37 protein-coding genes (2 of these 37 running past the window's edge) are annotated in these 57,671 nt (G+C 68.4%); 18 read left to right on the top strand and 19 right to left on the bottom strand.

What is annotated here, in order from left to right:
* Window positions 1–423: the 5' portion of an exodeoxyribonuclease III gene (locus ACVXZ4_RS17520; RefSeq protein ID WP_461796062.1), read on the bottom strand. Its footprint begins 414 nt before the window's first position; the window shows 423 of its 837 coding nt (coding positions 1–423); it begins with the start codon at window positions 421–423; its stop codon lies off the left edge, out of view.
* A 108-nt stretch (window positions 424–531) separates the two neighbouring features.
* On the opposite strand from ACVXZ4_RS17520, the gene pyrE reads away from it, so the two are divergent.
* Both pyrE and ACVXZ4_RS17510 read left to right on the top strand, forming a co-directional pair.
* Window positions 532–1,083 (top strand): orotate phosphoribosyltransferase, encoded by a 552-nt coding sequence (gene pyrE / locus ACVXZ4_RS17515; protein ID WP_461796061.1) that lies wholly within the window; start codon window positions 532–534, stop codon window positions 1,081–1,083.
* Between the two features lie 11 nt (window positions 1,084–1,094).
* Window positions 1,095–2,138 (top strand): hypothetical protein, encoded by a 1,044-nt coding sequence (locus tag ACVXZ4_RS17510; RefSeq protein WP_461796060.1) that lies wholly within the window; start codon window positions 1,095–1,097, stop codon window positions 2,136–2,138.
* A 195-nt stretch (window positions 2,139–2,333) separates the two neighbouring features.
* Here ACVXZ4_RS17510 and ACVXZ4_RS17505 read toward each other — a convergent pair whose 3' ends face one another.
* A complete protein-coding gene (locus ACVXZ4_RS17505) occupies window positions 2,334–3,134 on the bottom strand; it encodes an HAD-IIA family hydrolase (protein WP_461796059.1) in 801 nt (266 codons plus the stop codon).
* Between the two features lie 77 nt (window positions 3,135–3,211).
* Here ACVXZ4_RS17505 and ACVXZ4_RS17500 point away from each other — a divergent pair, with 77 nt between their 5' ends.
* Window positions 3,212–4,132: an AEC family transporter gene (locus ACVXZ4_RS17500; RefSeq protein ID WP_461796058.1), complete on the top strand. Its 921-nt coding sequence runs from the start codon at window positions 3,212–3,214 to the stop codon at window positions 4,130–4,132.
* A gap of 46 nt (window positions 4,133–4,178) precedes the next feature.
* Here the strand turns inward: ACVXZ4_RS17500 and ACVXZ4_RS17495 are convergent, their stop codons facing one another.
* The 3 genes from ACVXZ4_RS17495 to ACVXZ4_RS17485 form a co-directional block, all read right to left on the bottom strand.
* A complete protein-coding gene (locus tag ACVXZ4_RS17495; protein ID WP_461796057.1) occupies window positions 4,179–5,387 on the bottom strand; it encodes an FAD-binding domain-containing protein in 1,209 nt (402 codons plus the stop codon).
* A gap of 75 nt (window positions 5,388–5,462) precedes the next feature.
* Window positions 5,463–6,761 (bottom strand): HNH endonuclease signature motif containing protein, encoded by a 1,299-nt coding sequence (locus ACVXZ4_RS17490; protein WP_461796056.1) that lies wholly within the window; start codon window positions 6,759–6,761, stop codon window positions 5,463–5,465.
* 190 nt (window positions 6,762–6,951) lie between these two features.
* Complete coding sequence (locus tag ACVXZ4_RS17485; RefSeq protein ID WP_461796055.1) at window positions 6,952–7,932, bottom strand: DUF389 domain-containing protein; 981 nt, start codon at window positions 7,930–7,932, stop codon at window positions 6,952–6,954.
* A gap of 188 nt (window positions 7,933–8,120) precedes the next feature.
* Between ACVXZ4_RS17485 and ACVXZ4_RS17480 the strand changes: the two genes are divergently transcribed.
* Window positions 8,121–10,313 (top strand): beta-glucosidase family protein, encoded by a 2,193-nt coding sequence (locus tag ACVXZ4_RS17480; protein ID WP_461796054.1) that lies wholly within the window; start codon window positions 8,121–8,123, stop codon window positions 10,311–10,313.
* Here ACVXZ4_RS17480 and ACVXZ4_RS17475 read toward each other — a convergent pair.
* Entirely contained in the window at window positions 10,301–11,755 is a 1,455-nt protein-coding gene (locus ACVXZ4_RS17475; protein WP_461796053.1) for an MGDG synthase family glycosyltransferase, read from the bottom strand. The two genes, ACVXZ4_RS17480 and ACVXZ4_RS17475, sit on opposite strands and share 13 nt — an antisense overlap.
* A gap of 6 nt (window positions 11,756–11,761) precedes the next feature.
* On the opposite strand from ACVXZ4_RS17475, the gene ACVXZ4_RS17470 reads away from it, so the two are divergent.
* Window positions 11,762–12,433 carry a TrmH family RNA methyltransferase gene (locus tag ACVXZ4_RS17470; protein ID WP_461796052.1) on the top strand — a complete coding sequence of 224 codons (672 nt, stop codon included), beginning with the start codon at window positions 11,762–11,764 and terminating at the stop codon, window positions 12,431–12,433.
* Window positions 12,434–12,450: 17 nt separating this feature from the next.
* Here the strand turns inward: ACVXZ4_RS17470 and ACVXZ4_RS17465 are convergent, their stop codons facing one another.
* From ACVXZ4_RS17465 to ACVXZ4_RS17455, 3 genes are read right to left on the bottom strand one after another with little or no spacing between them, the layout of a single operon-like run.
* Window positions 12,451–14,349, bottom strand: coding sequence for a YhgE/Pip family protein (locus tag ACVXZ4_RS17465; protein WP_461796051.1), 1,899 nt, complete (start codon window positions 14,347–14,349; stop codon window positions 12,451–12,453).
* On the bottom strand, window positions 14,346–15,071 hold the full coding sequence (locus ACVXZ4_RS17460) for a hypothetical protein (protein ID WP_461796050.1): 726 nt from the start codon (window positions 15,069–15,071) through the stop codon (window positions 14,346–14,348). The genes ACVXZ4_RS17465 and ACVXZ4_RS17460 overlap by 4 nt, the downstream gene beginning before the upstream one ends.
* Entirely contained in the window at window positions 15,071–15,724 is a 654-nt protein-coding gene (locus ACVXZ4_RS17455; protein ID WP_461796049.1) for a TetR/AcrR family transcriptional regulator, read from the bottom strand. The genes ACVXZ4_RS17460 and ACVXZ4_RS17455 overlap by 1 nt, the downstream gene beginning before the upstream one ends.
* 245 nt (window positions 15,725–15,969) lie before the next feature.
* On the opposite strand from ACVXZ4_RS17455, the gene ACVXZ4_RS17450 reads away from it, so the two are divergent.
* From ACVXZ4_RS17450 to ACVXZ4_RS17440, 3 genes are all read left to right on the top strand, one after another.
* Entirely contained in the window at window positions 15,970–35,529 is a 19,560-nt protein-coding gene (locus ACVXZ4_RS17450; RefSeq protein ID WP_461796048.1) for an Ig-like domain-containing protein, read from the top strand.
* Window positions 35,530–35,601: 72 nt separating this feature from the next.
* Complete coding sequence (locus ACVXZ4_RS17445; RefSeq protein WP_461796047.1) at window positions 35,602–36,888, top strand: adenylosuccinate synthase; 1,287 nt, start codon at window positions 35,602–35,604, stop codon at window positions 36,886–36,888.
* A 15-nt stretch (window positions 36,889–36,903) separates the two neighbouring features.
* The gene (locus ACVXZ4_RS17440) at window positions 36,904–37,674 is read left to right on the top strand and encodes an SGNH/GDSL hydrolase family protein (RefSeq protein WP_461796046.1); all 771 of its coding nucleotides are present in this window, start codon (window positions 36,904–36,906) and stop codon (window positions 37,672–37,674) included.
* Between the two features lie 50 nt (window positions 37,675–37,724).
* Here ACVXZ4_RS17440 and ACVXZ4_RS17435 read toward each other — a convergent pair whose 3' ends face one another.
* From ACVXZ4_RS17435 to ACVXZ4_RS17420, 4 genes are all read right to left on the bottom strand, one after another.
* The gene (locus ACVXZ4_RS17435) at window positions 37,725–38,738 is read right to left on the bottom strand and encodes a LacI family DNA-binding transcriptional regulator (RefSeq protein WP_461796045.1); all 1,014 of its coding nucleotides are present in this window, start codon (window positions 38,736–38,738) and stop codon (window positions 37,725–37,727) included.
* Window positions 38,739–38,762: 24 nt separating this feature from the next.
* Entirely contained in the window at window positions 38,763–39,668 is a 906-nt protein-coding gene (locus ACVXZ4_RS17430) for a carbohydrate ABC transporter permease (RefSeq protein WP_461796044.1), read from the bottom strand.
* Window positions 39,668–40,612 (bottom strand): carbohydrate ABC transporter permease, encoded by a 945-nt coding sequence (locus tag ACVXZ4_RS17425; protein WP_461796043.1) that lies wholly within the window; start codon window positions 40,610–40,612, stop codon window positions 39,668–39,670. Before ACVXZ4_RS17425 ends, ACVXZ4_RS17430 begins: the two co-directional genes overlap by 1 nt.
* Before the next feature lie 83 nt (window positions 40,613–40,695).
* Window positions 40,696–42,000, bottom strand: a complete 1,305-nt coding sequence (locus ACVXZ4_RS17420) for an ABC transporter substrate-binding protein (RefSeq protein WP_461796042.1) — start codon at window positions 41,998–42,000, stop codon at window positions 40,696–40,698.
* A 203-nt stretch (window positions 42,001–42,203) separates the two neighbouring features.
* Between ACVXZ4_RS17420 and ACVXZ4_RS17415 the strand changes: the two genes are divergently transcribed.
* The 3 genes from ACVXZ4_RS17415 to ACVXZ4_RS17405 are packed head-to-tail and all read left to right on the top strand — an operon-like array spanning window position 42,204 to window position 46,158.
* Window positions 42,204–44,300 (top strand): beta-galactosidase, encoded by a 2,097-nt coding sequence (locus ACVXZ4_RS17415; RefSeq protein ID WP_461796041.1) that lies wholly within the window; start codon window positions 42,204–42,206, stop codon window positions 44,298–44,300.
* Entirely contained in the window at window positions 44,297–45,217 is a 921-nt protein-coding gene (locus ACVXZ4_RS17410) for a TolB family protein (RefSeq protein WP_461796040.1), read from the top strand. The genes ACVXZ4_RS17415 and ACVXZ4_RS17410 overlap by 4 nt, the downstream gene beginning before the upstream one ends.
* The gene (locus ACVXZ4_RS17405; protein WP_461796039.1) at window positions 45,214–46,158 is read left to right on the top strand and encodes an aldo/keto reductase; all 945 of its coding nucleotides are present in this window, start codon (window positions 45,214–45,216) and stop codon (window positions 46,156–46,158) included. The genes ACVXZ4_RS17410 and ACVXZ4_RS17405 overlap by 4 nt, the downstream gene beginning before the upstream one ends.
* 62 nt (window positions 46,159–46,220) lie before the next feature.
* Here the strand turns inward: ACVXZ4_RS17405 and ACVXZ4_RS17400 are convergent, their stop codons facing one another.
* Window positions 46,221–46,829, bottom strand: a complete 609-nt coding sequence (locus ACVXZ4_RS17400) for a maleylpyruvate isomerase family mycothiol-dependent enzyme (protein WP_461796038.1) — start codon at window positions 46,827–46,829, stop codon at window positions 46,221–46,223.
* A 69-nt stretch (window positions 46,830–46,898) separates the two neighbouring features.
* Between ACVXZ4_RS17400 and ACVXZ4_RS17395 the strand changes: the two genes are divergently transcribed.
* The 4 genes from ACVXZ4_RS17395 to ACVXZ4_RS17380 all read left to right on the top strand — a co-directional run bounded on the left by ACVXZ4_RS17395 (window position 46,899) and on the right by ACVXZ4_RS17380 (window position 49,555).
* Window positions 46,899–47,546, top strand: coding sequence for a GNAT family N-acetyltransferase (locus ACVXZ4_RS17395; protein WP_461796037.1), 648 nt, complete (start codon window positions 46,899–46,901; stop codon window positions 47,544–47,546).
* Window positions 47,547–47,592: 46 nt separating this feature from the next.
* Window positions 47,593–48,012, top strand: a complete 420-nt coding sequence (locus tag ACVXZ4_RS17390) for an organic hydroperoxide resistance protein (protein WP_461796036.1) — start codon at window positions 47,593–47,595, stop codon at window positions 48,010–48,012.
* A 308-nt stretch (window positions 48,013–48,320) separates the two neighbouring features.
* On the top strand, window positions 48,321–48,641 hold the full coding sequence (locus ACVXZ4_RS17385; protein WP_461796035.1) for a chorismate mutase: 321 nt from the start codon (window positions 48,321–48,323) through the stop codon (window positions 48,639–48,641).
* Entirely contained in the window at window positions 48,638–49,555 is a 918-nt protein-coding gene (locus tag ACVXZ4_RS17380; RefSeq protein ID WP_461796034.1) for an SDR family NAD(P)-dependent oxidoreductase, read from the top strand. The genes ACVXZ4_RS17385 and ACVXZ4_RS17380 overlap by 4 nt, the downstream gene beginning before the upstream one ends.
* Before the next feature lie 183 nt (window positions 49,556–49,738).
* On the opposite strand, the gene ACVXZ4_RS17375 is transcribed toward ACVXZ4_RS17380, so the two are convergent.
* On the bottom strand, window positions 49,739–50,266 hold the full coding sequence (locus ACVXZ4_RS17375) for a hypothetical protein (protein WP_461796033.1): 528 nt from the start codon (window positions 50,264–50,266) through the stop codon (window positions 49,739–49,741).
* 165 nt (window positions 50,267–50,431) lie between these two features.
* Between ACVXZ4_RS17375 and ACVXZ4_RS17370 the strand changes: the two genes are divergently transcribed.
* A complete protein-coding gene (locus ACVXZ4_RS17370) occupies window positions 50,432–50,707 on the top strand; it encodes a hypothetical protein (RefSeq protein ID WP_461796032.1) in 276 nt (91 codons plus the stop codon).
* Window positions 50,708–51,038: 331 nt separating this feature from the next.
* On the opposite strand, the gene purL is transcribed toward ACVXZ4_RS17370, so the two are convergent.
* Window positions 51,039–53,342, bottom strand: coding sequence for a phosphoribosylformylglycinamidine synthase subunit PurL (gene purL, locus ACVXZ4_RS17365; RefSeq protein ID WP_461796031.1), 2,304 nt, complete (start codon window positions 53,340–53,342; stop codon window positions 51,039–51,041).
* A 282-nt stretch (window positions 53,343–53,624) separates the two neighbouring features.
* Window positions 53,625–54,362, bottom strand: coding sequence for a hypothetical protein (locus tag ACVXZ4_RS17360; RefSeq protein WP_461796030.1), 738 nt, complete (start codon window positions 54,360–54,362; stop codon window positions 53,625–53,627).
* Window positions 54,363–54,821: 459 nt separating this feature from the next.
* On the opposite strand from ACVXZ4_RS17360, the gene ACVXZ4_RS17355 reads away from it, so the two are divergent.
* The gene (locus ACVXZ4_RS17355; protein ID WP_461796029.1) at window positions 54,822–55,991 is read left to right on the top strand and encodes a mechanosensitive ion channel family protein; all 1,170 of its coding nucleotides are present in this window, start codon (window positions 54,822–54,824) and stop codon (window positions 55,989–55,991) included.
* 30 nt (window positions 55,992–56,021) lie between these two features.
* On the opposite strand, the gene purQ is transcribed toward ACVXZ4_RS17355, so the two are convergent.
* Window positions 56,022–56,720, bottom strand: coding sequence for a phosphoribosylformylglycinamidine synthase subunit PurQ (gene purQ / locus ACVXZ4_RS17350; RefSeq protein ID WP_461796028.1), 699 nt, complete (start codon window positions 56,718–56,720; stop codon window positions 56,022–56,024).
* Window positions 56,717–56,977, bottom strand: coding sequence for a phosphoribosylformylglycinamidine synthase subunit PurS (gene purS / locus ACVXZ4_RS17345; RefSeq protein ID WP_461796027.1), 261 nt, complete (start codon window positions 56,975–56,977; stop codon window positions 56,717–56,719). Before purS ends, purQ begins: the two co-directional genes overlap by 4 nt.
* A 114-nt stretch (window positions 56,978–57,091) precedes the next feature.
* On the opposite strand from purS, the gene ACVXZ4_RS17340 reads away from it, so the two are divergent.
* On the top strand, window positions 57,092–57,671 hold the 5' portion of the coding sequence (locus tag ACVXZ4_RS17340; protein WP_461796026.1) for an AI-2E family transporter. It continues 548 nt past the right edge of the window; 580 of the gene's 1,128 nt are visible here — the first part of the coding sequence; its start codon is at window positions 57,092–57,094; its stop codon lies off the right edge, out of view.

The raw sequence follows: 57,671 nt of genomic DNA, 5'->3' as shown, positions 1-57,671 counted from the left end.
CGTGTCGGAGGCGAGTCGGGCCAACCAGTCGAGCTTGTAGGCCAGGTGCGGGTCGTCGAGGCTGCGCCCATTGGGCACGTAGAGGCTCCACAGCCGGACGCCCTCAACGGTGACGGCCATCGCGCGGGCCTCGATCGGCGGCGCGCCCTCGACGACGGTCTTGCTGAATCCCGGGGCGGAGGGGAATCCGATCTGCACGTCGTCCATGGGCAGACGGCTCGCGAAGGCCACGCCGTTCCACTGGTTGAGCCCGTGCAACCGCACCTCGTAACCGGCCGCCTCGAAGATCTCGTAGGGGAACTGGTTGTCCTTGCACTTGATCTCTTGCATGCCGAGCACGTCGATGTCCTCCCGCCCGAGCCAGTCGACCACGCGGGCGGCCCGGGTGCGGATGGAGTTCACGTTCCAGGTGGCAACACGCATGACCCCACTTTAATCGACCGGAGCGTGCAGCCGGCGCCGGGTGGGCCCCGCGCTCGACGCCGCCGCGACGGAGTGGCCCGCGAGGAGGAGACCAGTAGAATCGGGGCCGTGACCGACGCCAGGCAGCAGCTCATCGACTACATCTCCGAGGGGGCCGTCTTCCACGGCGACTTCATCCTCACTAGTGGCAAAAAGGCCACCTATTACGTCGACCTGCGCAAGGTGAGCCTCGACCACCGCGTCGCTCCGCTCATCGGCCAGGTGATGCTGGATCTGATCGCGCAGGTCGCGGACGTCTCGGCCGTCGGCGGCATGACCATGGGCGCCGATCCGATCGCCGCCGCCGTGCTTCATCAGGGTGCGGCCCGTGGGCTCTCTTACGACGCCTTCGTGGTGCGCAAGGAGCCGAAGGATCACGGTCGTGGCCGCCAGGTCGAAGGACCGGATCTCGCGGGCAAGCGCGTGATCGTGCTCGAGGACACCTCGACGACCGGCGGATCCCCCCTCGCCGCGATCGAAGCGCTGAAGAAGGTGGGCGCCGAGATCGCCGGAGTGGCCGTGGTCGTCGACCGCGACACCGGAGCCCGCGAAGTCATCGAGGCGGCGGGGTACCCCTATTTCGCGGCGATCGGCCTCGCCGACCTCGGACTGTCGAAGTAGCGAATCGCGCTATGGCGACAGGCACGGACTCCGGGGAGGGCCCCGGGGACAACACCGAACCGCACCCGATCACCTCCCCGTTCGACTGGGGGCTCGGCAGTGCCAGTGCGCCGGTGCCGGCAACGCCGCCAGTGCCGGCTGGGCCGGCGGCGACGCCGGTGCCCGCCGAGCCGGTCTTTCCTGAGGTGATTCCGGCCGAGCCGCCGCCTACTGAGGTGATTCCGGCACCGGCCCGGTCCGAGTCGTATTTCTCCTCCGACTCCGACGAGTACAGCGACCGGGCCGCGCCGATCGATTCGCCGATCGACTCGCTGTTCGGCGAGACGGAATTCAAGGACTACGAGGACGAGCCGCTGGTCGGCCCGATTCCGCCGAGGCTCAATCCGTTCGCCAGTGCCGCGCCCGTCGCATCCGCCGGTGCACCGACGGGGCTGATGACGGAGCCGAACGAGACGTCGACCGTCGCCCGCCCACCGCGCGCGCCGTTCTCCCGCAACCAGAAGCTGCTCTTCTGGGTGGCGGGAGGCGTAATCGCGCTGCTGGTGCTCGCCGTGCTCTTCGTGATCGGCACGAAGATCCCGGGGGCTCCGACGCCGGTCGCCGTCACCAAGAGCGCCGCGCCGAAGGTCTCTCCCTCGCCGACGCCCACCCTGGCCACGACCGGGCCGGCAGCGGCGGGATCACACCTGTGGAGCGACCTGCGCGGTGGCGAATGCATCGATCCCTACACGAACCCGTTCGAGCTGCGGTACACCGTCGTGGACTGCGCGGCGCCGCATCCGGCCCAGATGGTGTTCCGGGGCACCTTCCCCGGTGAGGCGACGGCGGCCTACCCGGGACTCGAGGCGCTGCAGTCCCAGATCAACCTGCTGTGCTCCTCGCCCGGGGTCATCGACCTCGCAACGGCCGGGGTGTACAGCGACGTGCAGTTCCATGCGTCCTACGCGGCGACGGCGGAGGAGTGGGTGAAGGGCCAGCACGACTACTTCTGTTTCGTGAACCGCTCCGGCGGGGAGCCGCTCACCGGAAGCGTTGCGGGCACCCCCGCCAAGTAGCGCCGCCGGCACGCGCCGCGGAACTCCGCCGCCGCCCACCCTGTCGCAAATGCAGGACTCGCTGTGACGGGTGGGGCTCCTGAGGCTCACCTGTCACTCTGGTCACAGGACTTCCTGCATTTCGTGCGTTGGTGGGTGCCGGGGCCGCCAGCGGAGTCGAGGACGGTGCTCTCGCGCGAGCGGGCACGCCACCGGCTAGATCTCGTCTGACTCGATCGGCTCGGGTTCGAGCAGGTCGGCGACGCTGTCCAGGATCTCATCCGGGCGGAACGGATAGCGGTCGATCTCGGCCTGGTCGCTGATGCCGGTGAGCACGAGGATCGTGTGCAGCCCGGCCTCGATCCCGGCGATGATGTCGGTGTCCATGCGGTCGCCGATCATGCCGGTGTTCTCCGAGTGGGCGCCGATCTTGTTCATCGCGGAGCGGAACATCATCGGGTTCGGCTTGCCGACAACGTACGGCTCCTTGCCGGTGGCTTTCGAGATGAGGGCTGCGACGGCCCCGGTGGCCGGAAGCGGCCCGTCGGGGCTCGGCCCCGTCGCATCCGGATTCGTCACGATGAATCGCGATCCGGCCACGATGAGCCGGATGGCCTTGGTGATCGCCTCGAAGGAGTAATTGCGGGTCTCGCCGATCACCACGTAGTCGGGGGCGGTCTCGGTCATGATGAAGCCGGCCTCGTGCAGTGCGGTCGTGATTCCGGCCTCGCCGATCACAAAGGCCGAGCCGCCGGGCACCTGGGAGGCGAGGAAGTCGGCAGTGGCGAGTGCGGAGGTCCAGATGCGGTCCTCTGGCACGTCGAGTCCGGATGCCTTCAGCCGCGCACTGAGGTCGCGGGGCGTGAAGATCGAGTTGTTGGTGAGCACGAGGTAGGGCTTGCCCTGGTCGCGCCACTGCTGCAGCAGAGCGGATGCCCCGGGCACCGGATGGTTCTCGTGAACGAGCACACCGTCCATGTCGGTGAGCCAGCACTCGATTTCGCCGCGATCGGTCATACGGCAATAGTACCGAGCACGCCTATCCTGAAGGTGAGTGGCCCCGTGCGCGGGCGGGCCGGGGACAGCGGGGGTGCATGACCGGGGTACTCGTCGGGTTCGCGATCATCGGCTTCATCATCGCGGTCGGGTACCTGGTGGGGCGACTCGGCATCCTCGGCCCCAATGCCGGCTTCGTCCTCAACCGGATCGTGTTCTTCGTGTTGTCCCCCTGCCTCCTCTTCACCGTGCTGGAGTCGGCGAAGGTCTCGGTGCTGTTCTCCTCGCTCATGGTGGTGTCGCTGGTCGCCGCGCTCATCGCCTTCGTCGGCTATACGGTGATCGCCCGGTTCGTCTGGCGGCGGGGAGTGCCCGAGATCGTGGTGGGCGCTCTCGGCGCCGGCTATGTGAACGCGAACAACATCGGCATCCCGGTGGCGGTCTACGTGCTCGGCAGCGCCGCCTATTCCGCCCCGGTCGTTCTGCTGCAGTTGCTCGTCTTCGCGCCGGTGGCGCTGACGATCCTGGATGTCACCACCACGGGCCGCACCTCGATCGGCGCCGTGCTGCTCAAGCCGATCAGCAATCCGCTCATCATCGGATCCGTCCTCGGGGTGGTGATCGCCGTGACCGGCTGGCACCCGCCGGACGCCGTGCTCAAGCCGTTCGAGCTGCTCGGCGAGGCCGCCGTCCCGGTGGTGCTGCTGGCGTTCGGCATGAGCCTCAGTGGCCAGAAGTTGTTGCAGGCCGGGAGCGGCCGGAGGGATGTGCTGGTGGCATCCGCGATCAAGCTGGTCGGGATGCCGCTGGTGGCCTGGCTGCTCGGGCGCTTCGTGTTCGGCCTGCACGGGCATCCGCTGTTCGTGGTGGTGGCCCTTGCCGCGCTGCCCGCCGCCCAGAACGTCTTCAACTACGCCCAGCGCTACAGCCGGGGAGAGATCATCGCCCGCGACACAGTGCTCATCACGACGATCGGGTCGATCCCGGTGCTGGTGGTGGTGGCGGCGCTGCTCGGGTAACGGCATCCGGATGCGGGAGCGGAGCGACCTACTCGATCAGGGCAGGCTACAGACCCTGCTGGCGCAACAGCGCCGGGATCTGCTCGCGAAAGGGGAAGAAGCCCCGCGCGGCATGCGGCCACGCGAGGTCGTCCCAGCGGCGGCGAACCGTCCTGAGCTCGACCCCCTCAGATGCCAGGGCGGCCCGGAGTGTGCGCATCCTTTCCTGCACCGGCCCGACCGGGGCATACGGCGTCACCACCGCATCGAGATGTGTGGCGGCCGCCCAGTCGAGCACGGAAGACGGGAGGGCATCGGGCAGAACCCGTCCGGGCGATCCGAGGGCCGACGACGCCAGAGTGACGCCGTCGTAGAGAGCGGACTCCGTGAAAAGACGGACCCGCTCCGATGACCCAAGCGGCGACCGAGCATCCGGATCGGCGAACCCGGCAACGGATACCGGCGGGTGACGATCGAGGGTTGGATGCTCGCTGTACAAGCTGGCCGCGTCGAGATCTTCCTCATGCAGCAGCAATCCGACCCGGCCGCCGATCGCCGCAGAGTCTGAAGGGGGAATCCTCTCGGGACTGGGCAGCGGCTCCTCGACCAGTGGGCGGGCAGAGGTCGCGAGACCTGCGGGCGAGAATCGCCCCTCGGTGAAGCGGGCGATGTTCGAGGCAGTCGCGAGATAGGTCTTGCCCGCGGTCTGGAGCCCGGCAACCCATCGCCACGAGAGGGTGTTGGACGCGGCATCCCCGTCGAGAAGGTGTTGATAGAAGAAGTCTGCGCCGAGCTGCCAGGGAAGGCCGAGGGTGAAGATCCAGATGCTCGCGAACCACATGCGGGTGTGGTTGTGCAGGTACCCCGTGTCAACGAGCTCTCGAACCCAGGCGTCCATCGCGTCGATTCCGGTGCGCCCGGCCATGGCCTCCGCCACGTCGTGGGAGGGATGATCGCCCGAGAGCTCGAGTTCTGCGAGGTCTCGGCGATACCGGCGCCACACCTCGGGGCGCTGCTCGAGCCATCCCTTCCAATAGGTGCGCCAGAACACCTCCTGCACGAATTTCTCGCACGCGGCGAGCGGATGCCGTTCGAGCACCGCCGCGATCACCTCCCACTCGGTCAGGATTCTGTGGCGGAGATACGGGGAGAGCCCGGAGACGTTGAGCCGCGACGGTCCGGTGTCGTGGTTGCGATCGCGCGCATAGTCCCGGCCCGCCCGAGGGACGAAGTCTGTGAGCGCCTCGAGTCCGGCGGCGCGAGTGGGAATGAACATCGCTCTCATCATGCGTCACGGTCCGATGACGTGTTGTGATGTGATGTGACGACCGAGCACCATGATGGTGAGCCCTCACGTCATTCGCGTCGCCGGTTCGGTGACGTAGCGGTGCCCGGTGGGGGACATCCATTCAAGGTCGCCATCGCCGATGTGCTCCACCGACCATCTCGTGTGGTGCTTCTGATCGTGATGTTTCGGGCAGAGGTGCGCCAAATTGTCGTGGTCGGAAAGCCCGTGATATTGCCAGTCTGTGGTGTGGTCGAGATCGCAGTGTCGTGCCGGTGCGCCACAGCCCGGAGCTCGACACGTTTCGTCCCGCATTCGCAACCACGCTCGCAAATCCGGTGGTATCGCATACCGGTCGCGGCCGAGGGACAGCACCGCTCCCGTTTCCGGGTGCGTGAGGATCCGCACAAAACCGGGCGCGGAGGCGGCGAGATCGCGGGCGGTGTCGAGGTCGATCGGGCCGTACCCCTCCAACACCGCCGGCTCCGTAGCGTGACCGAGGAGGGTCAGCACCGGAACGGTGATCAGCACACGCGCGCGAATTCCCGCCCCGAGATTCGGGCTGGACGGATGGTTCGCATCGGTCTGACCATCGATCAGCAGGTCGCAGAATACATCCGCCCGCAACTGGGTGAGGGTGCGGCGCTCGTCCGCGCCCTGAAGTGCGGCTGCGACATCAGTCAGCCGGTTGTGGATCGCCTGGGCCGTTGCTGCGGGAATGAAGGCGGTGAGCCAGGCCATGCCATCGCGAGTCGGTTCGAGGGTGACCGCGCGGCGGTCATGGGAGGCGGTGTGTCGCTCCTGGATGGACTCCGGATGCAGTCGCTCCCGCAAGACCCGGGCGCGGTGGTCGAACCGGCTCACCGTGAGTTTCCGCGCGAACGGCAGCGCCGTAGCTTCGAAAGCGCGTCGGGCGTCGACCGGCAGGGAGTTGGCGTGGTCGATGAGCACCTGCGCATGCCGGTACGAGATGTCTCCCTCGGTGAGGGCATTCATGGTGGCCGGCAGCTCGCGCAGCAGCGAGCGGCTCTCCTCGATCAGATTCTCAGTGCTGCGTTCCGGAAGCCGCAGTGCCGCCGCCAACTCGCTGACCAGAGAACGGCGGGCCACCCGCACGGCAGTCCACCGACGCACTTCGGAGTCGTCCGGCGGCATGAGGGATTCAGTAGCCTCACTCCAACTTCGAGCCTGGTCGATCAGTGCAGCCCTGCGCGCGGCGGCCCGTGCGACGGTGCGATCGGCCTCCGCCACGTCGTCGATCAGCTCCCCCATCGTGTCGAGGAAACTCGCCGTCAAGGACTCCGTCATTACCAAGGAATCCGGCGCGCGATCGAGCCCGGAGGCTAGCGTCGCGGTGGTTTCCATGTCCACAGTTCACACCACCCCACCGACATTCCCTTGGCCCGATGGCGGGAAAGAAATGGGCAGTGGATAACCGATTTCGACTGCACGTTGGGGAGGAGAGGTGGCCAGGGTCACACGAGCGGTGGAGCCCGGCCGGAACTGTCGTGTCGCTTCCTCTGTGAGCAATCGCTCGGGCAAGTGCTGGCGCGTGTCACAGAGCGGAGTTGCGTGAGGGGCCGCCTGCGGAAGGGCTCGAGCGACGCTGCCGCGTCCGCCCGCGCATCCGCGCCACCAGCCGCTGCGCCAGCAGCGTCAACACCCCGGCCACCACGATCGACGCGAGGTTGATCGACAGCTGCAATAGCGACCCGAGTGCCTCGTCCGCGACGCCGTAGGTGAACGCCACTGCAGCGTTCGCGGCGGCTGGCACCGTCGTCACCGAGATGAGCACGCCGATCAGCGCTCCCGACTTCGCGGTCGTGAGCGACAGCATCCCGGCGACGCCGGCAAGGAAACCGACGACCCAGGACAGCGCGTCCGGGCGCCAGATGAACGAGGTGAGGGGTCGCTCGGCGAGCAGCATCGATTTGTCGACGAGCCCGGCCGCATCGAGCAGTGCGGTCGCCGCCATGGTGATGCCGATCGCCACGATGAAACCGACCCCGAGGGCCACCAGTGATCGACGCACCAGTGCACCGCGCCGCTGAACGAGACCGACACAGAGCGCGGCGAGCGGGCCGAATTCGGGCCCGACCACCATTGCGCCGACGATGAGGATGGGCTGGTCGAGCAACACGCCTATGCCCGCGATGATGGTGGCGATTGCGAGGAAGACGAGGAATGTGGCGGTGAGCCGAGATTCCTCTCCCGTGGTCTGCTCGATCTGCTGCCAGACAACGGCATCCGAACCCAGTCCGGGAGCCGCCGCCTCGGCGCGATCCGCATCAGGGGAGAGCGACACGGCGACCTCGTCGAGGGCGATCGCACCGGTCGTCTCCACTCCGGTCGCGCGAAGGAGGTCGATCACCTCGCTGACGGCCTCTCGGGCGATATCGCCGATTATCACATCCCCGACCGGGCTGCGGGCGGCACCGGGATGCACGATCAGGTTGGCGACCGCGGGATGCGTCTGCAGCATCTCGACGACTGATTCGGTGAGATCGGCAGCACTGATCACGCGCAGATGCATCATCCGGCCAGCCTAACTTCGGTGCTGCGCCGGGATCCTTGAGGTAGCAGCAGTGGTTGACGCGGCGCGATCGTTCCCTCTGGTCAGGAGAGTGCCCGGTCGCGGCGCCCCGGACCTGACCAACGGGAATATTCGTTGGGAGAGACGTGCGCGCGGCGTTTTCCCACATGAAGAGGGTGAAGAATCGAAGGATGGGCTGGATACGGAATGTCGGAGGGCGCGAGGGCGCCTACGACGAAGCGGTCCGGGCGGTGCGAGCCGGGGAACTGGGCGCAGACGAGGCCGCGGACCAGCTGATCGACATCATGACCGTCAGGGAGGTCCTCGGACTGCTCGACGGCGACTCGCCCCGACGGCTCCTGCCGTTCATCCCGCTCCTGCTCGGTCGGCGGCCGTTCGTGGCGGGCGCGGTCCCGCGACTCGGCATCCCCGGCATCCGGTTCAGCGATGGCGCCCGCGGTGTCGTGATCGGTGCCTCCACCGCCTTCCCCGTGACGATGGCGCGGGCGGCCACCTGGGATCCCTCGCTCGAGCAGCAGGTCGGCCTCGCCATCGGCGTCGAGACCCGGGCACGGGGCGCGAATTACTCCGCGTCGGTGTGCGTCAACCTGCTTCGACACCCCGCCTGGGGCCGGGCGCAGGAGTGCTACGGGGAGGATCCGGTGCTCACCGGCCGCATGGGATCAGCCATGACTCGCGGCATCCGCGTGCACGTGATGGCCTGCGTGAAGCACTTCGCGCTCAACTCGATGGAGAACGAGCGCTTCGAGGTCGATGTGTCGGTCGACGACCATGCGCTGCACGAGGTGTACCTTCCCCACTTCAAGGCGGTGGTGGATGCCGGCGCAGACTCGGTGATGACCGCGTACAACAGGGTGCGCGGCGAGCACATGGACGTCAATAGGGCACTGCTCACCGATGTGTTGCGGAACGAGTGGGGTTTCTCCGGGTTCGTGACGAGCGACTGGGTGTTCGGCACCCACCACGCGGTCGCCAGCCTGCAAGCGGGAATGGACGTCGAGATGCCCCTCCGGCTGCTGCGCGCCCGCGCCCTGCCGGCGGCGCTGCGGTCGGGTGCACTGGCACGGGCGACCGTGTTCCGGTCGGCGCACCGGGTCCTGCGAACCATCGTGCTGCATGAGGCGACCCGAGAGCCGGCGAATCCGAGCCCCGACCTCATCGCGTCCCCGGCCCATCGCGCGCTCGCCCGCCGGGTCGCGACGGAATCGATGGTGCTGCTGAAGAACGAGCCGATCGGTGGGGCACCCCTGCTGCCGCTGGACCCCGGCATCCGGCACCTCGCCGTTGTCGGGCGGCTGGCCGCACTGCCGAACCTCGGCGACCACGGCTCTTCCCGTGTTCGGCCCCCCTCGACGGTCTCCCCGCTGCAGGGGCTGCGCGAGGCGCTCCCCGGGGTGCGGATCACGACCCCGTCCGGACCGAGCGCACGAGCCGCCGCCGCTGCCGCGGCCGCGGCGGACACGGCGGTCGTTGTCGTCGGTCTCGACCAACACGACGAGGGCGAGTCGGTCGTAACCGGCAGTGTCGAGGTGGGGGTGCTCGGCCGGGCGTTCAGCGCGGGGCCGCTCCGGGTGCCGCTGATCGGCCTCGCCCACCTGGCGTCGCGCTTCGTGCGGGGCGGCGACCGCAGCTCGCTCGATCTGCGCCCCTCCGACGTGGAACTCATCCAGGCTGTCGCTGCCGCCAATCCGCGCACCATCGTCGTGCTGATCGGCGGCAGCGCGATCCTGACGGAAGCGTGGCGGGACCGCGTGCCGGCGCTGCTCCTCGCCTGGTACGGCGGGATGGAGGGTGGCCACGCGCTGGCGAGCGTGCTCACCGGCGGTGCGGAGCCCGGAGGGCGTCTGCCCTTCGTGCTGCCGACGGATGCCGCGCATCTACCCCCGTTCGACAGCACCGCGAAGTCCGTCGTCTATGACGACGAGTGGGGTCAGCGTCGGCTCGACAGCGAGGGACACGTGCCCGCCTTCCCGTTCGGGTTCGGCCTCGGGTACACGACGATCGGGCAGCGGCTCCTCGACCACAGCTTCGACGATACGGGGGCCACCGCCGACGTGTTCGTGAGAAACACCGGCGACCGCGAAGGCTCGACCGTCGTGCAGGTATACGCCGCGGACGTGTCGCTCGAGCGGCCGGTGGCGCAGCTGCTCGGTTTCCAGAAGGTGACGTTGCGACCCGGCGAGGAGGGTATTGTGCGAGTCCTACTGGATGCCGGGCCCACGCTGCAGCGCGATCCTGCGACCCACCGCTGGTCCCCTCGCACCGGCGACTGGGCCGTACTCGCCGCGCAGCACAGCCCGAGCAGCTGGGCAGACGCCCGCCCGCTACGTCAGTCCGGTCGGGACGGGTCTCAGGCCGGCTGACCGGCCGCGAGCCCCTCCACGCGCACCGGAAGGGATGCCTCGTCTCCCAGCAGGCTGCGGAGCATCCGTCGGGCCTCCCACCGGAAGGACACGCGAGCTTCGTCGTGCCGAAGCACGAGTTTTCCATCGGAGTCGGCGTATCGCTTCTGAAGGTCGACGAGCTCCTCGGCCTGCATCAGCGCCACCGTGCTGTCGGTGGCGCGGTCGATCAGGCGCACCAGAGAGGTGGGACCCGTCAGATCGCTTGCGATCCGGCGTTTCTCGCTCGCGTCGAAGATCGTCTTCTGGGCGGCGCGGGTGACCACGAGAGGACGGGACGGCCCGCCGAGCAGTCGGCTCAGCACGTCTGCGGCCGCGTCGGGGTGACCGATCCGCTGAGCCGCTGCCCGCATCCGTTCGAGCCGGCCAGGCTCGCGCAGCACCTCGTCGATCTTCCAGCCGATCGTCGCTGTGGAGTTGCAGCGCACGGCCGCACCCTGTTCCATCAGGTAGTCGCCGTTGCGCACCTCCTGGCCGGGAATGGGATTCACCAGCACCATCGGCAACCCCGCCGCCATGCACTCGGACGCCGTGAGCCCGCCCGGCTTGCCCACGAAAAGGTCGGCGCGGCGCAGCAACTGCGGCATCTCCGCAGTGAAGCCGAGCACGCGGTAGCGGTCGCCGGCCGGCGCGACCAGTTGTTCGATGCTCTGACGCAACGCATCGTTGCGTCCGCAGACGATCGTGGCCGTGAACTCGGAGCGCATGTGCAGCGTCTGCCGCACGACGGCGACGGCATAGTCGCCGCCGGACGCACCGGCCGAGATCAGCAGCATCGGCGGCCCACCGTCTCGGGCCGCGGTCGCGGCCTCCGGTTGCGTGGCGATCGGAATGCCGGTGACCGCGACACGGTCTGACGGCAGGCCGAGCGCCGTCAGTTGCACCCTCCCCTCCTCCCTCGCAACGAAGAGATCGTGGAAGGCGCCCGTGAGCCACAGGCCCTGGAAGTCGTAGTCGGTGGTGACGATGGCGGTCTTCGCGTCGACAACGCCGCGCAGCAGCAGGGAGGCCAGCAGCTGGGCCGGCAGGAAGTGTGTGCAGACGATCGCCGTCGGTCGGAATCGCTTGATCGCCCGCACCACCGGGAGGGCGTTCGCCTGCGTCCAGGGGTCCATCGGGCCGCGACGCCGGAAGGGCGGGTCGCTGATGTCGTAGCCCCACTCCACCAGCCAGGGCAGGTTCTCGACCAGCACGAAATAGCCCTTGCCGAGCAGGTCCCGATAGAGCACGCTGCTCTCCTGCAGCACGTCCATAACCAACACCTCGTCGATGTCGGTTCGTGCGGCGCACGCCTGTTTCACCGCCGCTGCTGCGGTGTTGTGCCCCGATCCCACCCCGGCGGACAGTATCAATACACGTTCACCGCCGACGGTGTCGAGCCCTGCTACCGCGGTACTGCGCATGAAGCGATGGTAGCGCCGAAGATCACGACTAGCGTCGACACTGTGACATCGCCAGAACCCAACCCCAGCGTCGAGCTCACCACCAACGGCGTCGGCCCGTGGCGCGGCGAGCCCCCCGTGGACGAGCGCTACGACCCCGAACTGCTCGCCAACGGCGATTCCCGTAACGTCATCGACCGCTATCGGTACTGGCGCATGGAGGCGATCGTCGCGGACCTCGACGAGTCGCGGCATCCGTTCCATGTGGCGATCGAGAACTGGCAGCACGACATGAATATCGGGTCGATCGTGCGCAGCGCCAACGCCTTCGCCGCCGACACCGTGCACATCATCGGCCGCAAGCGCTGGAACAAGCGTGGCGCCATGGTGACCGACCGCTACCAGCATGTGATGTACCACCCGGATGTCGCGAGCTTCGCCTCCTGGGCCGCGGATGCTTCGCTGCCGGTGATCGCGATCGATAACGTGCCCGGCTCGGTGATCATCGAGACCTACGATTTCCCCGCGGCGTGCATTCTGCTGTTCGGGCAGGAGGGGCCAGGACTCAGCGCCGAGGCGCTCGCCGCTGCCGAAGTGGTCGTGGAGATCAGCCAGTTCGGCTCGACCCGCAGCCTCAACGCCTCCGCCGCGGCAGCGGTGGCGATGCACGCCTGGGTGATGCAGCACGCAACGTTCTGAGCGAAAGAGGGAGGGCCTCAGGCCCCGATCGGCGACGGCCGCAGCTCGCGCAGGATGCGGAATCTGCCCTGGCGCATCGCCCCGAGCACCGAGACCGCGAGCGCCCCGACCAGCCAGAGCAGCAGCGGAACGATGGACGACCACACGCTGGCACTCAGTCCGCCGTACATGAGCTGGCGGATGCCGTCGACGGCATGGCTCATCGGCAGGGCCTGGTGCAGCACGGCGAGGGGTCCGGGGAGGGTCTGCCACGGGAAGGTGCCGCCCGCCGTCACCAGCTGCACCACCATGAAGACCAGCGCGAGGAACTGTCCAACGCTGCCAAGGAGCACGTTGAGGGCCAGCACTATGGCGGCGAAGGTCATCGCCACGAAGGCCATGAACGCTACGAGGCCCACCGGATTCGCCACCGGCAGATGAAGGGCGAGGGTGACGAGGGCGAAGAGCGCGACCATCTGCACCACTCCGAGCATGGCGGGAGTGAGCCAGCCGGCGAGCGTGGTGCGGATGGGGCGACGCACCGCCGTGAGCGCGCGCCGGGAGAGCGGGCGCACCAGCAGGAACAGCGCGTAGATGCCGATCCACGAGGCGAGGGCGAGGAAGAAGGGGGCGAGCCCGGCGCCGTAGTTGGCGGCCTGGGTGATCGCACTCTGCTTCACGGCGAGGGGGTTGGCGATGAGGTTCGCGGTCGCCTGGCGGCCGGCCGCGGTGGTGACCGGGACTTTCGCGACGGCATCCGTCAGGGAGGACGTGAGCGTCGCCGATCCGGTCGCGATCTCGGCGGTGCCGCTCTGGAGCGCGGATGCCCCGGACGCGAGCTCGCCCGCACCGCCGGCGAGGCTCGCCGCCCCGGTCGACGCCGAATGGACGGCAGAGGCGAGCGCGGGGGCCGAAGATTTCAGTGTGGCGGCCCCGGTCGAGACCTGGGCGGCGCCACTCGCGAGCGCGCCGAGGCTCGACGAGAGTGAGGAGGCGCCCGTACCGACCTGGGCGGTCGCCCCGGAGACCCCAGCGAGCTGCGCATCGACCGTAGCGGCGACGGTGGGATCGACCCCCGCGGCGGCAAGCTCGGCGGCCACCTGGGAGCGGGTGCCCGAGGCGAGTGTCGCGACCTGGCCCGCCTTGCCGGCCAGAGTCGCACTGCCCGTCGAGGCGTTGGCCGCTCCGGTCGAGACGCTCGAGGCGCCGCTGGAGAGCTGCGCGGCCGAAGCGGGAAGGGCCGAGGCTTTCGCATCGAGCTGGGCGAGGCCGCTCGCGAGAGAGCCCGCGCCGCTGGCGAGAGTAGCGCTGCCCGAGTCGAGAGACGCCGCACCGGTCGCGGCCGTGGTCGCACCATCCGCGAGCTTCGATGCTCCATCGTCGGCCTTCACCAGGCCGTCGCGCAGATCGCCGACCGCGTTGAGCAGGGTGATGGATGCCTTCGCCCCCACCTCCTTCGCGATCTCGACCCGCACAGCCTCGGAGGCCTGCTTCGCGATGGTCGTGGAGAGGTAGCTGTTGGTGTCGTCGGTGGTGAGCTGCAGCGTGGCGGACCGGGGGCTGTCGCCGGAGGCCGAGGCGAGCCGGGCGGAGAAATCGGCGGGGAAGGTGATGCCGAAATCGTAAGTGCCGTTCTTGACGCCCGCCGAGGCCTGCGCCGCGGTCACCTCCACCCAGCCGAACTTCTCGTCGGACAGCAGGTTCTTCGCGGCCTTCTCACCGTAGTTGGTGGTGGTGCCGTCGACGGTGGTTCCGGTGTCCTGCACGACGAGCGCCGCCGGCACCTTGTCGAGGCTGGAGTAGGGATCCTGGTTGCCCCAGAGGTACAGCCCTCCGTAGACGAGCGGCACGGTCATGAGTGCGATGAGGGAGGCGATGCCGATTCGGCTCGCGGTGAGACGCGCGAACTCGGCGCGGACGAGGGGGGAGATTTTCACGACAGGTCGCTTTCGGCGGGGTCTTCAGGGGTGTCTTCAGGAGTGTCTTTGGGGGTGTCTGCAATGGGTTCTGCGGGCGCTTCTGGTTCGGGTTCGGGTTCTGGTTCCCGTTCCGAACCGTCGCGCGCGCCGAGGGCCACGAGCATCCCGGCGGTTGCGTAGTCGGTGACGACGGCCACGGTGACCCCGCGTTCGGCGAGGGCCGCGAGGGGTTCGTACCAGTCGACCGGCTCGCCTCCGTGGCGTTCCGGTGAGGTGACGATGATGCCGTCGACGCCCTCCCGCAGCACCGCGAGCTCACAGAGCAGGCGGATGCGGTCGGCCGGCAGCAGCGCGCGCATCGGGAGGGAGGCGTAGTCGGCGAGCCCGTGGTCGGCGAGGAATGCACGCACCGCGCGCCCCGAAGTGGACAGCCCGGCGAAGGAGAATTCCTCGGCGACGACGGTCTTGAGCGCGATGCCGGCCGTCGGCTCAGCGACGATCGGCGTGTCGACCAGGGCGGTGCGGCGGCGCAGTTCGTCGGCATCCTCGCGGCCGTCGACGAGTACGCGCCCGGAATCGCTGCGGATCCGTCCGGCAAGCAGCATCGAGACCAACAGGGGGCGCTCATCCGTCTGCACGGCGATGACGACCGGCGCCGACCCATCCACGATCAGGTCGAGCGGAGGGACGGCGGCGCCGAGGCCGGTGCCGATGGCGGTCTGCTGCAGTTGGACGCGCATCAGTCGACCGACCCGTCAGAATCTGCCGGCCAGGCCAGCTCCGGGCATCCGTCGACGAAGGCACCGGCTTCGATCCAGCCGAGGCCCACCACCGCGAGCGTCATCAGCATCACGAGCCGATCCCCCTCGCGGGCGGAGAGCGGATGCTCCGTAGAGTCCTCGAGCACCACCAACGCGGTATCCTCCACCAGCCGCGCGAGACGTTCGGCCGGCAGGTCGCCGCGCATCGAGCCATCCGCCTGTCCCTCGCTGATCGCCGAACGCACGTTGGCGCGGATGGCACCGAGGGTGCCGGCGGTGTGGTGGGCGAGGGGCCCGCGCACGGCGACCACCGCCATCACCCGCACGCTCTCGACCTCACGCCACAGACTCGACGCGATGAGGGCGAGGCGCACAAGCGGATCGGGATGCGTCACCGATTCCAGCGCGGACGCGACCCGGCGCGTGCCAGTGGTCACGAGTTCGAGAAGCAAGTCGTCGCGGCTGGCAAAGTGCCCGTAGACGGACCTCCGGCTGAGCCCGGCCTCCGCGGCAACCGCTTCGAGCGATGCGGAGGGATCCCGGTTGAAGACGACGCGGGCCGCGGAGAGGAGGGACTCCCGGTTCTCGGCAGCATCTCGGCGCGGAGCGCGCAATGAAGAGGTGATGGACATGACTCCATCCTAATAACTTGCACAGTATTGTGCAAGTTAATCCACGACACCCGCATTGGGGAGTGTCGACACGCGGCGCCGTCAATAGGCTCGTGGGTGGTTGGGGGATCTCTATCCGGCGGCGACGTCGAGATCTCACTGCCGCGCCCTGCCCAGCACACCCGAATTGTCTGCACCCCTACCCAGGGTCTGCGGATTCTGCTCGACGCCTTACCCGCGTCGGGGTACCCGAAAGGCATAGTCCCGTGACTATCGCGACCCGAAGCTCTGCGCTCCTCACTCGCATCCTTGCGGCGACCCTTGCGCTGAGCGTCGCCGTCTTCGGGATCACGATCGTCTCCGAGGTCGTCGCTGCCCCGCAGGCCGCCGTCGCCGACGGCGCCGGCCAGCCCTTCGCCTGCCTCACCCCGACCTTCTTCTCGCTGACAAGCGACGGCAATCAGACCCAGCTCTACAAGGGCACCTTCGACAACGCCGGTCTCGCCCAGTTCACCGCCTTCGGCCCGAACCAGACCGGGGCAAACGTCTACAACGCGATGGGGTTCAACCCGATCGACAACTTCCTCTACGGCACCGTCGCCTCCGGATCGACCTCCGCGGCGATAGTGCGCATCGACAGCGCCGGGGCGATCATCCCGATCACGCAGCCGGCGACGCTGCCCTCCGGCTACAGCACCCTCTGGGACAGCGGCACCTTCGATACCGCAGGCAACTACTACGTGGCATCCGGAAACGCGGGCGGAGCCAACGCGCTCAAGATCTACAAGGTGTCCGGTCTCGCCACTGCCTCCGCCGCCACTCCGCCGGTGCTCACGACTCTCACCTTCCCCGCGGGCACCACCATCAGCTACGCCGACCTCGCGTTCAAGGACGGCTTCCTGTGGGCGCACTCCTACGGCGGATCGATCTTCTACCGCATCGGCCTCCCGACAAGCGGAACCGCGCTCACGGTGACCGCGGTCACGTCCACCGCGATCCCGGCGGCCTCTTACGGGTCGGCGCTCACCCTCAACAACGGCAACCTCGGCTTCATCAAGACCGCGGACGGGACCGCGGCGGCATTCTTCCAGGTCGCGATCTCAAACCCGACCGGCACTCTCACCGCGGCATCCTTCACCCAGGTGAACACCGTGTCGGCCCCCACGAACAGCCGAAGCGACGCGACGAACTGCGAGGCCCAGCCCGCCAACCTCGGTGTCGTCAAGACCGGTCCCGCTGCGGTGCTCGTAAACGCCGCCGTCAGCTGGACCATCACCGTGCACAACTACGGACCCGGCCCCTCGTCGGGCTTCTCGGTCAAAGACACCCTGCCCGCCGGTATCGTCGGCGCGACGGCAACCAGTGCCGCGGCCACCTGCACGGCAGCCACCGGCGGGGTCATCACCTGTAGCGGCGGGGCCCTGGCCAATGGGGGCAACGCGGTCATCACGGTCACCGGCACGGCCCCGAACGCCGCCGCCGTACTCACCAATACGGCCACGGTCACCGGCTACGAGCTCGATACCGTGTCGTCCAACGACACCTCATCCGTCACCACCAACGTCGCGCCGACCCCGCTGACCGCCGCGAACGACTCCGGTTCGACCGGCTATCCCGCAGCAGCGACCACCCAGGCGACCGCTGTCACCATCAACGTGCTCGCGAACGACGTCGGTACCAACAAGACGGTCAGCGCCGTGACCGCTCCGGCGAACGGAACCGCCGTCATCACCGGCAGCGGCGTCGGCAACACCGTCACCTACACTCCCGCTGCCGGCTTCTCGGGCAGCGACAGCTTCAGCTACACGGTCACCGACCAGTACGGTCAGGTCAAGACGGCCACCGTCGCTGTCGTCGTCACCCCGAAGGCCTACAACGACACGATCGCGACCTCCACCAACACCCCCGCGACGATCAACGTGCTGGCGAACGACCCCGGTACCAACGAGACCGCTGCCGTCGGTACAGCACCGACCCACGGCGCCCTCAGCTTCGCGGCCAACGGCACCGTCACTTACACGCCGACCACCGGATACTCCGGCACAGACTCGTTCACCTACACGCAGACCGCGAACGGCGGCACCTCGACGGCCACGGTGAACATCACCGTCACGCCCCTCGCGGTGAACGACTCGTACACCACGCCTGTCAACGTGAGCGTGCCGGTCAGTGTGCTCGCCAACGACAAGGGCACGAGCATCACGGCCACGAAGCTGACGGATCCGGCCCACGGCTCCGTGACGATCGCGAGCAACGGCACCGGAACCTACGTGCCGGCCGCCGAGTTCACCGGCACCGACTCCTTCACCTACACGCTCAGTGGCACCGGCGGATCCGCCACGGCCACGGTCACCATCGTGGTCACCCCGACGGCCGCGAACGACTCGGCCAGCACCACTTCCACGGTCGCCGTCTCGGGCAACGTGCTCACCAACGACCACGGCACGAACCGCTCTGTCGCGGTCACCACCGCCCCCACCCACGGCACCGTCACGCTCAACCCCACCACCGGCGCCTATACCTACACGCCCACCGGCACTTTCTCGGGCGCGGATGTTTTCACCTACACCCTCACCGCCGATGGCGGCACCGCCACGGCGACAGTGTCGATCGCGGTCGCACCCACCGCGGTCAACGACACGGTGACGACCGGCGTCAACGTCGCCGTCTCCGGCAACATCGCGACGAACGACAACGGCTCGAACAAGTCCGTGGCCCTCGGCACCACGGTCGCCCACGGCACGCTGACCCTCGCCGCCTCCGGTGCCTACACCTACACTCCCAACACCAACTTCACCGGCACCGACTCCTTCACCTACACGCTCACCGCCGACGGCGGCACCTCGACCGCGACGGTGAACATCACCGTCACACCGCTCGCCGTCGACGACGCGTACACGACGCCCGCCGGCACCGCCGCGGCGCTCGCCGTACTAGCCAACGACAAGGGCACCAACAAGACCGCAGCGAAGCTCACCAACCCGGCCAACGGCACCCTCGTTCTTGCGGCGGATGGCACGGGCAGCTACACCCCGAACGCCGGCTTCTCCGGCACCGACTCCTTCACCTACACGCTCACCGGCGACGGCGGATCCGCCGTCGCCACCGTCACGATTACGGTCTCCCCAGTGGCCGTCGCCGACACTCTCAGCACCCCGGTCAACACGGCGGCGACGGGCAACCTGCTCACGAACGACCTCGGCACGGGCAAGTCTGCGGCCGTGACATCCGGAGCCAGCCACGGATCGTTCGTGCTCAACTCCTCGACCGGTGCGTACACATATACCCCGACCGCCGGCTACTCCGGCCCCGACTCGGTGAGCTACACCCTCACCGCGGCGGGCGGCAGCTCCTCGAGCATCCTCACCATCTCGGTCACGCCGAAGGCGACCGACGACAGCGCCACTACGAACGCGAACACCGCGATCACCATCCCGGGCGCGACCCTGGTGGCGAACGACGGCGGATCCGGCCTCACCATCACCTCGGTGAGCGCGGCGGTCAACGGCACGATCGCCTTCAACGGCGGCAACCCCACCTTCACCCCGACCACCGGTTTCTCGGGAACGGCCAGCTACCAGTACAACGCCACGGATTCGGCGGGCAAGACCTCCGCTGCCATCGTGACCATCACGGTGTTGCCGATCGCCGCCGCCGACTCGATCACGACGAACGCGAACACCGCGGTCACCTCGTCGACCCTCGTCGCCAACGATGCGGGCACCGGCCTCACGGTCACCGCGGTCTCGACCCCCGTCAACGGTTCCGTCATCCTGAACGGGGGCAGCCCGATCTTCACCCCCGCCACCGGCTTCTCCGGCGTCGGTTCGTATTCATACACGGCGACGGATGCCGCGGGCAGGACCACCTCGGCGACCGTCACGGTCACCGTGCTGCCGATCGCGGCCGCGGACGCCCGCACCACGAACGCGAACACCGCCCTCACGCTCTCGAACCTCACGGCGAACGATGCCGGGACCGGCCTCACGGTCACCTCCGTCGGCAGCGCGGTGAACGGCACCGTCGTCGTCAACGGTGGCAGCCCGATCTTCACCCCGGCCAACAACTTCTCTGGCACGGCGTCGTTCGTGTACACGGCCACGGATGCCTCCGGCAAGACGACGTCGGCAACTGTCACCATCACGGTGCTGCCGGTAGCGGCGAACGACGCGGTCACCACCAACGCGAACACCGCCGTCACAGTCGCGACCCTCACCGGGAACGATGCGGGCACCGGCCTCACGGTCACCGCGGTCTCCTCTGGCGTGAACGGCACTGTCGCTCTGAACGGTGGCAGCCCGATCTTCACCCCGACGACGGGCTTCTCGGGGACAGCGTCGTATGGCTATACCGCGACGGACGCTTCGGGAAAGACCAGCTCCGCGACAGTGACCGTCACCGTGCTTCCGACCACGGTTGCTGACACCGCCACCACCACCGCGAACACCCCAGTGACCAGCGCCACCCTCACAGGGAATGACGCGGGTATCGGCCTTACGGTGACGGCGGTTTCTTCCCCGGTGAACGGCACCGTCGTGCTGAACTCGGGTGCGCCGATCTTCACCCCGACGGCCGGCTTCTCTGGCACCGCTTCGTATGCGTACACGGCCACCGACACCGCCGGCCGGTCGGCGAACTCGACGGTCACGGTCAGCGTGCTTCCGGTCGCGGCGGCGGACGTTCGCAGCACGAACGCGAACACCCCTGTCACTGTTTCGAACCTCACGGCGAACGATGCCGGCTCCGGCTTGACCGTCACCGCGGTCTCCGCGCCGGTGAACGGCACCGTCGTGCTCAACGGTGGGGCCCCGATCTTCACCCCGACCACGAACTTCTCCGGCACCGGTTCCTTCAGCTACACCGCCACCGACACCGCGGGCAAGACGGCCACCGCGACCGTGACGATCACGGTCCTTCCGGTCGCGTCCGGCGATGCCGGCACCACGAACGCGAACACCCCGGTCACCTTCACCACCCTCCCGGCGAACGATGCCGGGTCGGCGCTCACTGTCACGGCGGTCGGTTCGGCCACGAACGGCACTGTCGCTCTGAACGGTGGCAGCCCGGTGTTCACTCCGGCGAACAACTTCTCCGGCACCGGATCGTTCGGTTACACGGCCACCGACACGTCCGGGAAGACGACCACCGCGACGGTCACGGTCACGGTCCTCCCGACCGCGTCGGCGGATGGTGCGGCGACCGGGGTGAACGTGCCGGTCACGATCCTCGGCATGATCCTGGTCAGTAACGATGCCGGCTCCGGCCTGACCGTCACCGCGGTCGGCGCTGCGACGAACGGCAGTGTCGCCTTCAATGGCGGTAACCCGATCTTCACCCCGGCTCTCGGGTTCTCCGGCACCGCCTCGTTCGGCTACACCGCCACCGACACCGCCGGGAAGACCACCACGGCGACGGTCACCGTCACGGTCACCCCCGGTGCGGTCAACGACAGCGCGAGCACCGTCGTGGACTTGACCCTCACCATCCCGGCCGCGACCCTCCTGGCGAACGACTCCGGCTCCGGGCTCACGATCACCGGCGTCTCCACCCCGGTCAATGGCACCGTTTCGCTGAACGCGAGCGGCAACCCCGTCTTCGTCCCCACCGCCAACTTCTCTGGCGCGGCATCCTTCGTATACACCGCGACCGACTCGTCCAACCGCACCAGCACCGCGACCGTCGCCGTGACGGTGGTGCCGAAGGCCGTCGCCGACGTCGCGACCACGAACGCGAACACCGCTGTCACCTCCGCGGCCTCCGCCCTGCTCGCCAACGACCGCGGCACCGGCCTCACCATCACCGCAGTGGCGAACGGCACGAACGGAACGGTTTCCCTGGTCTCCGGCAGCCCGGTCTTCACCCCGACCGCGAACTTCTCGGGTGCGGCGACCTATGGCTACACGGCGACGGATGCCGCGGGTGCGACCTCCTCGACGACCGTGACGGTGACGGTTCTTCCGGTCGCTGCCGCGGATGCCCGCACCACCAACGCGAACACCGCGATCACGAGCTCCGACCTGGTTGCGAATGACGCGGGCACCGGCCTCACGGTCACCGCGGTCTCCGCACCGGTCAACGGAACTGTCGTCGTCAACGGGGGCAGCCCGATCTTCACCCCGACGACCAACTTCTCCGGAGTCGCCAGCTACGGCTACACGGCGACCGACGGCAGCGGCAAGACCACCTCGGCGACCGTCACTGTCGCCGTGCTTCCGGTTGCTGCCGCCGACTCGGCGACGACGAACGCGAACACCCCGGTCACGAGCTCGACCCTCACCGCGAATGACGCGGGCACCGGCCTCACGGTCACCGCGGTCTCCACCCCGGTGAACGGCACCGTCGTGCTCAACGCTGGCAGCCCGGTCTTCACCCCGGCGGCGAACTTCTCCGGCACCGCGAGCTACGGCTACACCGCCACCGACGGCAACGGCAAGACCACCTCCGCCTCCGTCACTGTCACGGTCCTGCCGGTCGCGGCCGCCGATGCCCGCACCACGAACGCGAACACCGCCATCACCCTCTCTACCCTCACCGCGAACGACGCCGGCACCGGCCTCACCGTCACCGCAGTCTCCACCCCGGTCAACGGCACCGTCGCACTCAACGGCGGCAGCCCGGTCTTCACGCCGACCGCCGGCTTCTCCGGCACCGCATCGTTCACCTACACGGCCACCGACGGCGCCGGCAAGACCACCTCCGCCACCGTCACGATCACCGTGCTCCCGGTCGCCGTCGCGGACGCGAAGACCACCACGGCGAACACCGCCACCACCCTGTCGACCCTCACGACGAACGACGCCGGATCTGGCCTGACGGTGACCGCGGTCTCCGCGCCGGTCAACGGCACCGTCGTGCTGAACTCGGGCAGCCCGATCTTCACCCCGACCGCCGGGTTCTCCGGAACGGCATCCTTCTCTTACACGGCCAGGGACTCGTCCGGGCAGTCCGCCAGCGCCACGGTCACCATCACCGTGTCGCCCACCGCGTCTCCCGACACGGCGACTACGACGGCGAACACCGCCGTCACAATCCCGGGAGCGTCCCTCGTCGCCAATGACGCGGGCACCGGCCTCACGGTCACCGCGGTCGGCTCCGTGAGCAACGGCACCGTCATCCTCAACGCCGGTAACCCGATCTTCACGCCGGCCACGGGCTACTCCGGACCGGCGGTGTTCTCGTACTCCGCGACCGACACCAGCGGCTCGATCGTCTCGTCGACGGTCACCGTCGCGGTGCGTCCGACCGCCGCTGCGGATGCGAAGGCCACGACCGCGAACACCGCGGTCACCATTCCTGCGGCGTCCCTCACCACGAACGACATCGGTTCGAACCTCTCCGTCACCGCGGTGGGCGCCCCGGTGAACGGCACCGTCGCACTGAACGCTGGTGGCAACCCGGTCTTCACGCCGGCAACCGGCTTCTCGGGCACCGCATCGTTCGCCTACACCGTCACCGACGCGTCCGGCCAGATCGCGACATCCAGCGTCACCGTCTCGGTGCTGCCGTCGGCGGTCGCCGACACCGCGACAACGAACGCGAACACGGCCATCACACTCTCGACCCTCACCGGCAACGACGCAGGTACGGGCCTCACGGTCACCGCGGTCGGCGCAGCGACCAACGGAACGGTTACCCTCAACGGTGGCAACCCCATCTTCACGCCGACCGCCGGCTTCTCCGGCAGCGGGTCGTTCCCGTACTCGGCGACCGACGCCAACGGATCCACGACGACCGCCACCGTCACGATCACGGTTCTGCCGATCGCCGCCGGCGACTCGCGCTCCACCACCGCCAACACCCCGGTCACCCTCTCGACCCTCACCGCGAACGACGCGGGCACCGGCCTCACCATCACTGCGGTCGGCGCAGCGACCAACGGAACGGTCACCCTGAACGGTGGCAACCCGATCTTCACGCCGACCCCCGGCTTCTCCGGCCCGGCAAGCTTCGCTTACACGATCACCGACGGCACCGGCAAGACCAGCTCCGCCGCCGTCGGCATCACGGTTCTTCCGGTCGCGTCTGCGGATGCCGTCGCCACGAACGCGAACACGGCCGTCTCGACCACCGGCGCCGCTCTCGTCGCCAATGACGCCGGATCCTCCCTCACCGTCACCGCGGTATCGTCGCCGACCCGCGGCACCGTCGCCCTCACCGCGGGCAACGCGGTCTTCACCCCGGCCGCGAACTTCTCGGGCCAGGCGTCCTACACGTACACGGCCACCGATGCGTCTGGCAGCACCACTTCCGCCACGGTGACCGTCATCGTGCGGCCGACCGTCGCTCCGGATTCGGCCACCACCACTGCGAACACGGCCGTCACCGTCTCGACCCTCACCGCGAACGACTCCGGATCCGGCCTCAGCGTGACCGCGGTCGGCACCCCGGTCAACGGCACCGTCGTGCTCACGAGCGGCAACGCGGTCTTCACCCCGGCCGCGGGCTTCTCGGGCGCCGCCTCCTTCGGCTACACGGCGACGGATGCGGCGGGCCAGACCGCGACCTCCACCGTCACCGTCACCGTGCTCCCGGTCTCCGCCGGCGATGCCACCTCGATGAACGCCAACACCACGATCTCGCTCGCCGGATCGGACCTCACCGCGAACGACGCCGGCACCGGTCTCACAGTCTCCGGCGTCTCGGCGCCGGTCAACGGAATGGTCTCCCTCACGGCAGGCAACCCGAGCTTCACCGCCACCCCCGGCTTCTCCGGGATCGCGAGCTTCGTGTACACCGCGACGGACGCCGCGGGCAAGTCCACCAGTGCCACCGTCACGATCACCGTGTTGCCCGTCGCCGCCGCAGACTCCGCGTCGACGAACGCGAATACCCCGGTCACGCTGTCGACCCTCACGGCGAACGATGCCGGCACCGGCCTCACCGTGACCGCGGTCTCGAGCCCCACCAACGGCACGGTCACCCTCAACGCTGGCAGCCCGATCTTCACTCCGACCTCCGGCTTCTCCGGCACGGCATCCTTCGTATACACGGCCACCGACGGCAATAACCGCACGAGCTCGGCCACCGTCACGGTCACCGTGCGTCCGGGCGCCGTCGGGGATGCCCGCACCACGAACGCGAACACTGCGATCACCATCCCCGACCTCACCGCCAACGATCTCGGAGCCGGCCTCGCCGTCACCGCGGTTTCGGCCCCGGTCAACGGCTCGGTCACTCTGAACTCAGGCAGCCCGATCTTCAGCCCGGCAGCGAACTTCTCCGGTACCGCGACCTACCTGTACACCGCGACGGATGGCTCCGGCCAGGCTTCCTCGGCCACCGTCACCATCACCGTGCTTCCGATCGCCGCCGGGGACGCCCGCACCACGAACGCGAACACCCCGATCACCACCTCCGACCTGGTCGCCAACGACGCCGGTACCGGCCTCACGGTCACGGCGGTCGGCTCCGCGGTCAACGGCGCCGCCGCGCTCAACAGTGGCAGCCCGATCTTCACCCCGACCACGAACTTCTCCGGTACCGGTTCGTACTCGTACACCGCCACCGACGGCTCGGGTAAGGCGACTTCGGCGACCGTCACGATCACGGTGCTTCCGATCGCCGCCGCCGATGCGAAGACGACCAACGCGAACACCGCCATCACCCTCTCGACTCTCACGGCGAACGACGCAGGCAGCGGCCTTACGGTCACCGCGGTCTCCGCGCCGGTGAACGGCACGGTCTCCCTCAACGGTGGCAGCCCGATCTTCACCCCGACGGCGAATTTCTCCGGTACCGCATCCTTCGGCTACACCGCCACCGATGCTTCTGGCAAGACGACCGCCGCGACGGTGACGATCACGGTCCTTCCGATCGCTACAGCGGATGCCGGTACGACGAACGCGAACACCCCGGTCACTTTCACGACCCTCACGGGCAACGATGCGGGCACCGGCCTGACCGTCACCGCCGTTTCGGCTCCGGTCAACGGCACCGTCGCGCTGAACGCGGGCAGCCCGATCTTCAGCCCGGCGAACAACTTCTCCGGCACCGCCTCCTTCGGTTACACGGCCACCGATTCGGCTGGCAAGATCACCTCCGCGACGGTCACGGTGACCGTGCTGCCCGTCACCGGCGCCGACTCCGCGACCACGGGTGTGAACGTGCCGGTCACGATCCTGGCACTCACCCTGCTCGGTAACGATGCGGGCTCGAGCCTCGCCGTCACCGCCGTCTCCTCCGCGGTGAACGGCACCGTCGTGCTCAACGGCGGCAGCCCCCGGTTCACCCCGGCCCTCGGATTCTCGGGCATCGCGAGCTTCGTCTACACGGCGACCGACTCCGCCGGCGCCACCAGCTCCGCCACCGTGACGGTCACCGTCACCCCGGGTGCCGGCAATGACACGGCGACCACCACTGTCGACGTCACCACCACTCTCCTCGCCTCCGACCTGCTGGCCAACGACAGCGGATCCGGCCTGCACATCACCGGCGTCTCCACCCCGGTGAACGGCACCGTCACCCTCAACGCGACTGGCAACCCGGTCTTCGTGCCGACCCCGAACTTCTCCGGCGCCGCGAGCTTCCAGTACACGGTGGCCGACTCCGCCGGCACCCTCTCGACGGCGACCGTCGCGGTGACGGTGGCGCCGAAGGCCTTCGCGGACAACGCGACCACGAACGCGAACACCGCTGTCACCTCCGCGGCATCCGCTCTCCTCGCCAACGACCGGGGCACCGGCCTCAGCATCACGTCGGTGACGAACGGCACCAACGGAACGGTCGCGATCGTCTCCGGCAACCCGCTCTTCACCCCGACCGCGAACTTCTCGGGTGCGGCGACCTACGGCTACACGGTGACGGATGCTGCGGGTGCGACCTCCTCGACGACCGTGACGGTCACCGTGCTCCCGGTCGTCGCCGCCGATGCTCGCACGACGAACGCGAACACCGCGATCACGAGCTCCGACCTGGTTGCGAATGACGCGGGCACCGGCCTCACGGTCACCGCGGTCTCCGGCGCGGTGAATGGCAGTGTCAGCCTCAACGGTGGCAGCCCGATCTTCACCCCGACGACCAACTTCTCCGGCGTCGCGGGTTACAGCTACACAGCCACCGACGGCAGCGGCAAGACCAGCTCCGCCACCGTGATCGTGACGGTGCTTCCGGCCGCCGCCGCCGACTCGGCGACGACGAACGCGAACACCCCGGTCACCTCGTCGACTCTGGTCGCGAATGACGCGGGCAGTGGCCTCACCGTCACCGCGGTCGCTACCCCGGTGAACGGCATAGTCGTCCTGAATGGTGGCAGCCCGATCTTCACCCCGGCGAGCAACTTCTCCGGCACCGGGTCCTACTCGTACTCGGCGACCGATGGCAACGGCAAGACCACGGCCGCCACGGTCACGGTCACCGTGCTTCCGGTCGCGGCGGCGGACGTTCGCAGCACGAACGCGAACACCCCTGTCACTGTTTCGAACCTCACGGGCAATGATGCCGGCTCCGGCTTGACCGTCACGGCGGTCAGCACCTCGGTGAACGGCACCGTCGTGCTCAACGGTGGGGCCCCGATCTTCACCCCGACCACGAACTTCTCCGGCACCGGTTCCTTCAGCTACACCGCCACCGACACCGCGGGCAAGACGGCCACCGCGACCGTGACGATCACGGTCCTTCCGGTCGCGTCCGGCGATGCCGGCACCACGAACGCGAACACCCCGGTGACCTTCACCACCCTCCCGGCGAACGATGCCGGGTCGGCGCTCACTGTCACGGCGGTCGGTTCGGCCACGAATGGCACTGTCGCTCTGAACGGTGGCAGCCCGGTGTTCACTCCGGCGAACAACTTCTCCGGCACCGGATCGTTCGGTTACACGGCCACCGACACGTCCGGGAAGACGACCACCGCGACGGTCACGGTCACGGTCCTCCCGACCGCGTCGGCGGATGGTGCGGCGACCGGGGTGAACGTGCCGGTCACGATCCTCGGCATGACCCTGGTCGGTAACGATGCCGGCACCGGCCTGACCGTCACCGCGGTCGGCACCCCGGTCAACGGGACCGTCGTCCTCAACGGCGGTAACCCGATCTTCACCCCGGCTCTCGGATTCTCCGGCACCGCCTCGTTCGGCTACACGGCCACCGACACCGCCGGCAAGACCACCACGGCGACGGTCACCGTCACCGTGACCCCCGGCGCCGTCAACGACAGCGCGAGCACCGTCGTGGACTTGACCCTCACCATCCCCGCCGCGACCCTCCTGGCGAACGACTCCGGCTCCGGGCTCACGATCACCGGCGTCTCCACCCCGGTCAATGGCACCGTTTCGCTGAACGCGAGCGGCAACCCCGTCTTCGTCCCTGCACCGAACTTCTCCGGGATCACGAGTTTCCAGTACTCGGCCACCGATTCCGCCAGCCACACCACGACGGCCACTGTGACGGTCACGGTCGTGCCGAAGGCGCTTCCGGATGTCGTGACCGCCACCGCGAACACCGCTCTCAGTACCGCGGCATCCGCCCTGCTCGCCAACGACCGCGGCACCGGCCTCAGCATCACCGCCGTGGCGAACGGTACGAACGGCACGGTTTCCCTGGTCTCCGGCAGCCCGGTCTTCACCGCGGCCGCGAACTTCTCGGGCCAGGCCACCTACGGCTACACGATCACCGATGGCAACGGTTCCTCCAGCAGCACGACCGTCACGGTCACGGTGCTCCCGGTCGCCGCCGGCGACTCGGCCACGACGAACGCGAACACGGCGATCACCAACTCGACCCTCACCGCGAACGACGCCGGCACCGGCCTCACCGTCACCGCCGTCGGTTCGGCCACCAACGGCACCGTCGCCCTGAACGGTGGCAGCCCGGTCTTCACCCCGGCGACCGGCTTCTCCGGCACGGCCAGCTACGCCTACACCGCGACCGACGGCAGCGGCAAGACCACGGCCGCCACGGTCACGGTCACGGTTCTGCCGGTCGCCGCCGGCGACTCGGCCACGACGAACGCGAACACGGCGATCACCAACTCGACCCTCACCGCGAACGACGCCGGCACCGGCCTCACCGTCACCGCCGTCGGTTCGGCCACCAACGGAACCGTCGCCCTCAACGGTGGCAGCCCGATCTTCACCCCGGCCACCGGCTTCTCCGGCACCGCGGGCTACGGCTACACGGCGACCGACGGCTCGGGCAAGTCCACTTCGGCCACGGTGACCGTCACGGTCCTGCCGATCGCGGCCGCCGATGCTCGCACCACGAACGCGAACACCGCGATCACCAGCTCCGACCTCACCGTGAACGATGCGGGCACCGGCCTCACGGTCACCGCCGTCTCCGGCCCGGTGAACGGCACCGTCGCCCTGAACGGTGGCAGCCCGATCTTCACCCCGGCGACCGGCTTCTCCGGCACGGCCAGCTACGGCTACACCGCCACCGACGGCAACGGCAAGACCTCGTCCGCCACGGTCACCATCACTGTCCTCCCCGTCGCGGTCGCGGATGCGAAGACCACCACCGCGAACACCGCCGTCGGGCTCTCGACCCTCACCGCGAACGACGCCGGTTCGGCCCTCACGGTCACCGCGGTCTCTTCTCCGGTGAACGGTGCCGTCGCCCTGAATGGCGGCAGCCCGATCTTCACCCCGACCGTCGGGTTCTCCGGTGCGGCATCCTTCGTGTACACCGCCAAGGACTCGTCCGGCCAGTCCACCAGCGCCACGGTCACTATCACCGTGCTGCCGACCGCCAGCGGCGACTCCGCGTCGACCGGCGTGAACACCCCGGTCACGATCCCCGGGACGGCCCTTGTCGCCAATGACGCCGGCACCGGCCTCACGGTCACCAGCGTCGGCCCCGCGGTCAACGGTTCTGTCACCCTGAACGCGGGCAACCCGCGCTTCACCCCGGTCGCCGGCTTCTCGGGCGTCGCCACCTTCGGGTACACCGCGACCGATGCTGCGGGGGCCACCACTTCGGCCACCGTCACCGTCACGGTTGCCCCGGGCGCCGGCAATGACAGCGCCACCACCGTGGTCGACGTCACCGTCATCATCCCCGCCGCCGACCTCCTCGCGAACGACTCCGGCACCGGCCTCACGGTCACCGCGGTCTCCACCCCGGTGAACGGCACAGTCTCGCTCGACGCGAGTGGTGCCGTCGTGTTCGTGCCGACCGCGAACTTCTCCGGCCCGGCGTCCTTCCGCTACACCGCCACCGACTCGCTCGGCACCACGACGGTCGCGACCGTCGCCGTGACCGTGCTGCCGAAGGCCGTCGCCGACACCACTACGACCACCGCCAACACGGCCGTCACGTCCGCGGCCTCCGCCCTTCTCGCTAACGACCGCGGCACCGGGCTCACCGTCACCGCCGTGTCCAACGCCAAGCACGGCAGCATCGCCCTGGTGGCGGGCAGCCCGGTCTTCACCCCGGCCACCGGGTATTCCGGTCAGGCTTCCTTCGGCTACGCGCTGACGGATGCCGCGGGCGCAACCTCCACCGCGACGGTCACGGTCACCGTGCTCCCGACCGCGGTCGCCGACGCCGTCTCGACGCCGGCGAACACCGCGGTCACCACTCCCGCCGCGGACCTCACCGCCAACGATCTCGGCACCGGAATCACGGTGGTCGCGGTGGCGAACGGCACTAACGGCACCGTCACCTTCACCGCCGGCAACCCGCGCTTCACCCCGACCGCGGGCTACTCCGGACCGGCCACCTACCAGTACACGGTGACGGATGCCGCGGGCAAGACCTCCAGCGCCACGGTCACGGTCACGGTGCGACCGGTCGCCGTCGACGACTCGGCAAGCACGACTGCGAACACCGCCCTCGCCATCCCGACCACCGACCTTGTCGCCAACGATCTCGGGGTCGGCCTTGTCGTCACAGCGGTCTCCGCCCCGGCCCACGGCACCGCCACTCTCGCATCCGGCACCGCCACCTTCACGCCGGCCACCGGCTTCTCCGGCCCGGCGAGCTTCGTCTACACCGCCACCGACTCGTCCGGCTCCACCGCCACCGCGACGGTCGCGATCACCGTCACACCGGTGGCCGTGAACGACAGCGCGACCACGAATGCGAACACCGCCATCACCAGCGCAGCGCTGGTCGGCAACGACTCGGGCTCCGGCCTCACCATCATGGCGGTCGGATCCGCGACCAACGGCACCGTCACGCTCGGCGGCGGCAGCCCCGTGTTCACCCCGGCAACCGGCTTCTCCGGCACCGGCTCCTACCGCTACACCGCGACCGATGCCGCGGGCGCGACCGCCTCGGCGATCGTCACGATCACCGTGCTCCCGATCGCCGCCCCCGACGTGGCCAGCACGAACGCCAACACCGCCGTCACGCTGTCGGCACTCACGGCCAATGACGCCGGTTCCGGTCTCACCGTCACGACCGTCGGCACCCCGGTCAACGGCACCGTCGTGCTGACCGCCGGCGCCCCGGTCTTCACCCCGGCGAACAACTTCTCGGGACCGGCATCATTCCGCTACTCGGCCACCGATGCCGCCGGCGCAGTCACCTCCAGCACCGTCGCCATCACCGTGCGCCCGGTCGCCGCGGCCGACACCGCCGCCACGAGCGCCAACACCGCAGTGACCGTGTCCGGAGCAACTCTCCTGGGCAACGATGCCGGATCCGCCCTCGCCATCACCGCGGTCGGCAACGCCATCCACGGCACGGTCGCGTTCAACGACGGCAACCCGGTCTTCACCCCGGCCAACAACTTCTCGGGCCCGGCGTCCTTCGGCTACACCGCCACCGACGCCAGTGGCACGACGACCAGCGCGAGCGTCACCGTCACGGTTACCCCGACCGCGGCGGCGGACGCCGCCACTACGAGCGCGAACACCCCGATCACCCTGTCGAACCTCGCCGGCAATGACGCAGGGAGCGGCCTCGCCGTCACCGCCGTCGGCAGCCCGGTGAACGGCACCGTCGCGCTCGGGGGCGGGAGCCCGGTCTTTTCTCCGGCAGCCGGCTTCTCCGGCACCGCGAGCTTCGGCTACACGGCCACCGACGGAAGCGGCGCCACCACCACCGCGACGGTCACGGTCACGGTCACCCCCACCGCCGCCTCCGACAGCGCGAGCACCACGGCGAATACCACGGTGGCCATCCCGACAGCCACCCTCACCGCCAATGACTCGGGATCCGCCCTCACCGTCACCGCGGTCTCCGGCGCGACCCACGGCACCGTCAGCCTGGCGGGCGGCAGCGCGGCGTTCACGCCGACTAACAACTACTCCGGCCCGGCCACCTTCTCGTACACCGCAGCCGACAGCTCCGGACGCACCGCCACCTCCACCGTCGCCATCACCGTGACCCCGACCTCGCTCGGCGACTCCTCGGCCACCGGCGTCGACGTTCCGCTCGTGATCCCCGGCGCCATTCTCGTCGCCAACGACGCCGGAACACTCCTCACCGTCACCGGCGTCTCCAGCCCGGTCAACGGCACGGTCACTCGCAACTCCGGCAACCCGCGCTTCACCCCGGCCGCCGGCTTCTCCGGTGTCGCCTCGTTCCAGTACACCGCGACGGATGCCTCCGGCGCCTCGACCACCTCCATGGTCACCGTCACGGTCTCCCCGGGCGCCGTCGATGACAACGGCAGCACGCCCGCTTCGACCCCGGTCACCTTCCCGGCCGCCACCATACTCGCCAACGACTCCGGCGCCGGCCTCACCGTCACCGGCGTCTCCAGCCCGGTCAACGGCACGGTCACTCTCAACTCGGGCAACCCGCGCTTCACCCCGGCAGCCGGCTTCTCCGGGGCGGCATCCTTCGCCTACACGGTCACCGACGGCGCCGGAAATGTGACCACCGCGATCGTCCACGTCACGGTCACGCCCACCGCCACGGCCGACTCCGTGTCCACCGACGCCGGCACTCCGGTGACGGTCGACGCGGCCGCCCTGCTCGGCAACGACACCGGATCCGCGCTCCAGCTCAGCAACGTCGGCAACCCGACCCACGGAACCGTCACACTGCTGGCGGGCCCCCTCTCGGCCCAGTTCGCTCCGGCCGTGGGCTTCTCCGGAACGGCGACCTTCGACTACACCGCAACGGATGCCGCCGGCCAGCAGGTCACCGCGACCGTCACCGTCGCCGTGCTCCCGACCGCGACGCCCGACCTTGCCTCCACGAACGCCGGCACCCCGATCACGATCGCGGGCCTCACCACAAATGACTCCGGAACCCTCCTCACCGTTACCGCGGTGGCCGGTGCGGTCGGCGGCACGGTCACTCTGAACGGGGGCACCCCGCGCTTCACTCCGGCTGCCGGGTTCTCCGGAATGGCCTCCTTCGGCTACACCGCCACCGACGGCAACGGTAGCTCCGTGGCATCCACCGTCACCATCACCGTGCTGCCGGTGGCCACTCCCGACACCGCGAGCACCCGGGGCGGAGCTGCCCTCAGCGTGCCGACCACCGACCTGCTCGGCGACGACCTCGGCACCGGCCTCACCCTCACCGGGGTCGGCACCCCGGTCAACGGCACGATCGCCCGCGACGGCGCCGGCAACCCGGTGTTCACCCCGTCCGCCGGCTTCTCAGGTCAGGCTTCCTTCGAATACACGGTCACGGATGCCGCGGGCCACAGTTCGACGGCGACCGTGACGATCACCGTGCTTCCCCTCGCCGTCGCCGACTCCGCAACAACGACTGCCGGCACGTCAATCACCCTCCCCGCGGCCACCCTGGTCGGCAACGACAGCGGTTCCGCCCTCGCCGTCACCTCGGTGGGCAGTCCGACCCACGGCACGGTCACGCGCACCGCGTCCGGCGACCCGGTCTTCACCCCGACCTCCGGCTACTCCGGCCCCGCGTCCTTCGACTACACGGCCACCGATTCCTCGGGTAACACCAGCCGCGCCACCGTGACCGTCACCGTGCTCCCGGTCGCCGCGCCCGACTCGGCTTCGACGACGACCGGCACCCCGGTCGCCCTCTCGGGCACCACCCTGGTCGGCAACGACTCCGGATCCTCCCTCACCGTCACCGCGGTCGGCAGCGCCGTCTCCGGCACGGTCACCCTCGGAGTAGGTGGGGCGGTCTTCACACCGACCGCCGGCTTCTCCGGTCCGGCGAACTTCGACTACACGGCGACGGATGCCTCGGGCAACTCCGTCACCGCGACCGTCACCATCGCCGTGCGGCCGGCCGCCACCGGCGACGCGCTCACCGTCACCGCCGGCGTTCCCGCGACGGTGAACGCCGCGACCCTCACCGGCAACGACCTGGGCAGCGGCCTCACCGTCACCGCGGTCACCTCCGCCACCCACGGCACCGTTTCGCTGGTCGCCGGTGTCGTCACCTTCACCCCGGCCTCCGGCTTCTCGGGCAACGCCACCTTCTCCTACACGGCGACGGACGCCTCGGGCCAGAACGTGACCGCGACCGTCGCGGTCACCGTGCTCCCGAGCGCCGCACCCGACACCCGCTCGACCACCGCCGGTATCGAGGTCGTCACCGCCACCGCCGCGCTCCTCGCCAATGACCTCGGCACCGCTCTCGCCGTGACGACGGTCGGCAACCCGGTGGGCGGCACCGTGAGTCTCGTCTCCGGCATCGTTCACTTCGTTCCCGCGGCGGGCTTCTCCGGCCAGGCCGCCTTCGACTACACGGTGACGGATGGCGCGGGCAACACCGCCACCACCACGGTCTCGATCGCGGTGAACCCGGTCGCCGTGGGAGACGTCGCCGACACGGTCACGGGCACCACGGTCGTCATCCCGGTGTTGGACAACGACCTCGGAAACGCGCTCGCGGTCAGCACCGTCTCAGCTTCGTCCCACGGCACCGTCTCGATCGTCACCGGGGGCATCAGCTACCAGCCGAATCCCGGCTTCTCCGGAGCCGATGTGTTCACCTACGTCATCACCGGCGACGGCGGCAGCTCGAGCGCGACCGTGCGCATCGCGGTCTCGCCCACTTCGGCCGGCGACGTCGGCACGACGGTGGCCGACCAGGCCGTCGACATCGACGTGCTCGCCAACGACACCGGTACCGGCTTCCAGATCACTGACTCCGGCACCCCCGCCCACGGCACGACGAGCATCGTCGCCGGTCGCATCCGCTATGTTCCCTCAGCGGGCTTCTCCGGCACCGACTCGTTCAGTTACACCGCCGAAGACGAAGCGGGGGTGCTGCGCACCGCGCTCGTCTCCGTGTTCGTCTCTCCGGTCTCCGTGCCCGACTCCGCCAGCGGGTGGGCTAACGCGCCGATGGTCATCGACCTCGATGGCAACGACATCGGGTCGAGCCTGCGAGTCACGAATATCGGCCTCCCGAGCAGAGGCTCTGCGCGAATTCAGCTCTCTGGAACGGTCGCATTCACGCCGCCGACGGGCTGGTCCGGAATCGCGACGATGGAGTACACGACCACCGACTGGGCCGGACTCACCACCACCAACCTGGCCACGATCACGATCCGCCCGACGGCGGCTCCGGATGCCGCGAAGACCCCGGCCGGCACGGCCGTGACCTTCCCGGTGCTCGGCAACGATGTGGGCACGGGTCTCACCGTCACCTCCGCTACGAAGCCCGCGCACGGCACGATCGCCATGGCGTCCGACGGCACGGCGACCTACACCCCCGACCCCGGCTGGTTCGGGCTCGAGACCTTGAGCTACACCGTCACCGATGCCGAGGGCAGCACCGCGACGACCACCGCCACCGTCACCGTGACGGCGCTCGGCTCCATCGGCCTCGCTTTCACCGGCAGCACCAAGTCCGGCAGCACCAAGACCGGCCTTGCCTACACCGGCCTCGCCTTCACCGGCGCGGACCCGTGGTCGATGATCGGGATCGGCGTCCTGTTGCTCATGCTCGGCGCGATGATCGTGATCGTGGCCCGACGCAACCGCACCGAGCCGTGAGAGGCACGGAGCCGCGAAACACCGTGGATTGGTAGACTTGGGTCTCATCCCCGTTTGACGTAAGGATCCGCCATGCCCGCGATTGTCTTGATCGGCGCCCAGTGGGGCGATGAGGGCAAGGGCAAGGCCACCGACCTGCTCGGCCCCCGTGTCGACTACGTCGTCAAATTCAACGGCGGCAACAATGCCGGCCACACCGTCGTGGTCGGCGACGAGAAGTACGCGCTGCACCTGCTGCCCTCCGGCATCCTGAGCCCGGGCGTCGTTCCGGTGATCGCGAACGGCGTCGTCGTCGACATCGAGGTGCTGTTCCACGAGCTCGAGGCGCTCACGGCACGGGGAGTGGATGTCTCGCGTCTCCTTGTCTCCGCGAACGCGCACGTCATCACGCAGTATCACCGCACCCTCGACAAGGTGACCGAGCGTTTTCTCGGAAAGCGCATGATCGGCACCACGGGCCGCGGCATCGGACCGGCCTATGCCGACAAGATCAACCGGGTGGGCATCCGCATCCAGGACCTGTTCGACGAGAACATTCTTCGCCAGAAGGTGGAGGGCGCCCTCGAGCAGAAGAATCACCTGCTCGTGAAGATCTACAACCGTCGCGCGATCGGGGCGGATGAGGTCGTGGCCGACCTGCTCTCGTACGCGGAGCGACTGCGCCCGATGGTGGCCGACACGGGACTGGTTCTCAACCAGGCACTCGATGCCGGGAAGACCGTGCTGTTCGAGGGTGGCCAGGCCACGATGCTCGATGTCGACCACGGCACGTATCCGTTCGTCACCTCATCGAACGCCACGAGCGGTGGCGCCGCGACGGGCTCCGGAGTCGCCCCGAACCGCATGGAGCGGGTCATCGCGGTGGTCAAGGCGTACACGACGCGTGTCGGGTCGGGACCGTTCCCCACCGAGCTGCACGACGAATCCGGAGAGTTCCTGCGCTCGCACGGATTCGAATGGGGCACCACCACGGGCCGCCCGCGCCGCTGCGGATGGTACGACGCTCCGGTCGCCCGCTTCGCCGCGCGCATCAACGGGGTCACCGACTTCGTGCTCACCAAACTCGATGTGCTCACCGGGCTGGACCGCATCCCGGTCTGCGTGGCCTACGACGTGGACGGCGTGAGGATCGACGAGGTGCCCGTCTCCCAGTCGGACTTCCACCACGCCGTGCCGATCTATGAAGAGCTGCCCGGCTGGAGCGAAGACATCACTGGCGCGCGCACGTTCGACGACCTGCCGAAGAATGCGCGCGACTATGTGCTCGCTCTGGAGAAGATGAGTGGTGCACGAATTTCAGCCATCGGTGTCGGCCCCGACCGGGAGGCGATCGTGGTGCGCCACGACCTGCTCGGCTGATCGGAAGCAATAAGCATGCCCCCTTCGATTGCCGAGAAGTCCGGCTCCGTGCGAACTCGGCTGTCCAGAGCCATCACCCGATCAACCCTCGGCCTGTTCCGTAACGTCATCGCCCTCAACTATGTGAGCGGCGCGCCGACGCGCCTCGCATCCGGAAGCCCGACCGACTCCCCACACGGCTCTGTCGATGGTCGGTCTCGATTGCACATCCTCGTCGTCGGGGGCCTCAGCGGCTCAGCCATCGGAGTTCCGAGCTACGGCCTCGGCGTGGCTGCGCTCCTCGCTCGCTCCCTCGCCCGCGAGACGGGTCGTGGGGTGGACTGGGAGTCGCTGTCGACGGAGAACCCGACGCTCGCGAGCACTGCCGCCGCCCTTCGCTCGATGAACGGGCTTGCCAGCTTCGACGTGATCATCGTTTGCCCCGGTAGCGCAGATGTGCTCGCCTTCAATTCGTTCCGGGCGTGGCGTGCAGAACTGGCGGCGCTGATGGCGTTCCTCGACGGCGCTGTGTCGCCGTCTGCCCTCGTGGCCGTAGCCGAGGTGCCCGATGTCTCCCCGCATGTTCAGGTGGGTCGGCTAGTCAGCAGAACCCTCGAGCTGGACGGCCGGGAGTTCAATGCCATCCTGGCCGATACCTGTCGAGCGTTTCCTCGGGTGCAGCGCGCGACGCTGCCTGCACCGGAGGCATCCGACTTCATCGAGGGAGCGTTCAGCTATAGCACCCTCTACCGGCGTTGGGCCGCATGGTTGAGCGAATTCGTGATGGCTCGACTGTCCTCAGTCTGAGTCCGGCCGACGCGTCTGCCGCCCTCTCCTCACACACCGAGCGTGACGGATCAGGCGGACTCGCGCTCGATGAGCGCGGTCGGGAGGGTCACCGTCGCCGGTTCCTCCCCGGCGATCTGGCCGAGCAGCAGCCGCACCATCTCGACGCTGATCCGATCGAAGGGCTGCTGCATCGTCGTGAGGGCGGGCTCTGTGGTCTCGGCGAAGCTGGAATCGTCGAAACCGCCCACCGAGACATCCTCCGGCACTCGCTTGCCGGCCGTCTTCAGGGCTTCGATCGCGCCCGCCGCCATGGCGTCGTTCGCCGCGAACACCGCATCGAGATCGGGAACCTGGGCCAGGAGCTGCCGCATGGAGTGGAGGCCGCTCGTGCGGCTGTAATCGCCCTCGACGACGAAACGGTCTTCGAAGTCTTCGCCGAGCACATCACGATAGCCCTGCAACCTCGCGATCCCACCCGGGGATCCCGCGGGCCCGGCGATCGTCACGATTCGGCGGCGACCCCTACCCTGCAGGTAGGTGACCATCCGCTTGGCTCCGTTCAGGTCATCGGCCGCGACGCAGCCGAGCCGGCCTTCGAAACCGAGGGGCTGCCCGCAGGCCACCAGCGGGATGTTCGCGTCGACAAGGCTCTCGATCAGTCCGGCCCCATCGGGGGAGGAGAAGGCGAGAAGCACACCGTCCACGTGTCCGGCCGTGATGTAGCTCGTCGCCCGCGCTCGCTCGGCGGGGTCGCCCGCGATGATTAGTACGAGAGACACATTGTTCGCGGCGAGTGCCTTGGCCGTGCCCCGCACGAGCATCGAGTAGTTGGGGTCTTCGAAGAGCAGCTGCTGAGGCTCGGTGAGCAGAAAGGCCACCGTGTTCGATCGGCTCGTCGCCAGGTTGCGGGCGTGCGGGTTCACCCGGTAGCCGGTCTTCTTGATCGCGGCATCCACCGCTGCCTTCGACTCCGGGCTGACCCAGTTCTTCGAGTTGAGAACGCGGGACACGGTACCGCTCGAGACCCCGGCCACGGTCGCCACGTCGCGGATGGTCGGCCGCTTGGCGTCGTCGGGCTTCACAGTCAGCAGTCTATTCCGGCGGATTCATGCCTTGACCGCACCGGCACCGAGGTCGACCTTCCAGTAGCGCTGAAGTACGAGGAAGAGCACGACGAGCGGCACTATCGACACGAGTGCCCCGGTGATCACCAGCGTGTAGAGCGCTGGAACCGTGGATCCCTGGTTGAGGAGCCCGCTGAGCCCGACAGTGATCGGGTAGAGGCTGTCGTCGCCGAGCATGATGTACGGCAGGATGAAGTTGTTCCAGATGCCCACGAACTGGAACAGGAACACCGTGACGAGGCCGGGGAGCATCATGGGGATGGCGATCCGCCGGAAGATGTAAAAGTCGCCGGCTCCGTCCGTTCTGGCGGCCTCGACGATGTCGTTCGGTACCGAGGCGGCCGCATAGATGCGCGCGAGGTAGATGCCGTAGGGGCTCACGATCTGGGGGAGCAGCACCGCCCAGTAGGTGTTCGTGACGTGGGCGGCGGAGAGCAAGAAATACTGGGGGACGGCCAGGATCACATTGGGCACGAGCACTCCGGCCAGCAGCACGGTGAAGGTGGCTTTCTTGCCGCGGAAGTCGTACTTCGCGAGGGCGTAGCCTGCCAGCGCGGAGACGACGGTGGAGAGCAGCGCTCCGACACCGGCATAGAGGGCGGTGTTGAGCATCCACTTCCAGTAGATCCCTCCCCGGTAGGTGCCAAGGGCCACGATGTTGTCGAGGAAGTGACCGCTCGGCAGGAAGGTGTTGGTCGTGAACAGCTCGGTGCCGTCCTTTGTCGACGCCGCGAGCACCCAGGCGAGCGGCAGCAGGCAGTACAGGGCACCGATCAGCAGAAGTGCGGTCGACACGCCACTCGCGCGACCGTTGACCCCGATGTTGCCCGGCCGGCTGCGGGCGAGGCGCGGCAGCACCCGTGCCTCGGGACGGGATGTGATGGCCATCAGTTCTCCTCGGCGAACGCTCGGCGTTGGATCAGTTGCAGGAAGCTGAATGAGAGAGCGAATATGGCGATGGCGATGACGACGCTCGTCGCGGAAGCGGAGTAGATGTCATTGCGCACGAAGGCGTCGCGATACACCTTCATCAGCGGCGTGAAGGTGGTTGAGATCGAGTTGGTGAGTGGTCGGAGCACCGTCGGCTCGGCGAACACCTGGAGCGTGGCGATCATCGAGAAGATCGTCGTGAGGATGAGCGAGGGCACAATGATGGGCAGTTTCACCCGCAGGGCGATCTGGGTCTCGGATGCCCCGTCCAGCCGGGCCGCTTCGTAGATGTCCGACGGGATGGCCGTGAGCGAGGTGTACATCACCACCATGTTGAAGCCGACGCCGCCCCAGAGGGCGATGTTCGCGATCGCCACGATCACGAGGTTTCCGGAGAGCAGTTCGGGCAGTTGCACGCCGATGGCGCTCGCCAGCCGGTAGAACGGGCTCACGCTCGGGATGTAGAGGAAGCCCCAGAGAAGCGATGAGATCACGGCGGGAACCGCGAAGGGCAGGAAGATCGTGATGCGGGAGAAACCACGAGCGCGTGTGCGCCGGGAATCGAGCAACAGGGCGAAGAGCAGGGAGAGCCCGAGCATCGTCGGCACCAGGATGAGGCCATAGAGCCCCACGCGAGCGGCGCTCGCGAGGAAGTCCGGGTCGCCGAGCGCGTTCGCGTAGTTCTGTACCCCGGCAAAGACGGTCTCGCGGGATCCCGAGCCGAGTCCGAGTCCCGTCACCTTCGTCTTCTGGAAGCTCAGCATTATCGTGTAGACGATCGGAGCGGCGATGAAGGCGGCGAACAGCACCACGGCCGGAATCAGCATGATGTAGGGGGTTATCGAGCCGCGGCGGCGGGCACGCGTGATCGCGGTGCCGGGGCGGATGTCGGTCTGGGTCATGGCGGACTCCTTCGTCGCGTGGCCGGGAGGTCGCCCCCTCCGCCCCGGCCTGTCGGCGCCGGGGCGGAGGGGGTCGGCGGATGCTACTTGACCGTGAACCCGTTCTTCTTCAGGTCATCGGTGGTGATCTTCTGCATCGAGTCGACGGCGGTGAGGAAGGCGGCTTTGGACTTCGCTTCCGCTGCCTTGCCGAACTCGTCGTTGAACGCGCTGTAGGCGACGTTGACGTTGGGCCCGTAGGTGAACGGCTGCACCGTGTCCGCCAGCTTCGCGGCGAGGGAGTAGAAGCCCGGCTGGTTCGCGAAGAAGGTGTTGGGTTTGGAGAGCGCGCTCTTCGAATCGACGGTGTCGGCCGGGTAGATCGCCGACACACTGACAAGCTGGCTGACGGCGGTGGGGTTGGTCGCCAGCCAGGTGTTGAACTTCACCGCGGCCGCGACGTGCTTCGACTGCGAGGTGACCGCGACGGCCGAACCGCCCCAGTTGCCGTTGGCCGGCTTGCTGGCATCCCACTGCGGCAGCTGGGCCATCTCCCATTTGCCCGCCGTGTCTGCGGCGTTGCCCGCCAGTACCCCGGGAGCCCAGACGGCACTCACCCAGCCGACCTGGGTGCCACCGGCGAGGGCGGCGTTCCATTCGGGAGTGAACTGTTTGATGTTCGCGATTGTTCCTGCCTCGACAAGTCCGCCCCAGAATCCGGCGACCTTCTTGACGGCGGCGGAGTCGATGTTCACCGACCAGGCCGTGCCCTTGGTCGACCACCACGAGGCGCCGGCCTGCTGGGTGAGACCGGCGAACTGCCCGGCATCACCGGAGGAGAAGGTTCCCAGGTACTGCGAGGGATTCGCGTCATGGATGATCTTGGCGTCGGCGGCGTACTCGTCCCAGGTGGCAGGCGCCTTGAGGTCGAGCGAGTCGAAGACGTCCTTGCGGTAGTAGAACATCATGGGTCCGGAGTCCTGGGGGATCCCATAGACGGCGTCGGAACCGAGGGTGACCGACGACCAGACTCCCTCGCTGAACTTGTCTTTGAGCTTCGGATCGACGTCTTTGGAGATGTCCTTGAGGGCATCGGCGGAGACCATGGTCGGGATGGCCTGGTACTCGGCCTGCATCAGGTCGGGGGCCCCGCTTCCGGCCTTGATGGCGGTGAGGAGCTTGGTGACGGCGGCGTCGCCCGCATCGACCTTCACGTACTTCACGGTGATGTCCTTGTGGCTGCTGTTCCACGTAGCGACGACCTTGTCCATGTCCGGGGCCCAGCCCCAGTAGGTGATCGTGACCGGGCCCGAGTCCGCGGTGGTGGATCCCCCACTCGAACATCCGGTGACAAGCAGCGCTGACGCGACGACTGTCGCGATCAGGGCGCCACGGAGTGTGATGCGCATTTTTCCTCCTCGTTGAGCGCGGCCACGGTGTCGCGGCGGCGATTTCTGATGCGTAAATCAGTCGGCTCTTGATGACTGTAACCGGTTATAGTAGGTCACGCGGATCGCGCATTGTCAAGCGGCAACTTCTTCGAGGGAATATAGCCTTTGAGCTGCAATAGTGCCTATAACCGTAAACAGGATCAGTCTCACTGAGGAGAAAAATGACCACGGAGCTCTCGCCCCGGTCCCTGGCCGGCGCCCGATCGGGTGTCGGCTCCGGCGTCCCGGCACACGATCGCTGGGACCGCTTCGCCTCGGGGATCCCAGCGACGACGGGCATCGCGTTCGGCGGCGACTACAACCCCGAGCAGTGGCCGAGGGAGGTGTGGGCCGAGGACATCGGACTGATGCTCGAGGCCGGTGTGAACCTCGTGAGTATCGGCATCTTCTCGTGGGCCCTGATCGAGCCGCGGGAGGGCGAATTCGATTTCGGCTGGCTCGACGACGTGATCGGGATGCTCGCCGAGGCGGGGATCGGGGTCGACCTCGGCACCCCCACCGCGTCGCCCCCGCCCTGGTTCTGGGCCCGCTATCCGGATGCCCGGCCGATGACCCGCCAGGGGATCTCCCTCGGCGTCGGTTCCCGTGGCATGGCGAGCCCGAGTTCGCCGGAATACGCCGCAGCGACCACCCGCATCGTCACAGCGCTCGGGGAGCGCTACGGCCGCAACCCCGCGGTGAAGCTCTGGCACGTCCACAACGAATACGGAGCTCCGGTTTCGGAGTGCTATTCGGATCACTCCGTTCGGGCGTTCCGCGCGTGGCTTCAGCACCGGTACGGAGGCCTCGACGCGCTCAACTCGGCCTGGGGCACGGCATTCTGGGGTCAGCGCTACGGCGAGTGGAACGAGATCGATGCGCCGCGGATCTCGGCGACCACGTCGAATCCGTCCCAGCGTCTCGACTTCGCCCGCTTCACCAACTTCGCCCTGCTCGAGAACTTCCGGCGTGAGCGTGACATCCTGCATCGCCTGTCGCCTGGCGTGCCGGTGACCACCAACTTCATGGCGACGAACTGTCTCGCCGTCGACTACTGGACCTGGGCCGGCGAGGTCGACATCGTCGCGAACGACCACTACCTGAAAGCCGAACGGGAGGACAGCCACATCCTGCTCTCGATGGATGCCGACCTGGTGCGCTCGCTCGCCGGCGGCAGGCCGTGGTTGTTGCTCGAGCACTCCACCTCGGCGGTGAACTGGCAGCCGCGCAATCTCGCCAAAGGGCCGGGGGAGCTCGCCCGCAACAGCATGCAGCACTTCGCCCGCGGCTCCGACGGCATCATGTTCTTCCAGTGGCGGGCATCCCGAAGCGGCGCCGAGAAGTTCCACTCGGCGATGGTGCCGCACGGGGGCCCCGGTACACGTGTCTTCCGGGAGACCGTCTCCCTCGGCGCCGAGCTGGCCGCTGTCGCGGAGGTACGAGGGTCGGTTGTGGAGGCGCGCGTCGCGATCCTCTGGGACTGGGAATCGTTCTGGGCGCAGGATCTGGAGTGGCGCCCGTCGATCGATCTCGATCACCGGCGGCAGATCGAGACCTTCTACGAGCGGCTCTGGCTCGATGGCATCACCTGTGATTTCGCGCACCCGGAGGCGGATCTCTCGGGGTACAGCCTCGTGCTCGCGCCGAGCCTCTACCTCGTCACTCCCGAGGCCCGCCAGAACCTACAGGCCTATGTCTCGGCGGGCGGCGTGTTCGTTGCATCGTATTTCTCCGGAATCGTGACCGGCACCGATACGGTCTACGCCGGAGACATGCCGGGCGGCCTTCACGATCTGCTCGGGGTCACCATCCAGGAGTTCGGTCCACTGCGCGCCGACCAGCGGGTCGAGCTCACCGGCGGGCTCTACGGAACCGTGTGGACGGATGACATCGAGCTCACCGGCGCGACCGGCGAGGTGAGCTACCTCGATGGACCGATGGCAGGCAAGCCGGCCATCACCCGCAATGCCTTCGGATCTGGCACGGCCTGGTACCTCTCGACGGAGTTCGATGTCGCACAGCTTCGTCGGGTTCTGGCAGCGCCGCTCGCCGAGGCGCAGATAGAGGTCGCAGCGGAATCGCTCGCCGGGGTGGAGCGAGTCGTGCGCCACGGCGCCGGAGCCACCTTCACGACGGTCATCAACCACACCGGTTCGGCCGTGCGACTTGAGCATCTCGGAGTGCCGATCTCGGCCGGGATCGACGGGGACCCGACAGTGCTCCCGGGAGGGGCGGTGCGGGTCTTCCGCCTCGAGCATGAAGAGGGAGCCGCGGTGTGATTCCGATCATCCGGGAGGTGAAGTGGCGGGTGCTCCTGCCCGGCCAGGTCTCGGAGCTCTCCACTTTCGACATGACGACGGGGGAGGTGCGCGTCATCCACCGGTCGACGGAGGCCGTGCTCGAAGCCCCGAACTGGACTCCCGACGGCTGGCTCGTCGTCAACTCCGCCGGTTCGCTCTACCGCGTGGCGGCGAACGGCGGCAGCGCGCTCGAGCGCATTCCGCTCGGATCGTTGAGCGACATCAACAACGACCATGTCGTCTCGCCGGACGGCACGACCGTCTACGTCTCGTCGGAGGGGGATGGCCACGTGTATTCGGCCCCCGTCGCCGGGGGAGAACCGACCCGGCTCTCGGTGGATCGTTCCGGACCGTTCGCCTATTTCGTGCTCGGGATCTCGCCGGACGGGCGCACCCTCGCTGTGACCGGGGCGGAGGCCCGGGAGGGTCGCCCCTTCGTCAGTTCCCTCTTCACCATGCCCGCCGCCGGGGGTGCAGCCACCCCGCTCCCCGACGACAACGACGACGGTGATTCGGTCGGCTGCGCCTACTCGCCGGACGGTGAGTGGCTCTATTTCAGTTCGGAGACCGGCCCGGCTCAGCGGGGACGCACCCGCGTGATGAGGATGCGTCCCGACGGCACCGGCCGTGAACAACTCACCGGTGGCGACAGCGCCCATTGGTTCCCGAAGCCCTCACCGGACGGTGCCGTGGTCGTCTACCTCGAGTTCGCTCCCGGCACGATCGGGCACGCCTCGAATGTGCCGGTGCGGCTGTGCGCGATGCGCCCGGATGGCTCGCACCAGCGGACCCTCCACGAACTGTTCGGCGGACAGGGAACAATGAATGTCACCAGTTGGTCGCCGGAGGGCGACCGATTCGCCTTCGTGGCGTACCCGATGGGAGAAGAACCGTGAGTCTGAGCAGCAGCCCGACCGACGTGGTGGAGTTCGGATCCACCGGACTCCGCGTCTCCCCGCTCTGTCTCGGCACCTCATCCTGGGGTCCGGCGCGCACCCGGGAGACGGCTGCGGATGCCGAGTCCCGAATCGCCGCGCTCGCGGACGCATTCTTCTCCGGATCGACCCCGATCACCTACCTCGACACGTCCAACGAATACGGCGGCAAGCGCTCCGAGTCCCTCATCGGCCGGGCGATCGAACGCTCCGGCGGCATCCCGGAGGGCTTCGTGATCCAGACCAAGCTCGATCGAGACGCGAGCGGGGACTTCAGCAGCGACCGGATGTGGCGGTCCCTCGAAGAATCCCAGCAGAAACTCGGCATCGATCGCTTCCCGGTGCTCTACCTCCACGATCCCGAGAACATCGGATTCGAGGCATCCATGGCCGCCGACGGGCCGGTGGAGGCCCTTATCGCAATGAAAGAGCGCGGGTTCGCCGACCACATCGGCATCTCCGGAGGACCGGTCGACATGCTTCAGCAGTTCGTCGAGACCGACGTGTTCGAGGCACTCATCACCCACAATCGCTTCACCCTGGTGGACCGCAGCGCTTCGGCGCTCTTCGATGCGGCCACCCGCCGAGGGATGGGCATCAACAACGCCGCTCCCTACGGCGGAGGGGTCCTCACCGGCCAGGCGCGCTTTCGCGGCACCTACGCCTATCGGCCGATCCGACCGCCCGAGCAGGAGGCGCTCGACCGCATCACGGCCCTGTGTGCCGACGCGGGCGTGACCCTTGCGGCGGCCGCCCTGCAGTTCAGTCTCCGGGATCCGCGCATCCACAGCACGATCGTCGGGGTCTCGAGTCGTGATGCTCTCGACCGTGCCGTCGCCGAGGCCAAGGAGCCGATCCCTGCCGAGCTGTGGGCGCGGATCGATGCTGCCCTGCCCGGCTGACGGCTCGGACCGCCCTGCCCGTTGACGGCTCGGACCGCCCTGCCCGTTGACGCTGCCGACAGTCAGACGACGCTGTAGCCAGCGGCGAGCGGCGCGCGACCGGTGAGGGCGAGCAGCACGTCTTCACCGGATCCCCGGCGCGCGGCCACCGCCGCGGCGAGCGTGACGGCGTCTTCCACGCCGGCCTGCGGCAGAGTGTGGGGAAGCCCCGTGGCCATCGAGAGGTCGATCGTGTGCACAACGAGCTCGAAGACGCGGGTGCGCAGGTACTCGCTGAGCCGGATGCCCATCCCGCCGATCGATACGATGCGGTTCGCCGGCTGGGATTCGATCGCCGCGGTCGCGCGGGCGAGCGCTGCCGACACCTGGGCGACGGGATCGTCGCCCAGCCATTCGCCGGCTTCGACGCCGCGGGCGGCGACCGCCGCGTCATCGGTGAAGCTGAGATAGACGGTGGAGTAGTAGGCCTCCGCCGTGGCGATGGTCACGTCGCCGGGCTCCTCCTGGGCGAGATAGTTCTCCACGGTGAGGATCGCGCGGGCGGTGTGCCCGGCGAGGCTGCGCACGCTCCACGATCCGAGGGCGGGGGATGACCACTGCTCGTCGCGGATCCCGCCGAGCAGGTGCACATAGGCGGTGGCCGAACTGAGGAACAGGGCGGTGTTGGTCACCCCTGCATTATTCACCAACGACGCCGGTTCACGATTCACCGCGGCGCCTCGCCCTGCCAGACTGGTGCGGTGACCGCCCTCCGCCCCGAACCCACAACGCTCCCCGGCCGATTCGTGCGATTGGAGCCGTTGCGGCGAGAGCACCTGCCGGCACTGTTCCTGGCGATCGGTCATCCGGTGGTCTTCGCCGGAGGATACGGCGGAGGTGCCGCGGGCTACCGCGACACCGAGGAGGGATTCACCGAGTGGGCGGAGACCTACTTCCGCTGGGACGATTGCAATCCCTATGCGGTGTTCCTGGTCGGCGGACCGCACGACGGAGAGCTCGTCGGCACTTCGACCCTTGCCGACTTCGAGCCGGCGCGCGAGGCGACGCACATCGGCTGGACCGCCTACGACCCGCGGGTGTGGGGCTCGGCAGTGAATGCGGAGGCCAAACTCCTGCTGCTCGCACTGGCCTTCGACCACGGGTTCGGCCGCGTCAAGATCCAGGCCGATGCCCTCAACGAGCGGTCCCGCGCGGCCATCGGTGGCATCGGGGCGACCTTCGAGGGCATCGTGCGCCGCGACCTCCCGAGAGCCGACGGCAGCTGGCGCGACAGCGCGGTCTTCTCCATCATCGTGGATGACTGGCCGCGAGTCCGCGCCGGTCTCGAACAGCGCCTCGAGCGCCACGGCGACCGGCCGGTGCTGTTCCGCAGCCGGCCGTCGGCGTAGGGGCCACACTCGGCCAACGCCCAGACGGGGATGGTCGGCTTGCCCTATGGAAATCTCATACACCGCAATCGCCCATGCCACCGGAGGCGGCCGCGACGGCCACGTCCGCTCGGAAGACGACCGTCTCGACTTCGACACTCGTCCGCCGAAGGAGCTCGGTGGAAACGGTGAGGGCACCAACCCGGAGCAGCTCTTCGCCGCCGGGTACTCCGCCTGCTTCCTCAGCGCCCTGCACGCCGTCGGACGCTCTCTGAAGCTCGACACCACGGACTCCGCCGTGTCGGCGAGCGTCGGCATCGGCAGCAACGGCGAGGGCGGATTCGGCCTCGCGGTCGAACTCGACATCTACACGCCCCACGTGCCGGAGGACCGTCGCCAGGAGCTCGCGGATGCCGCCCATCACGTCTGCCCGTATTCCAACGCCACCCGCGGCAACATCGAAGTGACCCTCACGCTGGTCGGCTGACCTGCTGGTCTCGACACGCGTGGCGCCCCCTGCTGGTCGAGTAGGAGCCCAGCTTCCTGCTGGTCGAGTAGGAGCGCCAGCGACGTGTCGAGACCACATTCTCGACGCGCGTGGCGCCTCCTGCTGATCGAGTAGGAGCCCCGCCTCCTGCTGGTCGAGTAGGAGCCCCGCTTCCTGCTGGTCGAGTAGGAGCGCCAGCGACGTGTCGAGACCCGCGGTCTCGACACGCGTCCTCCGTCGTCGTGCACTACTCGACCGGCATAGCCTGCCCCGCGCGGAGCGAGACCCGCGCCGAGTACCCTCGAACCATGCCCGACTCCCTCGATCCCGCCGCCCAGCTGCTGAGTCTCCGCCAGAGCATCGATAACGTGGATGCCGCGCTCGTGCACCTTCTCGCCGAGCGATTCAAGTTCACCCAGCAGGTGGGGCGCCTCAAGGCGTCCAGTGGCCTGCCCGCGGCCGACCCCGGCCGCGAACTGGAGCAGATCACCAAGCTCAAGGCGCTGGCTTCCGAGTCCCATCTCGATCCCGCGTTCGGCGAGAAGTTCCTCAACTTCATCATCGCGGAGGTCATCCACCAGCACGAACAGATCGCCAGCACCGGAAGCATCGCGACCCACTCCGAATGAGCTGGGATCCGCGCGCCATCCCCTCCCAGGCTGGCAAGACCTTCGTCGTGACCGGTGGCAACGCCGGAATCGGCTACTTCATCAGTGAACAGCTCGCAGCAGCCGGCGGGCAGGTCATCATCGCCTGCCGCAGCGCCGCAAAGGCGGATGCCGCGATCGCCGCGATCCGCGCGCGCACTCCCGGGGCACAGCTCGAGCATGTGACCCTCGACCTCTCCTCTTATGCTTCGGTGCAGGCAGCGGCAACGGCTCTCTCGGGACGGCGAATCGACGCGATCATCGAGAACGCCGGTTCGATCATGCCGAGCGCGCAGCGGGAGACCACCATCGACGGCAACGAGGTGATGTTCGGCACCAACCACCTCGGACATTTCCTGCTCACCGCGCTGCTCTTCCCCACGCTCGCCGCGACGCCGGGTGCCCGGGTGGTCACCATGGGGAGCGGCGCGACCCGGCTGACCAAGCCGCACCTCACCGACCTGCAGAGTTCTCACTCCTTCGCGTCGTTCGCGGCCTATGGCCAGTCCAAGCACGCGACGCAGTCCTTCGGCTTCGAGCTCGACCGCCGGCTGCGTGCCGCCCGCGGCTCCGTCACGGCGCTCGTCGCGCATCCGGGAAGCGGCATCGACGGGCTCAGCCCGGAACGGCCCGGCGTGACGAACCCCTCCGCTGGTGGTCGCCTGTTCGCCCGGGTCCTCCCCTTCATCGGCGGCGGAAAGGACCGGGCGGCCTGGTCCGCCGTTCGGGCGGCGACCGACCCGGATGCCGTCGGCGGCCAGTACTGGGGTCCGCGCGGCAACTTCAGCGGCCCTCCGGTGCGGCAGAAGCCCGTCGCATCCAGCAGCAACGCGGCTTTCGGGGCAGCACTCTGGTCCGCCTCCGAGAAGCTCGTCGGCCAGAAGTTCGTGGTGTAGGCGGCTCGGTCGGCCTGGCGCTCACCCCCGCGGCGCGATCCGTCACGAACTGTCGCCTGGCTGGGCGATGCCAGCGGATAGTGACGGTTCGTCAGCTGTGCGCGGCCAGCCCCAGTCAGCCTGACGGTTCGCCAGCTGTGCGCAATCAGCCGACCAGCCTGACGGTTCGCCAGCCGTCCTCCCTCAGTCGGACCAGCCCGCCGCCTCCAGCGCCGTGCGCACCTTGTCGAGCAGTGTTGCGCGCTGCCGCATCAGTCTCTTGTTGACTCGGATCACCCGCCACTTCTCCTCCATGAACGCGTCGAGCCGGGCGATGTCGATGTGGAACTGACGCTCGTCCGCGCGATGCTGCCCGCCGTCGTACTCGAGTAGCACCCGATATTTCGGATAGCCCAGGTCGCCGAGCCCGATCACCGCACCGAAACTGTTGCGGATCACGACATTCACCTCCGGCTCCGGAAGCCCAGCCCGCACGATCAGGAGACGCAGGGTGGTCTCGCGAGCCGAGTCGGTGCGGCACCGGATCTCGGGCAACGCTCGACGAAGCAGGTGAGCCCCGCGCCTGGCGCCCCATCCGGCAACCGCGGCGGTGAGCTCCGCGAGAGTCGCCAACGGGGCCTGCCGGCTCACCAGTCCGTCGCCCATGATGATCAGCTCATCGAGGGAGAGCTCGGCAGCGAGGTGACACCAAGTCTCGACCGGATCACTCACCCGGAGACCGCTGGGAAGCGTGCGTGTCCGCACGCTAGGCAGCTGTTCGTGGCCATGCACACCGCGAAGCCGCGGCGCCCGATGTGGCGACGGGACCGAGACATCGAGCGATGACGGCACCCGGCCTTCGGGCAGTCGCAAACCGAGCAGGACGGCGGCAGTCCAGTGGCTGAAGTAGTGGTCAGGCGGCATCCGGGTGGCGTACGCGGCGGCGAGATCAGCGACGTCCGCGGGGAGGCCGTGGGGCATCCGGACGCCATGGAATGGCCGGCGGAGGTCGCCGCCTCGAAGCCGTCCGGCCCCGACACCGAGTTCCGCGGCCTCTCCGACGGTGAATGGTCGAGCGGCCAGGGTCGGGGGGAGCGGATGATTGCGGCGCATCCGACCACGGTGCGCCATGCCGGTCCCGTCTGGGCTCGGGTCGCGGAGTTCGGGGGATAGCCGTCCCAGTGGCTACCGGTGGAGGAGGAGACTCGCCCGCAGCCAGCCGTCGCAAACCGTTCCGAAGGCATCGGCTCCCGACGATATGTGCCGGGTCAGCCGAGCTCCGCGTCGACGGCGCTCCCCAAAGGGCGGCCACCCGTCGCAAACGGTCCCGAGGGTATTGGCTCCCGACGATTTGTGCCGGGTCGGCGGAGCTCCGGGTCGGCGGAGCTCCGGGCCGACGGGCGCTCCCCGGAAGGCACCGACCCGGCACGAACCGTCGCATGGCCGAGGGCTGCCAGCGGTTAGCGACGGCTCGGCGTGGTGTGGTCGACAGGGATGATCCCCGTCAGTACCCGACGACCGGCCCGAAGTGCTCGGCGAGTGTGCCGCGATGGGTGGCGCGAAGCTCCTCGAGGCTGAGGGCGAACTGGTCTTGTACCTCGAGAGCCGTGCCATCCGTGACTCCGACGCGCAGGGCCGGCACGCCGCGTCCCTCGCACAGGCCGATGAAGCGCACGTCGTCCTCGCGGGGCACGGAGACGATCGCTCGCGCTCCCGACTCGCTGAAGAAGGCCGCCGTCGCGTCCACGCCGTCCCGTTCCATCAGCTCGGTGATCCACAGCCGCGCACCGACGCCGAAGCGCAGCACGGACTCCGAGACGGCCTGGATGAGGCCCCCGTCGGAGAGGTCGTGGGCGGAAGCGATGATGTTCTGCTCCGAGCCCGATTTGATGAGCCCGGCAAGCGCCTGCTCTGCCGCGAAGTCGACGATCGGCGGGTGACCACCGAGATGGGAGTGGATGACTCCCGCCCAGGCCGATCCGTCGAGCTCGTCGCGCGTCGTGCCGAGCAGGTAGATGTTGTTGCCCTCGTCCTGCCAGCCGCTCGGGATGCGATCGGCCACGTCTTCGATCACGCCGAGCACTGCGACGACCGGGGTCGGGTGGATCGGCACGTCGCCCGTCTGGTTGTAGAACGAAACGTTGCCGCCGGTGACGGGGATCTCGAGCTCGAGGCATCCGTCGGCCAGTCCCTCGACGGCCTTCGAGAACTGCCACATGACTTCGGGGTTCTCTGGGGAACCGAAGTTGAGGCAGTCCGAGACGGCGACGGGAGTCGCGCCGGTGACAGCCACGTTGCGGAAGGCCTCGGCGAGAGCGAGCTGGGCGCCCTGGTAGGGGTCGAGGTAGGCGTAGCGCCCGTTGGCGTCCGTCGCGACGGCGAATCCGAGGCCGGACTCCTCGTCCACCCGCACCATGCCGCCGTCGTCCGGGAACGAGAGGGCCGTGTTGCCCATGACGTAGCGGTCGTACTGGTTGGTGATCCAGTCCTTGGAGGCGAGGTTGCCGCTGCCGAGAAGTGCGACGGCCTGCTCTCGCAGCTCCTCCGGCGTGGTCGCGCGGGGGAGTGACGACGCGGAATCGGCCTGGAGGGCGTCGATCCAGGTGGGATAGGCGACGGGGCGCTCGTACACCGGACCGTCGACCGCGACCGTGCGTGGCAGCACATTGACGATCTCTTCGCCGTGCCAGTTGATGATGAGGCGGCCGGTGTCGGTCACCTCGCCGAGCACAGAGGTCTCGACATCCCATTTCGCGGTGACTGCCAAAAATCCTTCCAACTTCTCGGGCGTCACGATCGCCATCATGCGCTCCTGCGACTCCGACATGAGGATCTCCTCGGCCGTGAGCGTCGGGTCGCGAAGCAGCACCTTCTCGAGCTCGATGAACATGCCGCCGTCGCCGTTCGAGGCGAGCTCGCTGGTCGCGCAGCTGATGCCGGCCGCCCCGAGGTCCTGGATGCCCTCCACCAGATCCTGCTGGAACAGCTCGAGGCAGCATTCGATGAGCACCTTCTCGGCGAAGGGGTCTCCCACCTGCACGGCCGGGCGCTTGGTCGGGCCGCCGGCGCTGAAGCTGTCGGAGGCGAGGATGGATGCCCCGCCGATGCCGTCTCCGCCGGTGCGGGCCCCGAACAGTACGACCTTGTTGCCGACGCCCCGTGCATTCGCGAGGTGAAGGTCTTCGTGGCGCAGAACCCCCACGGCCAGGGCGTTCACGAGCGGATTGGCCTGGTAGACGGAGTCGAACCAGGTCTCCCCACCGATGTTCGGTAGTCCGAGGCAGTTGCCGTAGAAGCTGATCCCGGCGACGACGCCGTGCACCACCCGCGCGGTGTCGGGGTCGTCGATCGCACCGAAACGCAGGGCATCCATCACTGCGACCGGGCGAGCGCCCATCGAGATGATGTCGCGCACGATTCCACCGACACCGGTGGCAGCGCCCTGGAACGGCTCGATGTAGGAGGGATGGTTGTGGCTCTCGATCTTGAAGGTCACGGCCCAGCCCTGCCCGACATCCACGACGCCGGCGTTCTCGCCCATGCCCACCATGAGGTTCTCGCGCATCTTCGGTGTCGTCTTGTCGCCGAACTGGCGCAGGTACATCTTCGAGGACTTGTAGGAGCAGTGCTCGCTCCACATGACCGAGTACATGGCGAGCTCGCCGCTCGTGGGGCGCCTCCCGAGAATCTCGCGGATCGACGCGTACTCCTCGGCCTTGAGCCCGAGTGCCGCGTAGGGCTGCTCCCGGTCGGGGGTAGCTGCGGCGTTGGAGACGGTGTCGGCGACTGAAACTGTGGGGGTGCTCACGGGCGCTGGAACTCCTGGATCGAGGGCGTGCCGGAAGTCCTAATTCTATCCGGCTGCGCGGGTGCGGGTTCGGCTCATGCCGCGGGACGCTCCCTGTGCCCGCTTCTGTCTCTCGAAATGCCGTTGTCTGTTGCTCCCGGGCGATTTCGATACCGAAAGTGGCATCTCGACGCGGCAGGGAGGGCGAGGAGAGCGGCAGGGAGGGCGAGCGACGCGGCAGGGAGGGCGAGGGGCGCGGCAGGGAGGGCTCGCCCGAGAGTGTGCACAGGTACGGGCGGGGTGTCAGGGGCGCCAGCCACCGGCGACAAGTGCGCTGCGCACTCGCTGCACCGTGGCATCCGGAGTCAGAAACAGCCCGCCCGACCGCACCTTCACGACTCGCCAGCCGGCATCGACGAAGCGCTCCCAGCGCACGATGTCCTTCTCGTACTGCCTCTTGCTCGTGCGGTGCTGGTCCCCGTCGTACTCCACCACAGTGCGGAACGCGGAATAGACCAGATCGGCCCGACCGAGCCAGCGCTTCGAATCAGCCCAGACATCGAGATTGGTGGCCGGCTCCGGAAGTCCGGAGCGCTGAAGCAGCAGGCGCAGCAGCGTCTCCGGGCGAGACTCCGCGCCCGGGCGTGCCAGGTCGAGGGCACGGCCGGCACGCCGAGCGCCCCGCCCGTGGAAGTCGCGCAGGCCCGCGCGCAGCTCCCCGATCGACGTGTAGGGCCGGATGTCGAGCGGATCCAACCGGTACGGCTCCAACACGAGGTGGTCGGCCGCGACCACGAGCTCGTCGAGGCTGAGGAGAGCGCCGAGCGAGAGCCAGATCGCGACGGGATCGGATGTCGCGAATCCCGCCCGTAGCGCCACTCGAGTTCCGGCGGCGGCATGATGCCCGGTGACTCCTGGGCGTCGGGGTGCACGCTGTGGCAGAACCGCAGAGACGTGCAGCAGCTCGCTCGGATCGGCCGGCAACGGGCATCCCCACAGGCGCGCTGCGGTGATGTGGCTGAAGAACTGCTGGCGCGTCATCACTGGCGCGTAGTCGGCGCATCGACGAACGATGTCATCCTGGCCTGGCTCGCCAACGACGTCTCGGGACGCCCGCACGCCCACATGAGGGCGGCTGAGGTCCGCTCCCCGAAGACTCTCCGCCCCGATGCCAAGCTCCCGCGCTTGGGTCAGCGAGAACGGGGCACGAGCAAGGGCCTGCGGCAGAGGGACTCGTCGGGGAGACATCCGCCCAGGGTGGCCGAAGCGTGCCCGATCCCGTTCGATCCATCCACAGACGTTCCCCGCCATTCCCCGAGGCCCGGCAGTAGCGCCCACCGAGATGCCACTTTCGGTAAGAAAATCAGGGATTCACTACCGAAAGTGGCATCTCGACGACAGATTGGTGCGCACCGCTCAGCCCGGCAGCACACTGACGCGGGTGATTCCGGGCGGTGCGGCGCCTGTGCAGCGCGCCGGAATCCGCCTACCGTAGGCGACATGACGGACTGGAAATCCTGGATCGGGCTCGGCGTCGCCGTGCTCATCGCGCTCGCCGCAGTGCTCGTGGTCGTGGTGATCACCTCGGTGGCCGCCCGGCTCACCGCCCGCCGGGAGAGTTGGGCTCGGGCGCTCATCCTGCGGGCACGGCTGCCCTATCGCGTCTTCCTCCTCGTGGTCGCCACCTGGATCGCGGTCCACCTCACCCTGCCGGCCGCGGCACCCCTCACCACCGTCGACCACGGATTCCTGATCGCCACCATCGCCGCCGGCACCTGGCTGGCCGCAGCACTCGTCAGTTTCGGGCTGGGGCTCGCGACCGGCCGCTACCGCACGGATGTCGCGGACAACAAGCGCGCCCGTCGCGCCCAGACGCAGATCGCGATCGTGCGCCGGCTCGCAAGCGTGGTGATGGTGATCGTGGGGGTCGCATCGATCCTGCTCACCTTTCCGGGAGTACAGGCGGTGGGCGCGAGCGTGCTCGCGTCGGCGGGAGTGGTGTCGATCGTCGCCGGCCTCGCCGCGCAGTCGACGCTTGCCAACGTGTTCGCGGGCATCCAGCTCGCCTTCAGCGACGCCATCCGGGTCGACGACGTGGTGATAGCCGAGGGCCAGTGGGGCCGGATCGAGGAGATCACGCTCACCTATGTCGTCGTGCACATCTGGGACGATCGGCGCCTTGTGCTTCCCTCCACCTACTTCACCAACACCCCGTTCGAGAACTGGACCCGGCACTCCAGCGAGCTCCTCGGCTCGGTGGAGTTCGACCTCGACTGGCAGGCGAGCCCCGCGCAGATGCGGGAGCGGCTCGAGGAGATCCTCGCCGAGACCCCGCTCTGGGATGGCCGCACCGGCGTGCTCCAGGTGACGGATGCCGTCGCCGGTTTCGTGCGCATCCGCGTGCTCGTGACGGCGGTCGATGCGCCAACGCTGTTCGACCTCCGCTGCCACGTGCGCGAACAGCTGGTGCAGTGGTTGTACGAGACGGATGCTGCGGCGCTGCCCCGCACGCGGATCCAATCGGTCGACCCCGCGGCGCGCCCCGCTTCGGTGCCGGTCTCCACCGGACAGATCGGTCTCTTCACGGGGACCCCGGAAGCCGAAGAGCGCGCCAGCCAGTTCACCGGCACCCTGCCGATCGTCGGCGCTGATCGCACTGAGCGGGAGTGAAGCGACCGGCCAGGTGACGGCGGACGGACCTCAGGCGGAGATGAGTGCCGCGATCGCGCTCGTGAAGACCGTCAGGCCGTCGGTGCCGTTGCGCATCGCAAGGGCGGTGTCCGGGCCGAAACCTTCCTCGGTGGCGTGCTCCGGATGTGGCATGAGGCCCACGACGTTGCCGCGGGCATTCGAGATGCCGGCGATGTCGTTGATCGAGCCGTTGGGGTTCACGTCCACGTAGCGGAAGACCACGCGACCCTCTCCCTCGAGGCGAGCGATCGTCTCGGCGTCCGCGATGAATCCCCCCTCCCCGTTCTTCAGCGGGATCGTGATCTCGGTGCCGGCGGTGAACTCGTTGGTCCACGCCGTCGAGTCGTTCTCGACTCGGAGCTTCTGGTCACGGCAGATGAAGCTCCCGTGGTCATTGCGGATGAGACCGCCCTCGAGCAGGTGCGCCTCGGTGAGCATCTGGAACCCGTTGCAGATGCCGAGCACCGGCATCCCCTTCTCGGCCGCATCGATGACCTCGGCCATGATCGGGGAGAGGGAGGCGATGGCGCCGCAGCGCAGGTAGTCGCCGTAGCTGAATCCGCCGGGAAGCACGATCGCGTCGACGCCCTCGAGCGAGTGCGAGCCGTGCCAGAGCGCCACCGGGGTCGCGCCGGCCAACCGAACCGCACGCTGGGCATCCCGGTCGTCGAGCGATCCGGGGAAGGTGATGACGCCGATGGAAGTCATGAGGCGACGGAGGGGGAGGGCACAGTGATCGACACCACGTCTTCGATCACGGAGTTGGAGAACATGTCTTCCGCGAGCTGGGTGATCTCGGCGAGCACGGCATCCGTGACCTCGTCCACCGTCACTTCGAAGCGCTTGCCGATGCGCACGCCGGTGATGTCGGATTTGCCGAGGCGATGGAGGGCTCCGGCGACGGCCTTGCCCTGGGGGTCGAGAAGCTCGGGCTTCGGCATGACCTCGACGACGATTACGGGCACGAATCACTCCAAGAGTTCGCCTGTGGGTGGATGCCGTCAGTCTACGGGATGCACGGATCGGACCCTCCGCGCAAGCCCCACGCCCGATCGGCAGGCCATCGGTACGCTCGATCCATGTTCACCAGGAAGCCCCTCACCGTGCCCGTGCCCAACCTGCGCACCTCGTCAGCGGTCTGGAGCGACACCTTCGGGCGCGTCGCCCAGCGTTGTGGCCAGGCGCTGCTCGTGCTGTCGATCGTGGTGGTCATCGTCTACGCGGCGACCCAGCTGCAGCTCGTGGTGGTGCCGGTGCTTCTCGCCCTGATCGTGGCATCCGCGTTCCGTCCGGTGGTTCGTCTTCTCGAGAAGCACATGCCTCGGGTGCTGGCGGCGATAATCTCGCTGCTTGCCGGCGTGATCGTGTTCGGTGGAGTGATCACGATCGCGGTTTTCCAGGTGCAGTCGCAGTTCTCCACGCTGCAGAAGTCGGTGAGCTCCGGCATCAACACCGTCGCCGATTTCGTGCAGAACGGACCCCTCAACATCGACGCGAAGCAGATCAGCGATGTGCAGAAGACCCTGGTCGATTTCGTCACGAGTGCGCAGTTCGGGTCCGGTGCGCTCGCGGGGGTGTCGACCGCGGCCGAGCTCGTCACCGGCGCCGTGCTCACCGTGATCGTGCTCTTCTATTTCATGAAGGATGGGCCGATGATCT

The sequence above is a fragment of the Lacisediminihabitans sp. FW035 genome, assembly GCF_054880895.1.
This window is presented reverse-complemented; position numbering and strand designations above follow the sequence as displayed.

Bases quoted from the DNA above. Each gene is read 5' to 3' on its own strand.
- ACVXZ4_RS17510 (WP_461796060.1), top strand. From the start codon at position 1,095: ATGGCGACAGGCACGGACTCCGGGGAGGGCCCCGGGGACAACACCGAA.
- ACVXZ4_RS17505 (WP_461796059.1), bottom strand. From the start codon at position 3,134: ATGACCGATCGCGGCGAAATCGAGTGCTGGCTCACCGACATGGACGGT.
- ACVXZ4_RS17500 (WP_461796058.1), top strand. From the start codon at position 3,212: ATGACCGGGGTACTCGTCGGGTTCGCGATCATCGGCTTCATCATCGCG.
- ACVXZ4_RS17495 (WP_461796057.1), bottom strand. From the start codon at position 5,387: ATGTTCATTCCCACTCGCGCCGCCGGACTCGAGGCGCTCACAGACTTC.
- ACVXZ4_RS17490 (WP_461796056.1), bottom strand. From the start codon at position 6,761: ATGGAAACCACCGCGACGCTAGCCTCCGGGCTCGATCGCGCGCCGGAT.
- ACVXZ4_RS17485 (WP_461796055.1), bottom strand. From the start codon at position 7,932: ATGATGCATCTGCGCGTGATCAGTGCTGCCGATCTCACCGAATCAGTC.
- ACVXZ4_RS17480 (WP_461796054.1), top strand. From the start codon at position 8,121: ATGGGCTGGATACGGAATGTCGGAGGGCGCGAGGGCGCCTACGACGAA.
- ACVXZ4_RS17475 (WP_461796053.1), bottom strand. From the start codon at position 11,755: ATGCGCAGTACCGCGGTAGCAGGGCTCGACACCGTCGGCGGTGAACGT.
- ACVXZ4_RS17470 (WP_461796052.1), top strand. From the start codon at position 11,762: ATGGTAGCGCCGAAGATCACGACTAGCGTCGACACTGTGACATCGCCA.
- ACVXZ4_RS17460 (WP_461796050.1), bottom strand. From the start codon at position 15,071: ATGCGCGTCCAACTGCAGCAGACCGCCATCGGCACCGGCCTCGGCGCC.
- ACVXZ4_RS17455 (WP_461796049.1), bottom strand. From the start codon at position 15,724: ATGTCCATCACCTCTTCATTGCGCGCTCCGCGCCGAGATGCTGCCGAG.
- ACVXZ4_RS17445 (WP_461796047.1), top strand. From the start codon at position 35,602: ATGCCCGCGATTGTCTTGATCGGCGCCCAGTGGGGCGATGAGGGCAAG.
- ACVXZ4_RS17440 (WP_461796046.1), top strand. From the start codon at position 36,904: ATGCCCCCTTCGATTGCCGAGAAGTCCGGCTCCGTGCGAACTCGGCTG.
- ACVXZ4_RS17430 (WP_461796044.1), bottom strand. From the start codon at position 39,668: ATGGCCATCACATCCCGTCCCGAGGCACGGGTGCTGCCGCGCCTCGCC.
- ACVXZ4_RS17425 (WP_461796043.1), bottom strand. From the start codon at position 40,612: ATGACCCAGACCGACATCCGCCCCGGCACCGCGATCACGCGTGCCCGC.
- ACVXZ4_RS17420 (WP_461796042.1), bottom strand. From the start codon at position 42,000: ATGCGCATCACACTCCGTGGCGCCCTGATCGCGACAGTCGTCGCGTCA.
- ACVXZ4_RS17415 (WP_461796041.1), top strand. From the start codon at position 42,204: ATGACCACGGAGCTCTCGCCCCGGTCCCTGGCCGGCGCCCGATCGGGT.
- ACVXZ4_RS17390 (WP_461796036.1), top strand. From the start codon at position 47,593: ATGGAAATCTCATACACCGCAATCGCCCATGCCACCGGAGGCGGCCGC.
- ACVXZ4_RS17385 (WP_461796035.1), top strand. From the start codon at position 48,321: ATGCCCGACTCCCTCGATCCCGCCGCCCAGCTGCTGAGTCTCCGCCAG.
- ACVXZ4_RS17380 (WP_461796034.1), top strand. From the start codon at position 48,638: ATGAGCTGGGATCCGCGCGCCATCCCCTCCCAGGCTGGCAAGACCTTC.
- ACVXZ4_RS17360 (WP_461796030.1), bottom strand. From the start codon at position 54,362: ATGACGCGCCAGCAGTTCTTCAGCCACATCACCGCAGCGCGCCTGTGG.
- ACVXZ4_RS17355 (WP_461796029.1), top strand. From the start codon at position 54,822: ATGACGGACTGGAAATCCTGGATCGGGCTCGGCGTCGCCGTGCTCATC.
- purQ (WP_461796028.1), bottom strand. From the start codon at position 56,720: ATGACTTCCATCGGCGTCATCACCTTCCCCGGATCGCTCGACGACCGG.